Source organism: Galbitalea soli (assembly GCF_010686725.1).
GTDB lineage: Bacteria > Actinomycetota > Actinomycetes > Actinomycetales > Microbacteriaceae > Galbitalea > Galbitalea soli.
In genome coordinates, this window is record NZ_JAAGWZ010000003.1 from 56,741 (window position 1) to 112,637 (window position 55,897).

At 69.1% G+C, this 55,897-nt stretch carries 54 protein-coding genes (2 of these 54 cut by a window edge); 34 read left to right on the plus strand and 20 right to left on the minus strand.

Annotated elements, in window-relative coordinates:
• The 9 genes from G3T37_RS10535 to G3T37_RS10575 all read left to right on the plus strand — a co-directional run.
• Positions 1-654: the 3' portion of a metal ABC transporter solute-binding protein, Zn/Mn family gene (locus tag G3T37_RS10535; protein WP_163473860.1), read on the plus strand. It extends 273 nt beyond the left edge of the window; 654 of the gene's 927 nt are visible here — the last part of the coding sequence; the start codon falls outside the window, past its left edge; the stop codon is at positions 652-654.
• The gene (locus tag G3T37_RS10540; RefSeq protein WP_163473861.1) at positions 654-1,466 is read left to right on the plus strand and encodes a metal ABC transporter ATP-binding protein; all 813 of its coding nucleotides are present in this window, start codon (positions 654-656) and stop codon (positions 1,464-1,466) included. The genes G3T37_RS10535 and G3T37_RS10540 overlap by 1 nt, the downstream gene beginning before the upstream one ends.
• The gene (locus G3T37_RS10545) at positions 1,463-2,362 is read left to right on the plus strand and encodes a metal ABC transporter permease (protein ID WP_163473862.1); all 900 of its coding nucleotides are present in this window, start codon (positions 1,463-1,465) and stop codon (positions 2,360-2,362) included. Before G3T37_RS10540 ends, G3T37_RS10545 begins: the two co-directional genes overlap by 4 nt.
• Entirely contained in the window at positions 2,359-2,757 is a 399-nt protein-coding gene (locus G3T37_RS10550) for a Fur family transcriptional regulator (RefSeq protein ID WP_163473863.1), read from the plus strand. The genes G3T37_RS10545 and G3T37_RS10550 overlap by 4 nt, the downstream gene beginning before the upstream one ends.
• A gap of 132 nt (positions 2,758-2,889) precedes the next feature.
• Positions 2,890-3,126, plus strand: coding sequence for a 50S ribosomal protein L28 (rpmB, locus tag G3T37_RS10555; protein WP_055857759.1), 237 nt, complete (start codon positions 2,890-2,892; stop codon positions 3,124-3,126).
• A complete protein-coding gene (gene rpmG / locus G3T37_RS10560) occupies positions 3,126-3,293 on the plus strand; it encodes a 50S ribosomal protein L33 (RefSeq protein ID WP_163473864.1) in 168 nt (55 codons plus the stop codon). The genes rpmB and rpmG overlap by 1 nt, the downstream gene beginning before the upstream one ends.
• A 4-nt stretch (positions 3,294-3,297) precedes the next feature.
• On the plus strand, positions 3,298-3,603 hold the full coding sequence (gene rpsN / locus G3T37_RS10565; RefSeq protein WP_163473865.1) for a 30S ribosomal protein S14: 306 nt from the start codon (positions 3,298-3,300) through the stop codon (positions 3,601-3,603).
• 82 nt (positions 3,604-3,685) lie between these two features.
• Complete coding sequence (locus tag G3T37_RS10570; RefSeq protein ID WP_163473866.1) at positions 3,686-3,973, plus strand: HU family DNA-binding protein; 288 nt, start codon at positions 3,686-3,688, stop codon at positions 3,971-3,973.
• A gap of 92 nt (positions 3,974-4,065) precedes the next feature.
• Positions 4,066-6,048: a cytochrome c oxidase assembly protein gene (locus G3T37_RS10575; RefSeq protein ID WP_163473867.1), complete on the plus strand. Its 1,983-nt coding sequence runs from the start codon at positions 4,066-4,068 to the stop codon at positions 6,046-6,048.
• On the opposite strand, the gene G3T37_RS10580 is transcribed toward G3T37_RS10575, so the two are convergent.
• Positions 6,045-7,022, minus strand: coding sequence for a hypothetical protein (locus G3T37_RS10580; RefSeq protein ID WP_163473868.1), 978 nt, complete (start codon positions 7,020-7,022; stop codon positions 6,045-6,047). The two genes, G3T37_RS10575 and G3T37_RS10580, sit on opposite strands and share 4 nt — an antisense overlap.
• Positions 7,023-7,150: 128 nt before the next feature.
• Here G3T37_RS10580 and G3T37_RS10585 point away from each other — a divergent pair, with 128 nt between their 5' ends.
• Positions 7,151-8,437, plus strand: a complete 1,287-nt coding sequence (locus G3T37_RS10585) for an AAA family ATPase (protein WP_163473869.1) — start codon at positions 7,151-7,153, stop codon at positions 8,435-8,437.
• 72 nt (positions 8,438-8,509) lie between these two features.
• Here the strand turns inward: G3T37_RS10585 and G3T37_RS10590 are convergent, their stop codons facing one another.
• A complete protein-coding gene (locus tag G3T37_RS10590; RefSeq protein ID WP_163473870.1) occupies positions 8,510-9,043 on the minus strand; it encodes a hypothetical protein in 534 nt (177 codons plus the stop codon).
• Between the two features lie 32 nt (positions 9,044-9,075).
• Positions 9,076-9,480 (minus strand): DUF4383 domain-containing protein, encoded by a 405-nt coding sequence (locus G3T37_RS10595; protein WP_163473871.1) that lies wholly within the window; start codon positions 9,478-9,480, stop codon positions 9,076-9,078.
• Positions 9,481-9,678: 198 nt separating this feature from the next.
• On the opposite strand from G3T37_RS10595, the gene G3T37_RS10600 reads away from it, so the two are divergent.
• Entirely contained in the window at positions 9,679-10,206 is a 528-nt protein-coding gene (locus G3T37_RS10600) for a DinB family protein (protein ID WP_163473872.1), read from the plus strand.
• On the opposite strand, the gene G3T37_RS10605 is transcribed toward G3T37_RS10600, so the two are convergent.
• Positions 10,203-10,853, minus strand: a complete 651-nt coding sequence (locus tag G3T37_RS10605; protein WP_163473873.1) for a dienelactone hydrolase family protein — start codon at positions 10,851-10,853, stop codon at positions 10,203-10,205. The two genes, G3T37_RS10600 and G3T37_RS10605, sit on opposite strands and share 4 nt — an antisense overlap.
• Before the next feature lie 51 nt (positions 10,854-10,904).
• Entirely contained in the window at positions 10,905-11,927 is a 1,023-nt protein-coding gene (locus G3T37_RS10610; protein ID WP_163473874.1) for a LacI family DNA-binding transcriptional regulator, read from the minus strand.
• Positions 11,928-12,123: 196 nt separating this feature from the next.
• Between G3T37_RS10610 and G3T37_RS10615 the strand changes: the two genes are divergently transcribed.
• Genes G3T37_RS10615 through G3T37_RS10630 form a run of 4 tightly spaced genes read left to right on the plus strand, consistent with a single transcriptional unit; the run spans position 12,124 to position 17,328 of the window.
• A complete protein-coding gene (locus G3T37_RS10615) occupies positions 12,124-14,169 on the plus strand; it encodes a beta-galactosidase (protein WP_163473875.1) in 2,046 nt (681 codons plus the stop codon).
• On the plus strand, positions 14,166-15,092 hold the full coding sequence (locus tag G3T37_RS10620; protein ID WP_163473876.1) for a carbohydrate ABC transporter permease: 927 nt from the start codon (positions 14,166-14,168) through the stop codon (positions 15,090-15,092). The genes G3T37_RS10615 and G3T37_RS10620 overlap by 4 nt, the downstream gene beginning before the upstream one ends.
• Positions 15,089-15,973, plus strand: coding sequence for a carbohydrate ABC transporter permease (locus tag G3T37_RS10625; RefSeq protein ID WP_206673816.1), 885 nt, complete (start codon positions 15,089-15,091; stop codon positions 15,971-15,973). Before G3T37_RS10620 ends, G3T37_RS10625 begins: the two co-directional genes overlap by 4 nt.
• A 38-nt stretch (positions 15,974-16,011) precedes the next feature.
• On the plus strand, positions 16,012-17,328 hold the full coding sequence (locus tag G3T37_RS10630) for an ABC transporter substrate-binding protein (protein WP_163474123.1): 1,317 nt from the start codon (positions 16,012-16,014) through the stop codon (positions 17,326-17,328).
• A 64-nt stretch (positions 17,329-17,392) separates the two neighbouring features.
• Here G3T37_RS10630 and G3T37_RS10635 read toward each other — a convergent pair whose 3' ends face one another.
• Complete coding sequence (locus tag G3T37_RS10635) at positions 17,393-18,601, minus strand: polysaccharide pyruvyl transferase family protein (RefSeq protein ID WP_163473877.1); 1,209 nt, start codon at positions 18,599-18,601, stop codon at positions 17,393-17,395.
• 158 nt (positions 18,602-18,759) lie between these two features.
• Here G3T37_RS10635 and G3T37_RS10640 point away from each other — a divergent pair, with 158 nt between their 5' ends.
• Both G3T37_RS10640 and G3T37_RS10645 read left to right on the plus strand, forming a co-directional pair.
• On the plus strand, positions 18,760-20,919 hold the full coding sequence (locus G3T37_RS10640) for a glycosyltransferase (protein ID WP_163473878.1): 2,160 nt from the start codon (positions 18,760-18,762) through the stop codon (positions 20,917-20,919).
• Positions 20,916-22,226 carry a nucleotide disphospho-sugar-binding domain-containing protein gene (locus G3T37_RS10645; RefSeq protein ID WP_163473879.1) on the plus strand — a complete coding sequence of 437 codons (1,311 nt, stop codon included), beginning with the start codon at positions 20,916-20,918 and terminating at the stop codon, positions 22,224-22,226. Before G3T37_RS10640 ends, G3T37_RS10645 begins: the two co-directional genes overlap by 4 nt.
• Positions 22,227-22,270: 44 nt before the next feature.
• On the opposite strand, the gene G3T37_RS10650 is transcribed toward G3T37_RS10645, so the two are convergent.
• The gene (locus G3T37_RS10650; RefSeq protein WP_163473880.1) at positions 22,271-22,939 is read right to left on the minus strand and encodes a glycosyltransferase family 2 protein; all 669 of its coding nucleotides are present in this window, start codon (positions 22,937-22,939) and stop codon (positions 22,271-22,273) included.
• Positions 22,940-23,430: 491 nt separating this feature from the next.
• Between G3T37_RS10650 and G3T37_RS10655 the strand changes: the two genes are divergently transcribed.
• The 8 genes from G3T37_RS10655 (at position 23,431) to G3T37_RS10690 (ending at position 33,691) form a co-directional block, all read left to right on the plus strand.
• Complete coding sequence (locus G3T37_RS10655; RefSeq protein ID WP_163473881.1) at positions 23,431-24,444, plus strand: ABC transporter permease; 1,014 nt, start codon at positions 23,431-23,433, stop codon at positions 24,442-24,444.
• Positions 24,445-24,518: 74 nt separating this feature from the next.
• Positions 24,519-25,622 carry a substrate-binding domain-containing protein gene (locus tag G3T37_RS10660; RefSeq protein WP_163473882.1) on the plus strand — a complete coding sequence of 368 codons (1,104 nt, stop codon included), beginning with the start codon at positions 24,519-24,521 and terminating at the stop codon, positions 25,620-25,622.
• A 92-nt stretch (positions 25,623-25,714) separates the two neighbouring features.
• Entirely contained in the window at positions 25,715-28,243 is a 2,529-nt protein-coding gene (locus G3T37_RS10665) for an ATP-binding cassette domain-containing protein (RefSeq protein ID WP_206673817.1), read from the plus strand.
• Positions 28,244-28,343: 100 nt separating this feature from the next.
• Entirely contained in the window at positions 28,344-29,123 is a 780-nt protein-coding gene (locus G3T37_RS10670) for an SDR family NAD(P)-dependent oxidoreductase (protein WP_163473883.1), read from the plus strand.
• Positions 29,124-29,165: 42 nt separating this feature from the next.
• Complete coding sequence (locus G3T37_RS10675; RefSeq protein WP_163473884.1) at positions 29,166-30,545, plus strand: M24 family metallopeptidase; 1,380 nt, start codon at positions 29,166-29,168, stop codon at positions 30,543-30,545.
• Positions 30,546-30,573: 28 nt separating this feature from the next.
• Entirely contained in the window at positions 30,574-31,641 is a 1,068-nt protein-coding gene (locus tag G3T37_RS10680) for a zinc-dependent alcohol dehydrogenase (protein ID WP_163473885.1), read from the plus strand.
• Positions 31,638-32,696 (plus strand): 2,3-butanediol dehydrogenase, encoded by a 1,059-nt coding sequence (locus G3T37_RS10685; protein WP_163473886.1) that lies wholly within the window; start codon positions 31,638-31,640, stop codon positions 32,694-32,696. Before G3T37_RS10680 ends, G3T37_RS10685 begins: the two co-directional genes overlap by 4 nt.
• A 14-nt stretch (positions 32,697-32,710) precedes the next feature.
• Complete coding sequence (locus tag G3T37_RS10690; protein ID WP_163473887.1) at positions 32,711-33,691, plus strand: zinc-dependent alcohol dehydrogenase; 981 nt, start codon at positions 32,711-32,713, stop codon at positions 33,689-33,691.
• 295 nt (positions 33,692-33,986) lie between these two features.
• Here G3T37_RS10690 and G3T37_RS10695 read toward each other — a convergent pair whose 3' ends face one another.
• The gene (locus G3T37_RS10695) at positions 33,987-34,790 is read right to left on the minus strand and encodes a hypothetical protein (protein ID WP_163473888.1); all 804 of its coding nucleotides are present in this window, start codon (positions 34,788-34,790) and stop codon (positions 33,987-33,989) included.
• Positions 34,791-35,176: 386 nt separating this feature from the next.
• Positions 35,177-35,779, minus strand: coding sequence for an RNA polymerase sigma factor (locus G3T37_RS15400; RefSeq protein WP_422110981.1), 603 nt, complete (start codon positions 35,777-35,779; stop codon positions 35,177-35,179).
• A gap of 234 nt (positions 35,780-36,013) precedes the next feature.
• On the opposite strand from G3T37_RS15400, the gene G3T37_RS10705 reads away from it, so the two are divergent.
• The 3 genes from G3T37_RS10705 (at position 36,014) to G3T37_RS10715 (ending at position 37,575) form a co-directional block, all read left to right on the plus strand.
• Positions 36,014-36,607 (plus strand): hypothetical protein, encoded by a 594-nt coding sequence (locus G3T37_RS10705; RefSeq protein ID WP_163473890.1) that lies wholly within the window; start codon positions 36,014-36,016, stop codon positions 36,605-36,607.
• Positions 36,608-36,728: 121 nt separating this feature from the next.
• The gene (locus G3T37_RS10710) at positions 36,729-36,929 is read left to right on the plus strand and encodes an antitoxin VbhA family protein (RefSeq protein ID WP_163473891.1); all 201 of its coding nucleotides are present in this window, start codon (positions 36,729-36,731) and stop codon (positions 36,927-36,929) included.
• A complete protein-coding gene (locus tag G3T37_RS10715) occupies positions 36,922-37,575 on the plus strand; it encodes a Fic/DOC family protein (RefSeq protein ID WP_206673818.1) in 654 nt (217 codons plus the stop codon). Before G3T37_RS10710 ends, G3T37_RS10715 begins: the two co-directional genes overlap by 8 nt.
• A gap of 45 nt (positions 37,576-37,620) precedes the next feature.
• Here the strand turns inward: G3T37_RS10715 and G3T37_RS10720 are convergent, their stop codons facing one another.
• Together G3T37_RS10720 and G3T37_RS10725 are read right to left on the minus strand one after the other, a co-directional pair.
• Positions 37,621-38,697 carry an SDR family oxidoreductase gene (locus G3T37_RS10720; RefSeq protein WP_338401241.1) on the minus strand — a complete coding sequence of 359 codons (1,077 nt, stop codon included), beginning with the start codon at positions 38,695-38,697 and terminating at the stop codon, positions 37,621-37,623.
• A gap of 31 nt (positions 38,698-38,728) precedes the next feature.
• The gene (locus G3T37_RS10725) at positions 38,729-39,262 is read right to left on the minus strand and encodes a VOC family protein (protein ID WP_163473893.1); all 534 of its coding nucleotides are present in this window, start codon (positions 39,260-39,262) and stop codon (positions 38,729-38,731) included.
• A gap of 213 nt (positions 39,263-39,475) precedes the next feature.
• Here G3T37_RS10725 and G3T37_RS10730 point away from each other — a divergent pair, with 213 nt between their 5' ends.
• The 3 genes from G3T37_RS10730 (at position 39,476) to G3T37_RS10740 (ending at position 42,547) form a co-directional block, all read left to right on the plus strand.
• Positions 39,476-40,114 (plus strand): helix-turn-helix domain-containing protein, encoded by a 639-nt coding sequence (locus G3T37_RS10730; protein WP_163473894.1) that lies wholly within the window; start codon positions 39,476-39,478, stop codon positions 40,112-40,114.
• A 217-nt stretch (positions 40,115-40,331) separates the two neighbouring features.
• Positions 40,332-41,531, plus strand: a complete 1,200-nt coding sequence (gene eboE, locus G3T37_RS10735) for a metabolite traffic protein EboE (protein WP_163473895.1) — start codon at positions 40,332-40,334, stop codon at positions 41,529-41,531.
• Positions 41,531-42,547, plus strand: a complete 1,017-nt coding sequence (locus tag G3T37_RS10740; protein ID WP_163473896.1) for a ketopantoate reductase family protein — start codon at positions 41,531-41,533, stop codon at positions 42,545-42,547. The genes eboE and G3T37_RS10740 overlap by 1 nt, the downstream gene beginning before the upstream one ends.
• A gap of 70 nt (positions 42,548-42,617) precedes the next feature.
• Here the strand turns inward: G3T37_RS10740 and G3T37_RS10745 are convergent, their stop codons facing one another.
• A complete protein-coding gene (locus G3T37_RS10745) occupies positions 42,618-43,283 on the minus strand; it encodes a GntR family transcriptional regulator (RefSeq protein ID WP_163473897.1) in 666 nt (221 codons plus the stop codon).
• Between the two features lie 20 nt (positions 43,284-43,303).
• Entirely contained in the window at positions 43,304-43,837 is a 534-nt protein-coding gene (locus G3T37_RS10750; protein WP_163473898.1) for a VOC family protein, read from the minus strand.
• Between the two features lie 162 nt (positions 43,838-43,999).
• Between G3T37_RS10750 and G3T37_RS10755 the strand changes: the two genes are divergently transcribed.
• Entirely contained in the window at positions 44,000-46,189 is a 2,190-nt protein-coding gene (locus G3T37_RS10755) for an alpha-ketoacid dehydrogenase subunit alpha/beta (protein ID WP_163473899.1), read from the plus strand.
• A gap of 1 nt (position 46,190) precedes the next feature.
• Positions 46,191-47,573, plus strand: coding sequence for a dihydrolipoamide acetyltransferase family protein (locus G3T37_RS10760; RefSeq protein ID WP_163473900.1), 1,383 nt, complete (start codon positions 46,191-46,193; stop codon positions 47,571-47,573).
• Positions 47,574-47,710: 137 nt separating this feature from the next.
• Here the strand turns inward: G3T37_RS10760 and G3T37_RS10765 are convergent, their stop codons facing one another.
• Complete coding sequence (locus G3T37_RS10765) at positions 47,711-48,688, minus strand: acyl-CoA thioesterase (RefSeq protein WP_163473901.1); 978 nt, start codon at positions 48,686-48,688, stop codon at positions 47,711-47,713.
• Between the two features lie 142 nt (positions 48,689-48,830).
• Here G3T37_RS10765 and G3T37_RS10770 point away from each other — a divergent pair, with 142 nt between their 5' ends.
• Positions 48,831-50,669 carry a phosphoenolpyruvate carboxykinase (GTP) gene (locus tag G3T37_RS10770; protein WP_422110982.1) on the plus strand — a complete coding sequence of 613 codons (1,839 nt, stop codon included), beginning with the start codon at positions 48,831-48,833 and terminating at the stop codon, positions 50,667-50,669.
• 76 nt (positions 50,670-50,745) lie between these two features.
• Here G3T37_RS10770 and G3T37_RS10775 read toward each other — a convergent pair whose 3' ends face one another.
• From G3T37_RS10775 to G3T37_RS10800, 6 genes are all read right to left on the minus strand, one after another.
• Positions 50,746-51,489, minus strand: coding sequence for a phosphatase PAP2 family protein (locus G3T37_RS10775; RefSeq protein ID WP_163473902.1), 744 nt, complete (start codon positions 51,487-51,489; stop codon positions 50,746-50,748).
• A gap of 55 nt (positions 51,490-51,544) precedes the next feature.
• Positions 51,545-52,357 carry an ABC transporter permease gene (locus tag G3T37_RS10780; RefSeq protein WP_163473903.1) on the minus strand — a complete coding sequence of 271 codons (813 nt, stop codon included), beginning with the start codon at positions 52,355-52,357 and terminating at the stop codon, positions 51,545-51,547.
• Positions 52,357-53,184 carry an ABC transporter permease gene (locus tag G3T37_RS10785; protein ID WP_163473904.1) on the minus strand — a complete coding sequence of 276 codons (828 nt, stop codon included), beginning with the start codon at positions 53,182-53,184 and terminating at the stop codon, positions 52,357-52,359. The genes G3T37_RS10780 and G3T37_RS10785 overlap by 1 nt, the downstream gene beginning before the upstream one ends.
• Before the next feature lie 2 nt (positions 53,185-53,186).
• On the minus strand, positions 53,187-54,389 hold the full coding sequence (locus tag G3T37_RS10790; RefSeq protein WP_163473905.1) for an ABC transporter substrate-binding protein: 1,203 nt from the start codon (positions 54,387-54,389) through the stop codon (positions 53,187-53,189).
• Between the two features lie 26 nt (positions 54,390-54,415).
• Complete coding sequence (locus G3T37_RS10795; protein WP_163473906.1) at positions 54,416-55,537, minus strand: ABC transporter ATP-binding protein; 1,122 nt, start codon at positions 55,535-55,537, stop codon at positions 54,416-54,418.
• 143 nt (positions 55,538-55,680) lie between these two features.
• Positions 55,681-55,897: the 3' portion of a VOC family protein gene (locus tag G3T37_RS10800; RefSeq protein WP_163473907.1), read on the minus strand. It continues 206 nt past the right edge of the window; 217 of the gene's 423 nt are visible here — the last part of the coding sequence; its start codon lies beyond the right edge, outside the window; the stop codon is at positions 55,681-55,683.

Below are 55,897 nucleotides of genomic sequence, written 5' to 3' on the forward strand. Positions count from 1 at the left end.
ACGCTCGTCATCGAGAACGGTGGCGGCTATGACGACTTCGTCGACACCCTGCTCCGCGGCGCAGCCAACACGCAGGCGACCGTGCTGAACGCCGCCGATATCTCGGGCTACGACCAGCACCCCGCGGGTGGCGATTTCAACGAGCACCTCTGGTACGACTTTCCCACGGTGGCGAAGGTCGCCGCACGGATCAGCGCGGAACTGACCCGGATCGACCCGTCCCGCGCGTCGTCCTTCGCGACCCGTCTTGCCGCGTTCGATGCGAAGCTGGCGACGCTGCGCGCCGCGGAGGCCGCGGTCGCGGCGACCGCCCGGGGCACGGGCGTGGCGATCACCGAACCGGTGCCGCTGTACATGCTGGAGGCCATGGGCCTGGTCGACCGCACCCCGGAGGGCTTCAGCGCGGCGATCGAACAGGGCACCGACGTCTCCCCCGCCCTCCTGCGCCAGACGCTTGCGCTCTTCAGCGGTCACCGGGTGGCACTGCTCGCCTACAACGCGCAGACCTCGAGCGTCGAGACCGACGCGGTGACGCGGGCCGCGAAGGCCGCGGGCATCCCGGTCATCGCGGTGTATGAGACGGTGCCCGCGGGCGTCGACTACCTCGGCTGGATGACCCGCATGGTCGACCAGATCGCGAAGGCGGTGCAGTGATGGCCGCGCCAGTGCTCGAATTGACGGATGCCCGCCTCCGCTACGGCGACCGCGAACTCTGGTCCGGCCTCGACCTCCAGGTGCGCGCGGGCGAATTCCTGGCAGTGATCGGCCCGAACGGCACCGGCAAGACGAGCCTGCTGCGCGCGATCCTCGGGCAGGTGACCCTGACCTCCGGGCGTATCGAGCTGCTCGGACAGCCTGTCGGACGCGGAAACGACCGCATCGGCTACGTGCCCCAGCAGAAGCCGCTCGATCAGGGCACCCCCATCCGCGCCCGGGATCTCGTCGCCTTCGGGGTGAACGGTCGGCGCTGGGGTCTCCCCCACCTCTCCCCCGCCGAGCGACGGCGGGTCGACGAGGCTCTCGACGCGGTGGGCGCGACCGCCTACGCGAAGGCGCCCGTCGCCTCCCTCTCCGGCGGCGAGCAGCAGAGGGTGCGCATTGCGCAGTCCGTTGTCGGCAATCCCGCCCTGCTGCTGTGCGATGAGCCGCTGCTCTCGCTCGACCTCGCCCACCAGCGCGCGGTCAGCGAGCTCATCGACGAGCAGCGCCGCCGCATCGACACCGCGGTCGTCTTCGTGACTCACGACGTGAACCCCATCCTCGGGATGGTCGATCGGGTGCTCTACCTCGCGGGGGGACAGTTCCGTGTGGGCACCCCCGACGAGGTGCTGCGCTCGGAGGTGCTGAGCGAGATGTACGGAACGACCGTCGACGTGTTCCACAGCCGAGGCCGCATCATCGTGGTCGGCGGGCCCGAGGGCAGCGAGGCGCACGCCCACCACATCGACGAGGAGAAGCACGCATGAGCGGGTCGGACGTGTGGTCGCAGATCTTCGACTTCAGCGACTACGGCGCGCTCCTCGTGCTCGTGCACAATTCGATTCTGGCGGGGGCCCTCCTGGGCGTCGTCGGCGGGTTGATCGGCGTCTTCGTGATGACGCGAGACCTCGCCTTCGCCGTTCACGGCATCAGCGAGCTCTCGTTCGCGGGTGCGGCGGCCGCACTCCTGCTGGGCGCGAACGTCGTGGCGGGCTCCGCCGCCGGCTCGCTGCTGGCCGCCCTCATCATCGGCATCCTCGGTGCGCGGGCGCGTGAACGCAACTCGATCATCGCCGTGCTCATGCCCTTCGGTCTCGGCCTCGGCATCCTGTTTCTGGCGCTGTATCGAGGGCGCAGCGCCAACAAGTTCGGCCTGCTCACCGGCCAGATCGTGTCGGTGGATGACCCGCAGCTGCTGACCCTCGTCATCGTGTCCATCGTGGTGGTGGCGGCGCTCCTCGTCATCTGGCGTCCACTGACCTTCGCGAGCGTGGATGCGGAGGTCGCCACGGCCCGTGGGCTGCCGGTGCGCACGCTGTCGATCGTGTTCATGGTCTTGCTCGGCCTCGCGGTGGCCGTGTCGATCCAGGTGGTGGGCGCGCTTCTCGTGCTCTCGCTGCTGGTCACTCCCGCCGCGGCAGCGATGCGGGTGACGGCATCGCCCCTCGTCACGCCCCTGCTCAGCGTGGCGTTCGCGGTGACCTCGGTCGTCGGCGGGATTCTGCTCGCCCTCGGCGGTGGGCTGCCCATCAGTCCGTACGTCACGACGATCTCCTTCGCGATCTACCTCATCTGTCGCGTGGTGGGCGCCCGGAGAGATGTCTCGGGTCGGAGCGACCGCCGGGGACGAGCGGAGGCCGCCTCGCTAGGATTTCGGCCATGAAGCGCAACACGTGGCAACGTGAGGCGGTGCGCGACGCCCTCACCTCATCGGAGGGATTCGTGAGCGCCCAGGCGCTGCATACGGCGCTTCGGGAGGCGGGCTCGCCGATCGGGCTCGCCACGGTCTACCGCGCGCTCGCCGACCTCGCGGTCGAGGGCGATGCGGACTCCCTCCAGCAGGAGGGCGAGAGCCTCTATCGGGCGTGCACTCCGAACAGCCACCATCACCACCTGATCTGCCGCAGCTGCGGGCTGACGGTCGAGATCGAGGCGGATGCCGTGGAGGCCTGGGCCGCATCCGTCGCCGAATCGCATGGATTCACCCAGCCGAGCCACGTCGTGGACGTCTTCGGGCTGTGCGCGGCTTGCACCATCGCGCGTACTCCCGTAACGTAGACCCTTGGTCAGGCGGCCTACCCGCCTGCTTTGTGCGCCAATCCACCTTTCGCGAGTCTGTCGTGGATTCTGTGCGTGCCGACAAGAGATCTTGGGTGGGGCATTTCGCCCCACGGTAACTTGAGGAGAGTCATGGCAGCCGTATGCCAGGTGACAGGAGCCGTTCCCGGTTTCGGTCACAACATTTCGCACTCGCACCGACGCACCAAGCGTCGTTTCGACCCGAACATCCAGAAGAAGACGTACTTCGTGCCGTCGCTTCGTCGTAACGTCACCCTGACGCTCAGCGCCAAGGGAATCAAGGTCATTGACGCTCGTGGCATCGAGTCGGTCGTCAAGGATCTGCTCGCTCGTGGGGAGAAGATCTAATGGCCAAGCAGCAGGACATCCGTCCCATCATCAAGCTCCGCTCCACCGCGGGCACCGGGTACACCTACGTGACCCGCAAGAACCGCCGCAACGACCCTGACCGTCTCGTGCTGAAGAAGTACGACCCCGTCGTGCGCAAGCACGTCGAATTCCGCGAGGAGCGCTAAACACATGGCCAAGAAAAGCAAGATCGCCAAGAACGACCAGCGCGCGGTCATCGTTGCGCGTTACGCCGCCAAGCGTCTCGAGCTCAAGAAGGCGCTCGTCGACCCGAACGGCACCGACGAGTCCCGCGAGGCCGCCCGCGTCGGCCTGCAGAAGCTCCCGCGCGACGCGTCGCCGGTGCGTCTGCGCGGTCGCGACGCCATCGACGGTCGCCCCCGCGGATACCTCAGCCAGTTCGGCGTCTCCCGTGTTCGCTTCCGCGACATGGCTCACCGAGGCGAATTGCCCGGTATTACCAAGTCAAGCTGGTAGGTTCGAGGCGGTCTCACAGCGCCTCGGCCTGTGAGACGGTTACCGTTTGCTCTAATTGCACAAGGTCCGAGGAGGACAACTCATGGCTGACAAGTCACTGAACCGTACCGAGCTGGTGGCAGCTGTCGCTGCCGAGTCCGGCCAGAGCCAGGCCGCCGTCAACGGCGTTCTCGACGCTCTTTTCTCCACCCTGTCCACCTCGGTGGCCCAGGGCACCAAGGTCACCATCCCGGGCTGGCTCGCGGTTGAGCGCACCCACCGTGCGGCTCGTGCCGGTCGCAACCCGCAGACGGGCGAGGCGATCCAGATCGCAGCGAGCAACGGCGTCAAGATCAGCGCCGGTAGCAAGCTGAAGGCTGCCGCCAAGTAGTCTCCACGCTTCACTGATCGAGGGGGTGCGACCGAATGGTCGTCGCCCCCTCGTTCATGTCGTGCCCAGCCGCCCTCGCCTAGGCTGAAGCGGTGCTCCGACTTTCTCGCGTCGCGGGCCCGGCAGCGCTCCTGCTGGCCTCCTTCGCCGCCCTCCTCGCCGCATTGGCGTACGGCGGAGGCGCGAACGCGGGCCTCGCGCTCGATCCCGGCGCCGTGGTGCGGTACGGGTTGCCCATCGCAAAGATGCTCGTCAACCTGGCGGTGGCCGGCACCCTCGGCTCCCTCGTGCTCGCCGCCTTCGCTTTCGACGCCGACCGCCCCGAGTACGGGCGGGCCCTCGACGTCGCCGCGGCCTCCGCCGCGGTGTTCACCGTGGCGGCCACCGTCACCGGATTCTTCACCTTCATGAGCGTCTCGGGGCAGACGTTCAGCGTCGGTGCCCAGTTCGGAGACGTGCTCTCCACCTTCGTGACCGGCTACTCGATCGGGCAGGCGTGGCTCGCCACGACCCTCATCGCGGCCGTGCTCACTGTGCTCTGCTTCGCCGTGCGGAATCAGGGCGTCATCGCCCTCCTGGTGATCGCGACGGCGTTCGGGCTCGTGCCGATGGCGCTGCAGGGTCACGCGGGCGACAGCTCGAGCCACGACGCGGCGACCACCTCGATCTGGCTGCACATCGTGTTCGCGGCGGTGTGGCTCGGGGGACTGCTCACGGTCATCCTGTCTCGGTCGACGCTGGAGTCGGGGCGGATCGGGCCGGTGCTGGAGCGCTACTCGACGCTCGCGCTCATCTCCTTCGTCGTGGTCGCGGTCTCCGGCTACGTGAACGCCGAGATCCGCATCATCACGCTGCCCAATCTGTTGACCCCCTACGGGATCCTCGTGCTCGTGAAGGTCGCGGCGATCGGGGCGCTCGGCCTCTTCGGTCTCGTGCAGCGGCGATTCCTCGTGGGGCGGATCACGGCGAATCCCACGGGGCTCCGTCGCTACTTCTGGTGGCTGATCGCCGCGGAACTCGCGTTCATGGGGCTCGCAGAGGGCACCGCGGCAGCGCTCGCGCGGACCGCCGACCCCAAGATCATCGACCGGGTGTCGCAGATCGCGAACCCGACACCGGCCGAGGTGCTCACCAATCGACCGCTCCCACCGCTGCCGAGCTTCGCGAACTACCTGACGCAGTGGAACATCGACCTGCTGTGGTTTCTGGTGTGCGGCTTCGGCATCTTCTTCTACCTCGCGGGCGTGGTGCGGCTGCGCCGGCGCGGCGACCGCTGGCCGGTGTACCGCACGGTGCTCTGGGTGGCCGGCCTGCTGGGCCTGTTCTGGATCACGAGCGGCGGCGTGAACGTCTACCAGGAGTACCTCTTCAGCGCTCACATGCTCGGCCACATGCTGCTCGCCATGGCCATTCCGCTGCTGCTGGTTCCCGGGGCGCCGATCACCCTCGCGCTGCGCGCCATCCGCAAGCGCGACGACGGCAGCCGCGGCGCACGCGAGTGGATCCTGCTGCTCGTGCACTCGCGGTACTTCGCGGTACTCGCCAACCCGATCGTCGCGGCGGTGCTCTTCGCCGGGTCGCTCATCGTCTTCTACTACACGCCGATCTTCAGCTGGGCGACGACCGACCATGTGGGCCACGAGTGGATGATCATCCACTTCCTGCTCACCGGGTACCTGTTCGTGCAGGCGCTCATCGGTGTGGACCCCTCGCCGTACCGGGCGCCGTACCCCATGCGACTGATCATCCTGCTCGGAACGATGGCGTTCCACGCGTTCTTCGGGCTGACCCTGATGACGGGCTCGGGGCTGCTGCTGGCCGACTGGTACGGCGCGATGGGCTGGGGGGCGGCCATCCCGGCGCTGTCGGACCAGCAGACCGGGGGAGGGATCGCCTGGAGTATCGGTGAGATCCCGACGATCTGCCTCGCCATCGCGGTGGCGATCATGTGGAGCCGGAACGACGCGAAGGAGTCGAAGCGGTACGACCGCAAGGCCGACCGCGACGGCGACGCCGAACTCGAGGCGTACAACGCGATGCTCGCCAAGCGGGCGCGGCAGACGACGGGACGCTAGGGCGCGTTGATCTCGCGGATCGTGAGCTGGTCATCCGCCGAGACCGTGATGGCGTAGGAGACGTCGAACGGCACATCGCGGTCGAAGGTGTTGATCGAGCCGTCGTAGAGGGACTGCACTTTGACCTTCAGGTGAGCGGCGGCCCCGGTGGTGGGCACGAGCCACTTGCCCACCGAGCGCCCGGGCACGATGGTGACGGAGGGGTAGCGTGAGATGGTCCAGCGGGGGAGGCTGTCGACGCGGTTGTCGAAGGTCTTGCCGAACGGGCAGGCGGTGGGGAGGAGCACCTGCTGCGTGGCGCACTGCGCGAGGTAGCCGTGCAGCTCGTGATTCACCTGGGCGACGAACGCCGTGTTCGCCTGCACATTGACCTGCACGGGAGTGACGGAGCCGGGCTGGGTGATCGGGACGGTCACGCGCGACGCGGTGAGATAGGTCGACACGTGGTCGAAGACGTAGGCGCCGGGGGAGAACACGACGTAGGGCGCGGAGGCGGCCGCGCTGGAGGCCGAGCTCGTGATCGGCAGTCCATTCACGCGGAAGCGCGTGTCGTGGAGCACCGTCACCGACACCGTGGCGAGCGGCGAGCTCGCGAAGCGCCACTGCGGGAAGAGGCCGAGGAAGGCGCCCGACTGCTCGACCCGAAAATGGGTGGTGGCGGGTGCGCCGTTCAGCCGCAGCGAGAAGGCGACGTCGTGGATTCGGCCGGCCACCGCATCCGGGCTGTCATGGCGGATGCTCGTGATGGTGCCGAGCGCGCTGGCCGACAGCAGGTCGGTCGGCACCCCCTTGGGCGCGCTCACCCCCGGCATCTCGCTCGCCGTCGTGGCGTCGTGGCGGGCGAGGGCGTCGAGGTAGCTGCGCGCGAACCCCTGCGCGCTGTACACCGTCGCGTTCAGACTCGCGACGGTGATCGCGAAGGCGATGAGCAGGAGAGCGAAGGCGACCGTCCAGAGTACGAGGGCGCGCTTCATGCCCACATCCTACGGTCGGGTGCTGGGCTCCCGCGGGCGGCGGGTCGGTCGGGCGGTGGAGGCGGGCGCGTGGCGAGCCGCGGGCGCGGGTAGCCTTGTGGGGTCCGTTTCGATCCCGGGGAGGCCACGTGTCTGACATCGCGCTCTCGCCGGAGCAGCAGGCGGTGTTCGACGCGATCGAGACGACGCGGGAGAACATCTTCGTCACGGGTCGGGCGGGCACGGGCAAGTCGACTCTGCTGAACCACCTCTCGTGGAACACATCCAAGCAGATCGTCATCTGCGCGCCCACCGGGGTCGCCGCGCTCAACGTGGGCGGCCAGACGATCCACTCGCTGTTCCGCCTGCCGATCGGCGTGATCGCCGATCACGAGATCGAGCAGAGCAACGAGTTGCGCAAGCTTCTCGGCACGATCGAGACGGTCGTCATCGACGAGGTCTCCATGGTGAACGCCGACCTGCTGGACGCCGTGGATCGGAGTCTGCGTCAGGCGCGGGCGCGCCCGCGCGAGCCGTTCGGCGGGGTGCAGATCGTGCTCTTCGGCGACCCGTATCAGCTCGCCCCGGTGCCGGGCGACGGCGACGAGCGCGCGTATTTCGAGGACCAGTACCGCTCGATGTGGTTCTTCGACGCGAAGGTCTGGAGCCAGACCGACCTGCTCATCTACGAGCTCTCGACGATCCACCGTCAGCACGAGGACGAGTTCAAGTGGATGCTCAACGCGGTGCGACACGGTCGCGTGACCGCCGAGATCGCGGCGCGCCTCAACGAGATGGGCGCGCGTCCCGCACCCACGGACGGCACGATCACGCTCGCGACGACGAACGCGACCGTCACGCGTATCAACGCGACCCAGCTGGCGCGCCTCCCCGGTCGGGTGCGCACGGCCCGGGCAGACCTGAGTGGGGAGTTCGGCGGCCGCTCCTATCCCGCCGACGAGGCGCTGGAGTTGAAGGTGGGCGCCCAGGTCATGTTTCTGCGGAACGACTCGGATCAGCGCTGGGTGAACGGCTCGATCGGAACCGTGACCAAGATCGATTCGACGGTCTGGGTGGAGGTCGACGGCGAGCAGCACGAGGTGCAGCCGGCCGTGTGGGAGAAATACAGATATTCGTACTCTCCACTAACCAAATCGCTGAAGAAGGACATCGTCGCCGAGTTCACGCAGTTTCCGCTGCGTCTCGCCTGGGCCGTCACCATCCACAAGTCGCAGGGCAAGACCTACGACAGCGCGATCGTCGACCTCGGCACGCGGTCGTTCGCACCCGGCCAGACCTATGTGGCGCTCAGCCGGATCAGCCGGCTCGACGGGCTCTATCTGTCACGCCCCTTGCGTCCCTCCGACATCATCGTCGACGAGAACGTGCTGCGGTTCATGTCGCGCGCGGCGCCGATTCCCGCGATCGAGGCGTAGCGGGCGGGGTCGGCGCGACGCGCTGACCGGGACGCGCCGCGGGCGCGGGGTGCGGGGGAGCAGCGGGCGGGCTCAGTGACCGGCGTGCGGGTCATCCAGCACGAAGGCGGGCCCGCCGTGATGGTGGGCGTGCTGACCGGCCTGCGTGCTCGCGAGTGCCGGAGTCGTGAGCGTGCCGACGAGCAGGGCGCCGGCGAGGAGTCCGAGAAGATACCGTCCGGCGGGGAGTTCGCGGCCGTGCGCTGCCGGGTCGGCGCCGCGCCGCAGTGCGATGGCGAGCGCGAGTGCCACGGCGAGGTCGAGGACGCTCGCGATGCCCATCGGAATGAAGCCGAGGGGCGAGGCGAGGTCGGGCCGCACGAACACGGTCGACAGCGTGACGAGGATCGCCCAGCCGAGCACGGGCAGGAGAGCCGAGAACAGGACGGCCCGCGGCCGTGCGATCCGCCCCCGCGCCAGGACGAGCGCGCCCCAGGCCGTCTCGAGGGCTCCGACCGCCAGGAGCGCGAGCGCCACGGGGAGGGGAGAGCTGATCACGAGGGCGAGGTGGATGATCCCCGCTCCGATGGCCGCGAAGGCCAGCCAGGTTCTCATGATGGTGGACACGGCTGCTCTCCCCTCCGCTTCGGCGTTCGTCGTCAGACCGCGGCGCGGCTGCGCTTGTCGGCTCCCAGGCCGACGGCGAGGAGCACGATCGCGCTCGCGAAGTGCAGCACGTTGTCGGCCGCGTTGAGCGCGAGGATGTTGAGCGACGACCCGACGAGGAACAGTCCGAGGATGCCCACGAGCAGGTAGACCGCGCCCACCGTCGTGTTGAGCCCCTTCGCCGCGGGCACGCTGGCGAGGCCGGCGATCAGCAGCGCCGCACCGATCAGCAGGTGGACGATGTTGTGCAGGATGTTCACCTCGAAGATTCCGAGGATGAGGCCGCCCTGGGTCGCGAGGAACCCGACGCCGCCGGTGTAGGCGAAGCCGAGCAGGCCGACGAGCAGGTAGACCGCGCCGAAGATGACGGCGAGCAAGCGGTTGGGTGAGCTGGACATGGTGTTGCCTCCTCCTGATGGCGAACCCGTGTTCGCCGTTGTACTGGGTGTTCGTTCTGCGACGGCTGGACGATTGGTGAGCGTTCCGCTCGGCGAGATCGACGATTTTGTGCCATTCGACGTGCGGTTCGCGCCCCAGTGCGGGGGTGCGAGCGAGTCCGGGGGTCAGCGCGGCCCGGAGGCGGGCATCCTTGAGACATGCCGATCGTTCCTGAGACCAAGAGCTGGACCTGGGTGCTGGAGCGCCCCTGCCCCGAGTGCGGCTTCGACGCCGCCTCCTTCGCGGCGACCGACGTGGCCGGGATGCTCCGCGCTACGGCCGCCCGCTGGCCCGCCGTGCTCGCCCGCCCCGAGGTGCGCGTGCGCCCGGACGACGCGACGTGGTCGCCCCTGGAGTACGGCGCACATGTGCGGGACGTGATGCGGATCTGCCGCTACCGCCTGACGCTCATGCGCACGGAGGACGACCCCGCGTTCCCGAACTGGGACCAGGACGAGACGGCGGTGGCCGAACGGTACGACCTTCAGGACCCCGCGACGGTCGCCGCCGAGATCGCCGAAGCGGCTGCCGCCCTCGCCGCCGATCTCGATGAGGTCGCCTCGGCGGGGGAGACCGTGTGGTCGCGGCCCGGGCGCCGGAGCGACGGCGCCGCGTTCACGGTCGAGTCATTCGCGAAGTACTTCATCCACGACGTGGTGCATCACCTGTGGGACGTGCGCGGCTAGTCGAGCAGGTGCTTCACCAGGAAGTTCGCGGTACGCGCGAAGGCCAGTTCGGCTGAGCGCGGCGCGAACTTGCCCTGGATGTCGGCGTTGGCGAAGGAGTGCACCGTGTCGACGTACCGGTACTCGGTGACAGGGGTGCCGTGCTCGCGGAGGCGGTCGATGAACGACTCCGGCGTCTCGTCGGCCTCCCACTCGTCGAACTCCGCGAACTGCAGCAGCACGGGGGAGGGGATCACGCCGTGGTCGCGCGGCGCGAGGGTGGAGTAGTAGGCGACCACCGCATCCTCTGACCCGCCCTGGGCGTGCAGCAGAGCGATCCACCCGCCCATCGAGAACCCGACCACGCCCACGCGACTCGAGCCCTCCGCGCGCGCGGTCGCGATCACGTCGTCGAGCTCGGCGAGGGCGACCCCGACGCTCAACGAGGTCATGAGGCCCTCCGCCTCGGCGTCATCGAGCGTCGCGACGCCCGAGTAGAGGTCGGGGATGACCACCCGGAAGCCCTCGCGCACCAGACCCTCGCCCAGCGCCACGAGCCCCGGCAGGCGGCCGTACCAGTCGTGCACGAGGATCACGAGCGGGTCGCCGGGCCGGCCGAAGCTGAGCGGCTGACCGGGGGAGGGGATCGGGATCAGGTGGTCGGCCATGAGCCACAGAATAGGCGGTGGTCGCGGGGGAGCCGGGTGCCCGCGCCGTGCTCAGGCGGAGTCGCGCCAGACGATCTCGGTGTCGAGCAGCGTTCCCCCGCTCGGCGGCTCGGCACCGGCGAGTTGGTCGAGCACCTGCTGGGCGGCTCGGCGTCCCAGCGCGTCGGCGGGCTGACGCACCGTGGAGAGCGCGGGGGTGCAGCGGAGGGCCCAGGAGCTGTCGTCGAAGCCGACGATGCCGATGTCCCCGGGCACGGAACGACCCCACTCGCGCAGCACGTCCATGGCCCCGGCCGCCACCGCGTCGCTCGCGGCGAAGACGCCGTCGATGTCGGGGGCGCGCTCGAGGAGTTCGCGCATGCCGTCCACCCCCGTCTGGTAGCTGTAGAGCGGGTACCGCACGACGAGGTCGGGGTCGAAGGCGTCGCCGAGCGCGAGGGTGAAGCCGGAGAGGCGGTCGCTGCCCGAGTCGCGGTCGAGGGCTGCGGCGATCATCCCGATGCGGCGCCGGCCCGTCGCCATGAGGCGCTCGGTGATGCCCCGGGCGGCCGCCGTGTTGTCGATGCCGATGAAGGGCACGTCGGGGGTGTCGGTGGGGTGGCCGACGAAGGCGGCCGGGATGCCCAGCTGCGCGATCGCGAGCGCGATGGGGTCGCCCGACCGCGCCGACAGGATGATCGCCCCATCGACGAACCCGCCGCGAAGGTACTCGGCCACCCGGTCGCTGTCGCGCTGCGAGTCGAGGATGAGGGTCACCATCTGGTAGTCGGCCTCGGAGAGCACGGCGTTGGTGCCGAGCAGGATATTGCCGATGTTGGGGTCTTCGAGCACGAGCGAGTGCGGCTCGTGCACGACGAGCGCGACCGCGCGCGAGCGCTGGGTGACGAGGTTGCGGGCGGCGGTGTTGCGCACGTAGCCGACCTCTTTGACGGCGGCCTCGACGGCGACGCGGGCCTGGTCGGAGACGTAGCGCTCGCCGTTGAGCACGCGCGAGACCGTTCCCCGGGAGATGCCGGAGACGCGGGCCACGTCGTGGATGGTCGCCCGCCTGGGTCGTGTGGAATCCCGGGCCATAGGCCCACTTTAGCGGCGCGCCCGAGGCCCGTTCCGACGCTGTCGCAGAAATAGTTTTGACAAGATCGCGCTCGTGTGTTTACTCTGGGAACGTTCACAGAAAATCCCTTCGATCACTCGTGGGGGAGTGTCTGTGAACCTTCACAGACGGCGGGCGGCGACGCTCCCCGTCCGATCGCCGACCGTCCGCACGCCAATGAAGTCGAGGCCCCCAGTGACCCTGCCCCTGATCGCGCCGAACAGCCCTCTGGGCCTCGGCACCGACGGACTGGTCTTCGGCTGCGACTACAACCCCGAGCAGTGGGATCGTGCCGTCTGGTACGAGGATGTCCGGCTCATGCGCGAGGCGGGCGTCAACCTCGTCGCCATCAACGTCTTCGGCTGGTCGCACATCGAGCCGCGCAACGGCGAGTTCCGCTTCGACGACCTCGACGAGATCATCGAGCTGCTGCACGCGAACGGGATCGGCGTCAACCTGGGCACCGGCACCTCGTCGCCCCCGCCGTGGCTCAGCACCGAGCATCCCGAGATCCTGCCCCAGGTGGCCGACGGCACCACGCGCTGGCCCGGTGGCCGACAGGCCTGGTGCCCCAGCTCGCCGGTGTTCCGCGAGTACGCGCTGCGCCTCGTGGCCGCCACGGCCGAGCGCTACGGCAGCCACCCCGGCGTGCGCCTCTGGCACGTCTCCAACGAGCTCGGCTGCCACAACGCGCTGTGCTACTGCGACGTCTCGGCGGCGGCGTTCCGGCGCTGGCTCCGCGACCGCTACGAGACCATCGAGCGCCTCAACCACGCCTGGGGCACGGCCTTCTGGAGCCAGCACTACGCCGGTTGGAACGAGATCCTCCCGCCGCGGGCGACCCTCTCCTTCATCAACCCCTCGCAGACGATCGACTTCGCCCGCTTCAGCTCGGATGAACTCCTCGACTACTACCGCGCCGAAGCCGCCGTACTGCGCGAGCACAGCGAACTGCCCGTCACCACCAACTTCATGGTCGCCGCGCACATCCGCACCCAGGACTACTGGCGCTGGGCCGGCGAGATGGACGTGATCGCGAACGACCACTACCTCGACCACCGCCTGCCCGTGCCGCACCTCGAGCTCTCCTTCGCCGCCGACACGACCCGCGGGCTCGCGGGCGGCGACGCGTGGCTGCTCATGGAGCAGGCCACGAGCGCCGTCAACTGGCAGCCGCACAACATCGCCAAGGCTCCCGGCGAGATGCTGCGCAACTCCCTCACCCACGTGGCGCGCGGTGCCGACGGCGTCTGCTTCTTCCAGTGGCGCGCCTCGCTGCGCGGCACCGAGAAGTTCCACTCGGCCCTCCTGCCGCACGCCGGGGTGAACTCGCGCGTCTGGGGCGAGGTCACCGAGCTCGGCGCGGTCATGCAGCGCATGCGCGAGGTCGCCGGAAGCCGCGTGCAGTCGGATGTCGCGCTCGTCTTCAGCTGGGAGTCCTGGTGGGCGACCGACCTGGAGGCCCACCCCTCCGGAGACGTGAAGTACCTGGAGCAGGTGCACGCGCTCTACGAGTCGCTGTGGGCGAGCGGGGCGACGGTCGACATCGTCGCGCCCGGTGCCTCGCTCGACGGCTATCGGCTCGTGGTCGTGCCGAGCCTCTACCTCGTGAGTGACGAGGACGCGGCCGTCATCGACGCCTACGTCGCCGCGGGCGGACACGCCCTCATCAGTTTCTTCAGTGGCATCGTCGACGAGCACGACGCCGTGCGCCCCGGGGGCTACCCCGGCGCGTTCCGCGCGCTGCTCGGCGTGCGCACCGAAGAGTTCTACCCGATGGTCGACGGGCGGACCATCGCGCTGGACGGCGGCGGGCGGGCATCCCTGTGGAGCGAACTGCTCCACCTGGAGGGTGCCGCCGCCGTCGTTCGGTATGCCGAGGGGCCGCTCGCGGGCATCCCCGCCGTCACCCGCAACGACCACGGCGATGGGGTGGGCTGGTACCTCGCCACCGCACTCGCGCCCGCCGAGCTGGAGTCGATCATGCGCCGCGCGCTCGCCGAGTCGGGAGCCACCACGGTCGCCGCCATCGGCGAGGGCGTCGAGGTCGTGGTCCGGCAGTCGGATGACCACCGGTACGTCTTCGTCATCAACCACAACGACCACGAGATCGAGCACCGCTACGCGGGCGTCGACCTCGTCGGCAGAGCCACGCAGTCCGGCGTCTCGCGTCTCGCCGCCGGGGCCGTGCACGTCATCAGGCAGGACAGGGAGAGATCATGAGCAGTGTCGCCACGGGCGTGCGCAATGTCGCGCCGTCACGCAGCAAGAAGAGGGGAGGGCTGAGGAACAAGAGGGCGGTGTTCCTGCTCATCGCGCCGTTCGGCGTGCTGTTCCTGGCCTTCTACCTCGTGCCGATCATCTACGCGGTCTGGGAGTCGCTGCAGGTGATCCACCGCGACGGCACCTTCGGGGCGCCGACGCTCGTCTTCGGCGGCCTGAGCCAGTACGCGCTGGTGTTCCAGAACAGCGACTTCTGGGCATCCGTCGGACGGGTGCTGCTCTTCGGAGTGGTGCAGGTGCCGGTGATGCTCGGCCTCGCGCTGCTGTTCGCGCTCCTCTTGGACTCGCCGCTGCTGCGCGGCAAGCGCTTCTTCCGCCTCGCGTTCTTCGCGCCCTACGCGGTGCCGGGCGTGATCGCGGCGATCATGTGGGGCTACCTGTACTCGCCGAGCCTCTCGCCGTTCAAGCTCCTCACCTCTCAGGTGGACCTGCTCTCGGGCGGCACCGTGCTCTGGTCGATCGCCAACGTCGTCACCTGGGTCTACGTGGGCTACAACATGCTCATCATCTACTCCTCGCTGCTCGCGATCCCCACGGAGATCTACGAGGCGGCCCGGCTCGACGGCGCGGGACAGTTCCGCATCGCCTGGTCGATCAAGATCCCGCTCATCGCGCCGGCCCTCGTGCTGACCGCGGTGTTCTCGATCATCGGCACCCTGCAGCTGCTCACCGAGCCGGAGGTCTTCAAGCAGTTCAGCTCGACGATCTCCAGCACCTACACGCCGAACCTGCTCGTCTACTCGACGGCGTCGGTGCCGAACGTCAACCTCGCGGCGGCCTTCTCGGTCGTGCTCGCGATCGCCACGTTCATCCTCTCCTTCGTGTTCCTCCGTCTCACCCAGCGAAAGGCGGTGCAGGCATGAGCGCTGCCGCCCTGACCGGCCGCGGTCGCGGACCCCGCGAGGGCATCATCTCGCGCGGCGCCGCCATGCTCATCATGGGCGTGTTCACGCTCTACTTCCTCATCCCCGTGTGGTGGCTGCTCATCTCGTCGACGAAGACGCTCGGCAACTTCAACCGCACCTTCTCGCTCTGGTTCACGCCCACCTCGCTCAGCGACTTCGCCGCCAACATCGGCTCGCTGTTCACCTACGGCGGCGGTCTGTTCCCGCGCTGGATGCTCAACAGCATCGTGTATGCGACGGTGGCCGGTGGTCTCGGCACGATCCTCGCGGCGATGTGCGGCTATGCCCTGAGCAAGTACGGTTTCAGAGGGCGCGAGGCGATCTTCAACACGATCCTCGGCGGCGTGCTCGTGCCGGCGACCGCGCTCGCCCTGCCGCTGTTCCTCATCTTCAGCCAGGTGGGTCTGACGAACACCTTCTGGGCGGTCTTCCTGCCCAGCCTGGTGAGCCCCTTCGGCGTGTACCTGAGCCGCATCTACGCGGCCTCGAGCGTGCCCGACGAGATCATCGAGGCGGCCCGGATCGACGGCTCGGGTGAGATCCGCACCTTCTTCACGGTCGCGATCCGATTGATGTCGCCCGCGCTGGTCACGATCTTCCTGTTCCAGTTCGTCTCCATCTGGAACAACTTCTTCCTGCCGCTCATCATGCTGCGCGACCAGTCGCTCTTCCCGGTCACGCTCGGTCTCTACAACTGGAACTCGCAGGTCAACACCTACCCGGATCTGCGAACCCTCGTCCTGGTCGGCGCCTTCGTGTCGATCATCCCGCTTCTCGTGGCCTTCCTCAGCCTCCAGCGTTTCTGGAGGAACGGGTTGGGCGCGGGGGGCCTCAAGTAACACGCACCATCCCTCACCGATAGGAAAAAAACATGGCAATGAAGCACATACGTTTTGCGGCGGTCGTCGCGCTCGCGTCGGTCGCCCTCGTCGGGTGTTCGACCGCATCCGGGGGAGGGCCGTCGCAGGCCGCCGCCTGTGCGCCCTCCAAGGGCAAGGTGACGCTCAACATGACCACCTGGGTTCCCGGAATGGACAAGGTCGTCGCGCTCTGGAACGCCAAGAACCCGAACATCCAGGTCAAGGTGCAGACGGGCCCCAACGGCAACTCGGGCACGTACCAGAACTTCTTCAACGAGCTGAAGGCCGGCAACGCGCCCGACATCGGACAGATCGAGTACGACACCCTCCCCGCGTTCCGCGTGCAGGGCGGCCTCCAGGACATCGGCGCGTGCGCCGGGGTTCAGGCCGCCAAGTCGGAGTTCTCCACCGGGCTGTGGAACCAGGTCACCTTCGGCGAGAAGAGCGCGGTCTACGCGATTCCGCAGGACTCCGGCCCCATGGCGCTGTACTACCGCAAGGATCTGTTCCAGAAGGCCGGCCTCTCCGTGCCGACCACCTGGGACGAGTACGCGGCGGACGCGGTCAAGATCAAGGCGCTCGGCGGCAGCATCACCAACTTCCCGAAGGGTGACGTGAACTGGTTCGCGGGCCTCGTCTCGCAGGCCGGTGGGCAGTGGTTCTCGACGAGCGGCGGTAAGTGGACGGTCAACCTGACCTCTCCCGAGTCGACCAAGGTGGCCGCCTACTGGCAGGACCTGATCTCGAAGAAGCTCGTCTCCACGATCCCCGGCTTCACCGACCAGTGGAACAACGCCTACGACAAGGGCCAGGACTGGACCTGGGTCTCGGCCGTCTGGGGCGCCAACTCGATCTCGAGCGGTGCACCCACCACCTCCGGCAAGTGGGCCGTGGCCCCCATGCCGCAGTGGACCGCCGGCGCGAACGTCTCCGGCGCGTGGGGCGGCTCGTCGAGCGTCGTCTTCAAGGGCAGCAAGCACCCGGCCGAGGCCGCGAAGTTCATCCTCTGGCTCAACACGAGCTCCGAGGCGCTGACCAAGCTCAACGAGGTCGCTCAGCTCTACCCGGCGAGCACCGCCGGTGACCAGCTGCCCGCCCTGTCGCAGCCCGTTCCGTTCTACGACAACCAGCCCATCTACGTCACCTTCGGCGACGCGGGCAAGGTCATCAGCCCCTTCACCTGGGGCCCGACCATGACGCAGACCTACAGTGACGTCTCCGACGGCTTCGGCGCCGCGCTCTCGGGCAGCGGAACCCTGCAGGATGCCCTCGCCGCCGGCCAGGCGAAGACGATCGCGGCCCTCAAGGCGCAGTCGATCCCGGTCAACGGCTAACTCACACAGCACGGGGACGCTCCCCGCGCGGCGCTCAGGGCGCGGCGCGGGGAGTGTCCTGCCGTCAGTCGCCGAGAGCGGCCGCGACGCGATCCCACCAGGCGCCGGCCGCGCGACGCGCCTCGGGCAGCCGCGCGAGCCCGTCGGCACGGATCGTCTCCGCCTCCGCCACGACGCGGTCGAGCGTGGCGGTGGAGGCCCCGGAGGCCAGCAGCTCGTGAAGGGGCAGCACCCCGTTCTGCCCGAGGTTGCCGAGGGCGCCCGCGAGCTTGACGGAGGTGTACTCGTCAACGGGGAGGGCGAGAGTCGGCACCGCCCCCGACAGCGCGAAGACGGCGGGATGGTACCGACTCGTGACGACGAGCGATGCTGCACGCGCGAGGTCGGCGGCGGGGCGGGCGTGCGTCACGTGACGGATGACCGAGGGGGCGGTCATCCGGGCGCGCACCTCCTCGTGCAGAACAGAGTCTCCCCGCACCGCGTCGGACCGCACCGACGCGAAGTGGGCGAGGAAGCCCACATCGAGCCCCGTGAGCTCGGCCGCCCGGTCGATGAGGGCGGCGATCGCGGTCACGGCGCGCTCGCGATCGGCTCCGCCGAGGTGGGTCGAGAGTGAGACGAGGATGCCCGACGCGGGCTCCCCGAACGAGTCGGCCGCGCGCAGGAAGCTCGCGTCGTCGAGGGTGTGGCTCGAGCGGTCTTCCGCGACGCCCAGCGCGCGGGCCAGGCGCAGGGACGGCTCCTCGCGCAGGCCGACGAGGCGCGCGCGGCGCAGGAGCCCCCCGAGCAGCTCACGGTCGGCGCCCGTCAGTTCCGGGCCGAGGGTCTGGCCGGAGACGACGAACGGTCGGTCGAGGCGATGCGCGAGTTCCGCGAGCGTCGCCCGCTCGAAGATGTGCAGCGGCCAGGTGGACGCCATGTTGCCGCCGCCACTGACCGCCACCGCGTCGCTCGCGCGCACGGCCTCGATCACCCGGTGCGCCGGGTCGCCGGCGTCGAGGAGTCCGAGGGTGCCGTCGGCCGTGCGGAGTACCCGCGACATGCGGTCCGCCTGCGCCGCGCGGTCGTGGGCGAGAGCGCCGCCGAACCCGATCCCCGCGATCGCGTCGATGCCATAGCGGGCGGAGGTCTCGGCCGGGGCCGCCGAGATGCCGGTGATGCGGGCATCCCGTCGCTCTCGCATCGCGTCGACGAAGGCCTCGAACATCGCCTCGTCGCCGAGGTGGACCATGCCGTCGACGACGCCGACATCGCCGATGGTGAGAACTCGCACGCGCATCCTTCGGGGTTGGGGCCTCGCGGCGGCGAAGCGCAACCACGTTATCCGATGGGCGCAAGCCCCAGCGTCGCGTCACCCGCGCTCGCTAGGATGCACCGGGACCATCGGGCGGCAGCCGGGTTCCGAACAAGCTCCGGAGAGGGGGCGCCGTCATGGGCATCCAAACATCGCTCGACGCGGTCGTGCAGGCCGACCGCATCGTCGACTCGATGCGACTGGCCGACGATCTCGCGTTCGAGGCCGGTCGCGACGGCGGCGTCCGCACCCTCCGTGTGCTCGGCGCGGCCGTACAGAGCGACGACCAGGTGGTGGCGATCGCGGCCACCCACGCGCTCGCCGAGGTCTTCGACATGCAGGCCGACCTCGCACTCTCCGAACTGCTCTCCAGCGACCGTCCCTACCTCCGCGAGCACGCGGCGTGGGCGCTCGGTTCGCGACTGCCGCGCTTCGACACGATCGGGCGCCTCATCGGACAGGTCGCGGCCGGCGGGTTCGGCGGCATGCTGGCTCAGCGCACGCTCGAGCAGTGGTCATCCGCGAGCCCCGAACACATCGCGATCGGTCTCGAGGGCGCGCTCCTGGGGCTGGATGACCCGGGCGCGCGGTTCCGCCTCGTCGAGTCGCTCGGCCTCGTGCGAGGCCGCATCGCCTCACGGCCCCTGCTCCGCATCGCCACCGACCCCGCCGAGGACGAGACGGTGCGGGTCTCCGCGGTCTCGGCCCTCGGGCAGCGTCGCGGCGATGCGGCCATCGAGAAGGCACTGCGCTCGCTCGCCGAGGGCGACGGCTTCCTCGCCGACGTCGCCCGCCTCGCCGTCGTCGACCTCTCGCCCGACCTCAGCACCGAGTACGGCTTCGGCGCCGAGCCGCGCGACGGCCTCACCATCGCCCAACTGTTCCTCAACGCCGACATCGACGCCGAACTCAGCCAGGCGGGCAGCGGCGACAACGGCGGCATCGCGACCCTGCTCGTGCGCCTCGGCGACGCCCTCGTCGCAGGCCCCGTCGCGCGCGTGCTCACCCTGTCGCGCGGCACCGCCGCCTCCGCGCTCGAGAGCGTCAGCGAGGTCGGACTCAGCCGTGCCGGTCACGTCTACGGCCGGATTCCGCTGCTGCGCGGGCCGGTCGAATCCGCGAACGCCTGGCCGCTGCGGGTGACGGCACGGCGGGGGATCAGGCGGATGCTCCGCGCGGCGGGAGGCGTGGACATGCTGCACCTGCGGATGGCCGACGTGGGGAGCCTGGCCGCGTTCGACGTGGCGCGGGAGCTGGACATCCCCGTCGTGTTCACGGTCGCCCCCGACCCGCACGCCGTCATCAACTCGCTCGACCTCGCGGGCCGCCTCACGCGGTCCAACTTCGGCGAGGCCGACCTCGTCGACCACTTCTGGTTCCGCAGCCGGCTCGTGCAGCAGCTCGCCGCCAACTCGGCGCACACCGTGCTGTTCCCCAGGCCGCAGCTGCAGCGCGACATGCGCGAGCTCGTGGGGATCGACATCACCGCGCACCCCGAGAGACACACGATCGTGCCGGAGGGCATCGACCTCGATGTCGTCGACCGTGCCGTCGCCGAGGCCGCCGACCACGCCGCGGGTCGGCCCGCCACGCCCGCCCTCGCCGAACTCGCGACGCTGCTCGAGGGCCTTCCGCCCGAGCGGCGCGAGCTTCCGCTGCTCGTCAGCGTCGGTCGCTTCCACCGCGTGAAGGGCATGGCCAGCATCGTCGAGGCCTGGGCGGGCGGCCCGCTTCGGGAGACCGCGAACCTGCTCCTCATCGGCGGCAACCTCGACCGGCCCTCCGCCGATGAGCGCGAACAGCTCGGCCTCATGGACGCGATCATCCCCGCCGACGACCGCCTCGCCCACGGACTCGTGCTCTCCGGCCACCGGCCCAACGACACGGTCGCGCGCTGGGTGGCGGCGGCCCGCTTCGGACTGCCCGGCCGGGCCGCCCCGCGCGGCGCCTACGTCTGCGGCAGCCTCAAGGAGGAGTTCGGCATCGCGCTCCTCGAGGCGATGGCGACCGGCCTGCTCGTCGTCGCACCGGACGGCGGCGGCCCCGCCACCTACGTGCAGCAGGGCGTCACCGGCTTCCTCGCCCCCACCTGGGACGTGCGCCAGCTGCGCTCCGCCATGGAGACGGCGCTCGCCGCGGCGCAGTCCGAGACCACGGATGAGCGTGCCGCCGCCTCCCGCGCCACCGTCGAGGCGAGCTTCACCATCCAGTCCATGGCGCGCTCGCTCAGCGAGGTCTACGACGGGGTGCACCGCGAGGAGCGCGAGCGCGGCGACTGGCTGGTTCCGCTCCCGTGACCCTGCTGATCATCAGCCCCGACTACGCCTCCCATCTGCTCCCGCTCGCCACGCTCGGCACCGCCTGGCGCGACGCGGGGGAGCGCGTGATCGTCGCGACCGGTCCGGCCACGGCCGACATCGTCGCGTCATTCGGCTTCGAACGGATGCACCTGCAACTCGGGAAGGGCTCCAATCCGGGTGTCATCCGCGCCGAGGAGCAGCCCAAGGGCGAAGACGACGCCCTTCGCGGATTCTTCGACGCGACCCGCCGTGGCATGGTCGAGACCCTCGCCTTCCAAGCGGAGGCCAGACTCAGCGACCTCATGTGGGAACCCGTGCGCGCCGCCCGCGAGGTGCAGGCGATCGTCGCCGAGCTGCGCCCCGACGCGATCATCGTCGACCACCTCGCGTTCAGTGCGCGGCTGGCGCTCGTGGCGGGGCGGATCCCGCACGCGGATGTCGTGCTCGGGCATCCCTCGGCCCTGCCGGTCGGCGACGAGGTGTACGGCTACCCGCCCGCCTGGCCGGCCGCCTTCACCCCGGAGCAGAGCGAGCTGGATGCCCTGCGCGCGCTGTGCGACCGGGTGAGCGACTCGTTCACGGCGGAGTGGAACGCGGCGCTGCTCGAACTCGACCCCGCGGCGACGCCCTCGCGCTCGGCGTTCGAGGAGCGCGGAGACCTGCTCCTGCTCAACTACCCGGCCGAGTTGGCGACCCCGCAGCGCTCCGCGCTGCTCGGTGAGCACGTGTACCTCGGCTCCGCCGTGCGCGAGGAACCCGTCGACGACGAGGTGCGGGAGTGGCTGGCGGCGGACGACGCGCCGTACGTGTACGTGAGCTTCGGGAGCTTTCTGTCGGTGCGCGGGGATGTACAGGCGCGGGTCATCCGTGCGCTCGCGGATGCCGGGGTGCGCGCCGCGGTCGCCATCGGCTCGGCCCCCCGCGCGGAGCTCGGAGAGCTGCCCGAGGGCTGGCTGGTTCGCGAGTTCCTGCCCCAGGTGACCCTGCTCGGGCGGGCCGCGGCCGCCGTCACGCACGGGGGCAACAACAGTGTCACCGAGGCGATGACGCAGGGCGTGCCCCTCGTGGTGCTGCCGTTCTCGACCGACCAGTTCGCCGGCGCCGCCGCGCTGGAGGCGGCGGGGTACGCGGTCGCGCTGCCGCCCAACACGGCGACTCACGACGAGCTTCGCGCGGCGATCGAGGCCATGCTCGCGCTCGACGGCGACGCGCGTGAACGGCTCACCGCGCTCGGGCGATCGCTGCGCGAGGAGCCCGGGCGGGAGCGGGCCCACTCGGCGTTGCGCGCGCGGCCCGGTCGGTAGCGCGGTTACTCGGCGCTGCGCGCGCCACTGGGTCGGCAGCCCTGTTACTCGGCGCTGCGTGAGCCGAACACGAACTCGCGCATCTCCTCGACCGACGACTCCGCGTCGCGGTAGCGCTGCATCAGGGCGGCGTTCGCGTCGTACTGCGGGCCCTCGCGCAGCTGGGTCTCGTGGTGGAGCGCGTACACGCGACCGTGGTGGCGGCGCGGGGGCTCGCCCAGCAGGGTGCCGTGGGCGACGTACCAGGCGGCATCCTCGAAACCCCACCCCCGGAAGCGCTCATCCTGGCCACCGTGGCTGAACCAGGTCTGCGGGGTCGCGACGTACACGCCCGAGCAGGCGCCGCGCACGAGCTCGAAGTCGCAGTCCTCGGCGCTCATCCCTGACGCGTACTGGGCGGTGCCGCGAGCGCCGAGCCAGTGGTATTCGGTGTAGGGGAGGTGCACGAGGCCCGAGGTGGCCGCCTCCGACACCGCCTGCAGGAGGGGCCCGCGCTCCGGGATCGTGTCGGCGTCGTTGATCACGACCACGTCGTCGGGATCCGCGTCGGCCATGCCGGCGTTGCGGCAGCGGGCGAGGTTGAAGACCGGGTCGTCGGTGTCGACGAGGCGGATGACCGTACCGGGCAGCGTGCGCTCGTACCAGTCGGTGAGCAGCTCGAGGGCCGGGACGCGCGAGGCCTGGGGGCGCCACGGAATCACGACAGACAGCATCCCACCAGCCTAGGCGGGGGAGCGGGGTGGGGCGCGCGGGCGCCCGCGTGCCCGGGTGCGCGGGGTGCCGGGGTGCCCGGGTGGGTGGATGACCGAGTGACCGGGTGACCGGGTGCCCGGATGGGTGGATGACCGGGTGCCCGGATTGGCGGTCACCGTGCTCGCACGCCCGTGGACCGGTCGCGCGGCCGGACCAGACCCCGCGCGGCCGCGCCCAGCGGCCGCACCCTCGATTTGTGGCGCAAAAAGTGCCAACGGAGCGCGGAAACCCGCGCCGGTTGTCATTTACGCGGCTCACGAACAACTTGTTGCACAAAAAGTGCCAACTCGCGTGGGCGTGGGCGTGGGCGTGGGCGGTGGCGTCGGGCCCCCGAATGTAACAACTCGGGTGGGAGTCGAAGAAAGCGCTTGTGAACACCTGCGCGATTTTGTACAGTAGCGCTCAACACACTTGGCACACAGAGGTACCTGGTGACTGACATGGAGAGATCATGGCTGACGCAACGAAGCGCGAGACCGGGCTGCTGAAGAGCTCCCCGGTGAACGTCTCCAAGGGACTCATCACCATCGGCAGCGCCACGGTGCTCCTCCTCATCATCAGCGGCATCTTCGCGCCGTCCAGCATCTCGCCCACCTCGCTCTCCGCGATGCTGCCCGTCGCCTCGGTGCTCGCCATCGCCGGCCTCGGCCAGATGCTCGTCGTGCAGCAGGGCGGCATCGACCTCTCGGTCGCCGGCGCCATGTCGCTCGCGGTCGTCATCGTCACCCACGTGCCAGACGGCAACAGTGGGATGCTCGGCCCCGCCGTCCTCCTGGCGATCGCCTTCGCAATCGCCGCCGGAATCGTCAACGGCCTCATGATCGGTGGCCTCGGCCTCAACCCGATCATCGCCACCCTGGGCACCAACGCGCTGCTCTACGGCCTCAACCTCGCGATCTCGGGCGGACGCCCCCGCATCACGACCACGCTGCTGGCCTCGATCGGCGGCGGCTCGACGGCCGGCATGCCCAACGCGGTCTTCTTCGCTCTCGCCGCGCTGTTGCTCGTCGCAGTGTTCGTGAAGCGCACCGTCGCGGGGCGGCGCTTCGAGGTCATCGGCGACAACCCGCGGGCGGCCCGCGCGATGGGCCTCCGCGTGAAGCTGCACCAGACCTCGGCGTACATCTGGGCGCAGCTGCTGTACTGCGGGGCGGGCATCCTGATCGCCGGCATCACCTCGCAGCCGATCGCCTACGCGGGCGATACCTACCTGCTGCCCTCCGTGGCCGTCGTCGTGCTCGGCGGCACCTCTCTTCTCGGTGGTCGTGGTTTCGCCATCCCCACCGTGATCGCTGCGATCTTCTTGCAGCAGCTCAACCAGTTCGTCTTCTCGCTGGGGGTCTCGTCGGCCATCCAGATCATCATCCAGGCCGCCGCACTCGCGGTCGGCGTCTCGCTCTACACCGTCAACTGGGCCGCGATCTGGACGGCGCTCACGCGTCGCACCCGCGCGGTCACTCCCTAGTCATTCACCACACAAACCCGACCTCGGTCGGAACCCGCAACAGAGGCGTTGCGACTCAACAGGAGGAAAACCAAATGAAACCTCGCACCAAGTTAGGAACACTCGCGGTCGCAGTGGCCGCAGTGTCGCTCATCCTCTCCGGCTGCAGCAGCACCGGTGGAGGAGGCAGCACCGCCGGCGGCGCTGTCACCCACGTCAAGGGCGCACCGTCGTGGTGTGGAACGAAGAAGATCTCGCTCGCACTCCTCGACGGCTTCGGCGGCAACAGCTGGCGTCTCGTCACCACCGCATCCGGTAAGGATGAGGCGTCCAAGTGCCCGAGCGTCACGAAGTACCTGTACGCCGACGGCCAGGGCAACGTGCAGAAGGCCATCTCCGACATCAAGGGCATGGTCTCCACCGGCGTCAACGCCATGGTGGTCTTCCCGGATGCCGGCCAGGCCATCCTCCCGGCCCTCACGACCGCCTACAAGGCCGGCGTCGTGACGGTTCCCTACCGCGTGTTCCCCGGCGGCAAGGCGGGCGTCAACTACGACAAGTGGATCGGCGACGACTTCGCCAACGACGGCAACAACTGGGCCGCGTGGATCACGAAGAACGTGCCGAACGGCGGCAACATCCTGTTCCTGGGTGGCCCCGCCGGCAACAGCCAGAGCGTGACGGAGTACAACGCCCTTCGCAAGGGACTCTCCGACAAGTACACGTTCATCGGTGAGACCCCGTTCCAGCCCACCAACTGGGACCCGACCCTCACTCAGCAGCTGCTGAGCGCTGACATCGCCAAGTACCCGAAGATCGACGTCATCGTCTCCGACTTCGGACCCACCCTGGTGAGCGCCCTTCCGCTGTTCCCGAAGAGCGGACGCTCCATTCCCGCCCTCGCCACCTCCGACGGCAACTCGCTGAGCTGCTTCTGGGAGGACAACCACGCCGCGAACCCCGACTTCAAGCTCATGACCGTTGCCACCGGTAACGACAACGTGCGCCTCGCAGTCGACTACGCGGTGGCGAAGGCCACCGGTGGCGAGATCCCGACCGCCGACTCCTTCAAGGGACCGATCTTCGAAGATTCCGTCAGCCAGCAGCCCCACGGCGTGCAGTGCGACAAGAACCTTCCCGGTGACGTCTACCTGTCGGCTCAGATGCCCGGTGCAACCCAGGCGACGCTCGGCAAGTAACACCCTCGAGTGACGTGCCGGGTCGGCGGAGCATCCCTTCGCCGGCCCGGTACCCACCCGGCCACCACACTCTCGACCCGCAAAGGCACCCCGTGAACAACCAAGTCCTGACGCCGACGACCGTCGCAACGCTCGCGATGTCCGACATCTCGAAGAACTACTCGGGCGTCGCGGCTCTCACCGACGTCTCGGTCGAGATCCTCCCCGGCGAGGTGCACGCCATCCTCGGCGAGAACGGTGCCGGCAAGTCCACCCTCATGAACGTCGCAACCGGCACCACGAAGCCGGATGCGGGAACGATCACGGTGCAGGGCACGGTCATCCCGGCCCTCACACCCGGCCTCGCGACCTCACTCGGCATCGCCATCGTGCACCAGCACCCCGCCGTGCTGCCCGACATGACCGTGCTGGAGAACCTGCAGGTCGCCCTCCCCTCCTCCGTCTTCGCCGGTGACCAGGGCGCCGCGGCTGCGGCGCGAGCCATGCTCGATGGAGTCGACCTCGACGTGCACCTGAACGAGCGCGTCGAGAACCTGACCGTCGCCCAGCGCCACCTGCTGGAGATCGCGAAGGCGCTCGCCGTGCGGCCCGCGCTGCTGATCCTCGACGAGCCGACCGCGCCGCTCGGCGGCGCCGCCGTCGACCTGCTCTTCCGCCGCGTGCGCGACGTCGTCGCCGCGGGCACCTCCGTCGTCTACATCACCCACCGCATGGCCGAGGTTCGGGAACTCGCCGACCGGGTCACCGTGCTGCGCGACGGCCGCGTGCGCGGCACCGCACAGGTCGCCGAGATCACCGACCACGAGCTGCTCGCGATGATCGTCGGCCGTCAGCTCGACTCCACCTTCCCGCCGAAGCGCGAGTCGACACCGGATGACGCGGTCAACTTCCGCCTCGCGGGCTTCGGCGGCCCCGGCTTCGTCGACTTCTCGGCCGAGGCCGTGCGCGGCGAGATCATCGGAATCGCCGGCGTCGTGGGCAACGGCCAGAGCGAGCTGCTGCGCGCACTCGCCGGCCTCGAGACCTTCAATGGAACGGTCGAGATCGAGGGCAACGCCCTCACCTCCCGCGACCTGCTGCACCGGGCGGCGTACATGCCCGCCGACCGTCACGGCGAGGGGCTCGCGATGAGCCTCTCGGTGCGGGAGAACGCGGCGATCTCGGCGCTGAAATCGTTCAAGCGGTTCCTCTTCGTGAGCCGGCGCACCGAGCTGAAGACCGTCGGCGAGTCGCTCCGGTCGCTCTCGGTGAAGGCTCCGTCGATGGATGCGGCGGTCTCGTCGCTCTCGGGCGGCAACCAGCAGAAGGTGGTCATCTCCCGCGCTCTGCTCTCCGACCCCGTCCTGCTCATCGCCGACGAGCCGACCCAGGGCGTCGACGTGGGTGCCCGCGCCGAGATCTACGCGATCCTGCGCGAGGCGTCGAGCCGCGGCATCCCGGTCGTCATCGCGTCGTCGGACGCGAAGGAGCTCGAGGGTCTCTGCGACCAGGTCATCGTGATGTCGCGCGGTCAGATCGTCGAGACGCTCAGAGGTGACGACATCACCGAGGAGCGCATCGTCTCCGCGGCCGTCGCGGCCACCACCGAGGCCGTCTCGGTCGTCTCGGGGCGGGCCACCGCACCGCGCGCCTCGCGATTCCGTCGCTTCATTCAGGGCGACTACGCGCCGACCGCGCTCGTCGGTGCCGTCATCGTGATCCTGGGCGCGTACATCCTCACGCAGAACCCGGCCTACCTCTCCACCTTCAACGTCACCAACCTGCTGACCGCCGCCACCGCCCTCGGCTTCATCGCCATGGGGCAGAACATCGCGCTCCTGACGGGCGGCATCGACCTGTCGGTAGGCCCGCTCGCCGGCTTCCTCGTGGTGGTCGCGTCGTTCTTCATCAATGACGGAAAGCCGATCGGGATGGTGATCCTCGGGCTTGTGCTCATGATCGTCGTCGCGGCGGTGGTGGGTCTCGTGAACGGCGCGCTGATCCGCTTCGGCAAGTTCACCCCGATCGCCGCGACCCTGACGCTCTACATCGCGCTCGGCGGATTCGCGCTGCTGCTCCGGCCCGAGCAGGGCGGCTACATCAGCCAAGGGTTCCAGGGCTTCGTCAACACGACCTTCGGTCCGATCCCGCTGTTCTTCATCGTGATCGTGCTGCTCACCGCGGGCATGGAGTTCGCGCTGCGCAAGCGCCGCTGGGGCTGGCGGCTGCGGGCCGTGGGCTCGAACGAGGAGTCGGCGCGGCGGATCGGTATCGGGATCAACCGCACGGTCATCCTGGGCTACGTGGCGACCGCGCTGTTCGTGGTGCTCGGAGCGGTGATGCTGACCGGCCAGTACGGGATCGGCGATCCCTCGCAGGGTTCGGCCTACACGCTCACGAGCATCACGGCCGTGGTGCTCGGCGGCACGAGTCTGCTCGGTGGTCGGGGCACCTTCGTGGGCACGCTGCTGGGCTCGCTGCTGCTGCAGCAGGTGCTCAACGCGACGGTGTTCCTGGGCCTCGGGACCGTGTTCCAGTACTTCTTCCAGGGCATCCTCATCCTCGCGGCGGCGATCCTCTACACGGTCGGGCGCTTCCGCCGTCGGAAGCGTGCCCTCGAGATCGAGGGCGAACTGGGTTAGCCCGGCTCCGCTGTTAAGCGACGCTTGAAAATTGACCGCCAAACTGTAGAGTATTACTGCACAGCACTCCAAGGCCGTGCACTGCAAAGGAGCAGATCTGATGGGTGAACGACTCGCCGGCCGGACGATCATCGTCACGGGTGCCGCGTCGGGGATCGGCGCGGGACTCGCGCGCGGATTCGCGGCCGAGGGTGCGAACGTCGTCATCGCCGATCTCAACCTCGACGCGGGCGCGGGTATCGCTGCGGAGATCGAGGCGAACGGTGGACAGGCCATCGCCGTCAGGGTCGACGTCACCGACCGGGTCCAGGTCGCCGCGGGTGTGTACGCCGCGGTCGAGCGCTTCGGACGCCTCGACGCCTACTTCAACAACGCCGGCATGAACGCCCCCATGAAGTACATCGACATCACCGAGTCCAACTTCGAACTCGTCATGAAGGTCAACGCGCTCGGCGTGCTGATCGGCACCCAGGAGGCCGTGAAGCAGTTCCGGGCTCAGGGCGGCGGCGGCAAGGTCATCAACACGGCGTCCATCGCGGGCAGGACCGGCTTCCCCGACTTCGCCCCGTACAGCGCCGCGAAGGCCGCTGTCATCTCGCTCACCCAGTCGGCGGCGCGCTCCTTCGCCGCCGAGGGGATCACCGTCAACGCCTTCGCGCCCGGGGTCGTCGCGACGCCGCTGTGGACGAAGCTCGACGCCGACCTCGCCGCCATGGGCGCGGCCGACGCCGGTTTCGACTCGATGGCGGCCGACATCCTCCTCGGACGCCCCGCGCAGCCCGAGGACATCGTCCCGACCGCGATCTTCCTCGCGGCCGCCGACTCCGACTACATCACCGGCCAGGTCATCCCCATCGAAGGCGGAATGATCCTTGTCTGATCGACCCAGGCTCCGCCTGTCCTCACTGAAGGGTGCACCATCATGACAACAGCCACCTACGGCACCAACGCGGTCGACTGGGAAGACCGGATCCAGTTCGACCGGCTGCGCGAGGAGCGACTCGCCCGCCTGAAGGCTCAGCTCGTGGAGTCGGATCTGGGTGCGGTGCTCGCCTTCGACTTCTCGAACATCCGCTACATGTCGGGCACCCACATCGGCACCTGGGCGATGGACAAGCTCATCAGGTTCGCGCTGCTGACCCGCAACTCCGACCCCATCGTGTGGGACTTCGGTTCGGCCGCGAAGCACCACCAGCTGTACAACCCGTGGCTGAGCACCACGACCGCCGAGATGGACGCCGACCCGCACGCCCCGCACCACGGTGCCGTGCGTCCGCGGCTGGAGTCGGGGGCCCGCGCGGGCATCTCGACACTGCGCGGGGCGTTCAACCCCGACGCGGGCATCGCCGAGGAGGTCGCGCGCAAGATCAAGCGCGAGCTGGAGAAGTTCGGCCTTCTGGGCGAGCCGCTCGGCGTCGACGTGATCGAGCTCCCCGTCCTGTTCGCTCTGCAGCAGGCGGGCGTCACGGTGGTGGACGGCCAGCAGGTGTTCCTGCAGGCGCGCTCCATCAAGACCGGCGACGAGATCGCGCTCCTCACCCAGGCGGCGTCGATGGTCGACTCCGCCTACGACAAGCTGTACGAGTTCCTCCGCCCCGGCGTTCGCGAGAACGAGACGGTCGGCCTCGTCGCCAAGACCCTGTACGACCTGGGATCGGAGTATGTCGAGGGCGTCAACGCGATCTCGGGCGAGCGCTGCTCGCCGCACCCGCACGTCTACTCCGACCGGCTCATCCGCCCCGGCGACCCCGCGTTCTTCGACATCCTGCACTCGTACAACGGCTACCGCACCTGCTACTACCGCACCTTCGCGGTCGGGTCGGCGAGCACCGCGCAGAACGACGCCTACCGGCGCGCGCGCGAGTACATGGACCGTGCGATCGCCCTCGTGCGCCCCGGTGCGACGACCGCCGACATCGTGAGCGTGTGGCCGACCGCGCAGGAGTTCGGATTCCCCGACGAGGAGGCCGCCTTCGCTCTGCAGTACGGCCACGGCGTCGGGCTCTCCATCTGGGAGAAGCCGATCTTCTCGCGGCTCGTCTCGCTCGACCACCCGGAAGAGCTCAAGGAGGGCATGGTCTTCGCCCTCGAGACCTACTGGCCGTCGAAGGACGGCATCGGGGCCGCGCGCATCGAGGAGGAGGTCGTCGTCACGGCGACCGGGTGCGAGGTGATCACGAAGTTCCCCGCGGAGGACCTGCTGATCGCCGGACAGCGGTACTACAACGTCGCCGGTCCGCTGCCGGTGCTGCGGTCATCCCAGTCGCACCTCAACACGGCCGCCGGCCGTGGCGAAGAGTAGCGTCGGCGGAGTCGAAGGAAGTACTGCGATGAGGGCAGCCGTGTACTACGGCGCGCACGACGTGCGGGTCGAAGAGGTCGAGTCGCCGGTTCGGCGCGCGGGCGAGGTGCTGCTGCGCGTGCTGCGCAGCGGGATGTGCGGGACGGATGCCACCGAGTGGCGCGCAGGCCCGCACCTGTTCCCGGTGGGCGAGACCCCGCATCCCGTCACCGGCCACCACGGACCGATGGTGTTCGGGCACGAGTTCGTCGGCGAGGTGGTCGAGGCGGATCCCGCGGGGCACCTGACCGCCGGGGACCTCGTCGCGAGCGGCGCAGGCGTCTCGTGCGGGCACTGCGTGCGCTGCCTCGAGGGGCGCACCAACCTGTGCCTGAGCTACTACACGCTCGGCCTCAACGTGCCCGGCGGCATGGCCGAGCTGGTCTCGGTGCCCGAGTCGGTGCTGGTGCCGATCCCCGCGGGGCTCTCGGTCGACTACGCGGGGCTCTCGCAGCCGCTCGCGGTCGGGCTGCACGCGGCACGCCGCACCGGGGTGAAGGACGGCGACACGGTCGTTCTCATCGGCGCCGGCGCGATCGGATCCTTCGTGCTCACCGGGCTCAAATACCTCGCGGATGTCGACGTCACCGTGGTGGACTTCCCCGGCGACCGGCTCAACCGCGCGCTGCGCCTGGGGGCGAGCAGGATCGTGCCCGCGGGGGATGACGCGCGCGCGAGCATCCTGGCCGCCATCGGCAGCGGCGGGGCCGACATCGTCGTGGAGGCGAGCGGCGCACCCGGGCAGCTGAACAACGCGGTCAGCCTCGCGCGCAACGGGGGAACGGTGCTCCAGGTCGGCCTGCCGGCCCGCCCGCAGGAGGTCGACATCGCGCCGCTCGTGCTGCGCGAGATCACCGTGCAGACCACGCTCGCGCACGTCTGCGGACAGGACCTCGCGCCGGCCCTCGAGATCCTGGCCACCACCAACCTGGGTGCGGAGCTGCTCGACAGCGTGCACCCCCTCGACGATATCGCCGAGCAGCTCGAACGGCTCGCCACCGGGAAGCTCGAAGGAAAAGTCCTGTTCGACCCGCAATTGAGAGGAACCGCATCATGAGAGCAGCCGTCTTCCACGGCGACCACGACATCCGCATCGAGGATGTCGCAGCCCCGGCCGGCCCCGGCGAGGGCGAGGTGCTCCTCCGCCCCTACTGGTGCGGGATCTGCGGGACCGACCTGCACGAGTACGCGATGGGCCCGATCGTGATTCCCGCGCATCCGCACCGTCTGAACGGCTCGCAGCTGCCGCAGATCCTCGGGCACGAGTTCTCGGCCGAGATCGTCGAGGTGGGCAAGGGCGTCACCTCGGTGACCGTGGGTCAGCGCGTCTCCGTCATGCCGCTGCTCTACTGCGGCAGCTGCTACTACTGCCGCCGGGGACTCAACCACCTGTGCCAATCGATGGCGTGCATCGGGCTCAGCTACCAGTGGGGCGGCATCGCCGAGCTCGCGGTCGTGCCGGTCAGCCACATCAGTGTTCTCCCGGACGAGGTCAGCGACCTGCAGGGCGCTCTCGTCGAGCCGGGCGCGGTGGCCGCCTACGGCGTCGACACCGCCCAGGTGCGCGCCGGTGACACCGTCCTCATCACGGGCGCCGGGCCGATCGGTGCCCTCGCCTCGCTCTACGCCTACTCGCTGGGCGCCAACGTCATCGTCTCCGAGGTGAACCCCACGCGGGCCGCCCTCGCGAAGAGCCTCGACGTGGGCGAGGTCGTCGACCCGTCGAAGGTCGACGTGGCCGCGTGGCTGAAGGACCGCACCGGCGGGATCGGGGCGGATGCCGTCATCGAGTGCTCGGGCAACGAGCGCGCGCTGCAGACCGCCGTCGCGGCCGTCCGCTCCGCCGGTCGCATCTCGCAGACCGGCCTGCACACCCGCGCCGCGTCGATCGAGCCGATGGTGCTCTCGGAGCACGACATCACCCTCGCCGGCACCTGGTGCTACCCGGTGACCGACTGGCCGCGCATCATCGACCTCATCTCGCGCGGACGCTACCCCGTCGAGAAGGTCGTGAGCGCACAGATCGAAATGGCCGACGTCGTGGAGAAGGGCTTCGAGACGCTGCTCAGCCCCACCGGCGACCAGGTCAAAGTGCTCGTCAACGCCCGCTGAGAGGGAACCCCATCATGAAGGCACTGCAGTACGCGGAACAGGGCGTCGCGCGCGTCGCCGAGCTCGAGATCCCGGCGATCGGACCGGATGAGGTGCTCGTCGCCGCGCGGGCCGTCGGGGTGTGCCACTCCGATATCGACCTGCTGGAGGGGCGCTACATCATCCCCTTCCACTACCCGCTCATCCCCGGCCATGAGTGGTCGGGCGAGGTCGTCAAGGTCGGCGACCGGGTCACCGAGTGGGCGCCGGGCGACCGGGTCGTCGGCGAGTGCGTCATCGGCGCCGACCACTTCGGCTTCTCCATCAGCGGAGCGGCCGCCGACTTCTTCGTCGCCAAGCCGAGCTGGCTGCACCGCCTGCCCGATGAGCTCAGCTACACCATGGGCGCGCTCGTCGAGCCGTTCAGCGTGGCCTACTACGCGATCGTGCGCGCGGGCGGCGTGGATGCGAGCGACACCGTCGTCGTCTTGGGAGCCGGTCCCGTCGGCCTCGCCGTGACCGCCGCCTCGGCCACCATGGGCGCGGTCACCGTCGTGGTGGAGCCGTCGGAGGACCGCCGCGCGGCGGCGCTCTCGCTGGGTGCTGCCCATGCCGTGCATCCCGACGACATCGCCGCGCTGCTGGAGACGATCACGGGCGGCCGCGGGGCCGACCTCGTGGTGGAGGCGAGCGGACGCCCCGCCGTCATGGCGCAAGCGCTCGAGCTGGTCGCCTTCCAGGGGCGGGTCGCTTACATCGGCATCGACGTGGGACGCGAGGCCTCCGCGAAACTGGGGCTCATCCAGTCGAAGGAGCTGCGGATCACCGGCTCGATCGGCTCTCCGGGAGTGTGGCCGCAGACGCTGCGCTTCCTCGCGAACAGCAAGCTCGATCTGACCCCGCTCGTCACCCAGCACTTCACGGTCGATGAGGCGCTCGACGCCCTCGACGCGGCGCACCACCCGGAGACGACGATCAAGGCGCACATCGAGTTCGACGCGACGCTGCCGGCGTAGGGGCGGTGGGTGCAAGAGCGCGAAAGGGGCGCCGCTCCCTTGCGGAACAGCGCCCCTTTCTGTGGTCGTGTCCGGCAGGTCCCCGCCAGTTGTCACCCGATCACAAGGGCTTCTATGACTCAGGGCGTGAAGTCATCCGCGCTTTGCGTTGACGCCACCACAAGACCGCGAGCAGGATCGGCACCGCAAGTGCCCCGGCCGTCATCGCTGTTCCGGCGATGAGAGAGATGAAGTCCATGAAAGTGGGCACAAGAGGATTCATGACGGTCGTCCTTCGTCTATCAAGGTGATGAGTTTACTGCCAGCCATGCGAATAGACACCCCGTCCATTCACCGACATGTACTGGTAGCCCTGCCGCGTCGAAGTTGTGATTTGGCCCCACGGGGTGGGAATGCCACGTTTCACCGTGACCAAGCACTTGAAGGTAGCTTTGCCTCCGGACAGCGACTGACTCTGCTTCGTGGTCGTAATCTCGGCGCTGGGTTCAAAGTTGAAAATGAGTTGGCAGCCGTAGTCTCGGATGCGCTGAACCACCCCGGACCCGGTCACATAGTCCGCCCAGACGCGGGTTGTTGATAACGTGATGCCCGCGATCGCGAAGGACTCGTTCGTATATGAGTGGACGCCATAAGTGACGGCAGCGGGCGCGAAGGTAGCTCGCGCTTTTGCCGCTTCTGCGCGGTGCAAGTCCTTCGGCACAGCCACCCGTGATTCAGAGACCCAACGGGCGTCGCCATCGGTTGACACCGTGATGCCGCCCACAACACGAGTTGTAGCAGCCGGCGAGGGTCCCGCGGCGGTGATACCCGACTTTCCAGTCAGGTACCGCGCCAGGCCTAGCGACTGAGCGCTTGTCAGGCTATCGAAGGCGATCAGGTTCGTGGCCGCGACTTTAGACCCGGCGGCCCCTGCTTCGGCGAGCGCGGCGCGAAGGCTGCTGAGAGCGGACTGTTCGGAGCTGCTGAGGTGGCTACGGACATCTTCTGCAGCAGCGGTGACCGGTACGGCGGTCGCCGCAAGCGTCATGGCAATGATCGGCGCGACGCCAATCAGCCAGCGATTGGATTTCAAGGTGGATGTCCCTTCGAGTAGATGCACGACCCGGGTGGGCCCGACGAAGGTATATGTCCGACCGCGCGCAGAGGGTTCACGCGGTCGACCTGAGATGATCCGCGTGCTCACGCGGCCATTCTGTGGCGCGGGCAATCTGATGTCGCGGGTGACGAGCTCATCCTCATCGATCTACTCAGCATCAGAGGTATTGGGCGACGCCGCCGCGATTTGGAGGCGAAGCGGTTCCGCCGCGAACCGGCTAGCAGGACGCTTGGCCGATGGAGCCGACCGAAATCAACACTCACGGCCCACGCAACCCTGTCTCGCGGTGCGTCAGATTCTGCTCGGGGCCGCCGCCCACCCGGTCGATCACCGTGCTAAAGGATTGTCCCTGCGAGCATTCAAGACTGTTGGCTGCCGATATGTTGCAGTCATTGCGCGTCTGAAGGATGGCTGCAACCGGGCGAGGCGCCGCCGATGCCTGCCGTTGCCAACTGTGTTCGCAACTGCTTGCGAGCTCGATGTAAGCGCGATTTCACGGTGCCCACCGGGACATCGAGTACACGCGCAGCTTCCGTCATCGCGAGCTCTTCTATCAAGCAAAGTTCCACGACTTCACGGTCACCGCGGGGCAGACAAGCGATTGCTCGCCCAATCGCTTCGCGATACTTTCGACCATCTAGTTGCTCATCGATGTCCAAAGCGATGTCGGTCGTCGCTTCGGCAGGGGGTAGCAGGGTCAGCAGACGCGAGTATCGGCGGTGCGACCGAGACAGATTTGCGGTCACGTGTGTAGTGATCGCTAGAAGCCAGGGTAAGAGTGAACCGTCGACGATCCGCGCCCGTCTCCGCGCACGCCAACACTCTAGAAACACGATAGCCACCGCTTCCTCCGCTCTGCTCGCGTCGGAAAGCCGTCGATAGGCGGAATTGAATACCCGGCCGCGATGGCGGTAGAAGAGCACCGCGAACGCGTGTTGGGTTCCAGCCATTGTTTGCCTCCAGAGAGAAGCGTCTGAATCTAGATCACGCATGCATGCCTCCGTCCGAGGTAGTGTAGTCAAAAGCGAGAGCTGCTCGAACTCGGATGTGGACAGGCAATACCCGGGCTCAACGGCGTCGACGCGGTCATCCGGCAGATTCAGGCGCGCGTCGGTGTGGCCCGGTGATCTCGTGAGGCGGCGGTGTGTGGCCCATCGTGAGCCACGCGGGGCACGAGCGCGCCGGGCCCCGGCGGACGTTCCCGGTGGTGTGAGCGGAAGGATGTGGTGTCGTCGATGAAGGTGACGGGGTGGATCGGTGCCGGCACGCTCTGCGTTGTCGTGGCGCTTTTCACGGTGAATCTGGTCCGATCGGGGCAGTTCAACGCCGGAGGCGCCGTGTTCGGCGTCGTCGGCGTGGTGCTGGTCGTCGGGTCAATTGCGGGCATCGGGATCGCTCGGTTGCGGACCCTGCGCGGCCGGTATCCCCGCGCGTTCGTCTCCAACCTCGCTCTGTATCCGCAGCTGTATGACCAGATTCGCGAGCTCACGCAGGCCCTCGGAACCGACATCTCGCCCCTCGGGTCCCGCCGGATGGTGTCGATGGTGCTGGATGACGAGTCGTTGAGGCTCTTCGCGGGTTTTCCGCTGAAGGAGGTTCTCGCCTTTCCCTCGACGGCGATCACGAGCGTCGATATTGCCAAAGCTCCCCAGGGCAAGTGGGTCCTCTCCTCGCTGGAGGTCGTGTTCTCCGTGCGGGGGCGCAGAATCCCCCTGGACTTCTGCCTCATGAACTCGACCTTCGCCGTTCCGCACGCCGTCGGGCGCGCCGAACTCGAGCGTCGGCTCCCGGTCGCGCGCAAGGCGCTCGCCGCGTCTTAGTTGATGCGCTCCGCGAGCAGCTTGCTGTCGGACGCGACCGAGACGGGTCGCGGTAGACCTCGTATCGTCATCCGCGGTCACCGGTAGACTGTCAGGCAGCCGATTGATGGGGGGAGCGACCATGTCGAATGTGATTCACACCACGTTGGCCTCCGCTGAGCGTGCCCGACGCGCTGCCCTTGAGCAGGCTGAGCACAGCGGCGAGATGGAGGGCCTGCACGTCACGCCGGCGACTCGCAGTGACGGCGATGAATACGCCGCAGGCCGCATCGACATCGACGAGTTCGTGGCGCGCGGCCGGGCACGCTACGGTCTTGGCTGAGGTCGTCGACCCTTATCTCGACCCTGACACAGGGTTATTGCGCAACCTCGTCGGTGCGCGCACGAAACGTGCCCTCGACCGGGCTGAGGGTGACTTGACCTACATCCGTGCGGTGGAGTTGCTGGAGCGCCCTGTCCCAGCGACCGGGGATCTCGATGAGTTCCGCGCGATCCATCGCCAGCTGTTCCAGGACGTCTACCCATGGGCGGGAGAAGTCCGGATTGTCGACCTTCGGAAGAACATCCCCGGCGCTGAGCACTTCCTGTCCGCCGCGGCGATCGACCGGGGTGCAATGTTCGCGGCCGAAGAGCTGCGTGACGACGCCATGCTTCGCGCGATCGACCGTGACCGCTTCATTGCCCGGCTGAGTCACCACTATGACCAATGGAATTTCCTGCACCCGTTCCGCGAGGGAAACGGCCGCACGCAGCGGCTCTTCTGGAATCGCGTGGCCGCGGATGCCGGCTGGCAGCTCGACTGGCGAACCGTCGACGGTGACCTCAACGATGCCGCATGCCGGATCGCGGCAGAGAGCCGCGATCTCGGCCCGCTTCGGGCAATGTTCGATCGGATCGTCGTTCTGCCCGAAGCCGCGGCTGATCCGACGTCAGCGCTGGGTCTTTTCGCGCAGCGCACCGAAGGGTAGGGCGACAGTGCGGATGCGGGGCGGGGCACGGTGCCCCGCCCCGCCCTACGGCAGGATGCGCGCCTTGCGGTACTCCTCCACGTAGTGGAAGAAGCTGTCGCGTGTGTCGCGGAACCCGAGGAAGCCCGCCTTGCGGCTCTTGTTCATGTCGGTGAGCACCTCGATGTTGCGACCCAGGTCTCCGTCGGTGTGCCACCACGAGGCGACCCGGTCGATGTCGGGCTCGACGAGGTTGTGGCGCTCGGCGATCTCGGCCCAGATCTCGCGGGCGCCGGTCATCCCCTCGACAAGGGTTCGGGGCTCGCCCTCGAAGCCCTCCCACTCGAGGCCGAAGTAGGCGGCGATCTGCGGCCACAGCCAGCGCCAGCGGAAGACGTCGCCGTTCGCGATGTTGAAGGCCTCGTCCTGGCCGGCCTCGTGCGTGCCGGCCCAGATGATCTGCTCGGCGAGGAGGTCGGCGTCGGTGACGTCGGTGACGCTGTTCCACTGCGCCTCAGAGCCCGGGAAGACGAAGGGCAGGCCGCGCTCCTTGCAGATCGTCGCGTAGGCGGAGATGGTCAGCACCATGTTCATCGCGTTGCCGGTGGCGAACCCGAAGACGGTGTGCGAGCGGTGCACGCTCCACGTGAAGCCGTTGCGCGCGGCGGAGTCGAACAGCTCGTCCTCCTGCGCGTAGTAGAAGTTCGGCGAGCTGAGCCGCGGCTCCTCCTCGCGGAACGGGGTGTCGGCCATGACGCCGGTCGCGTAGGCCTCGAACGGGCCCAGATAGTGCTTGAGCCCGGTCATAAGCGCGACGTGCTTGAGCGACTTCTCGTCCTCGAGGGCCGCGAGCAGGTTGCGCACCGCGCCGCCGTTGACCGCGATGTTCTCGGCCTCGGTGGCCATGCGGGTCCACGCGGTGATCGCGACCAGCTCGGGGCGGGTTCCCGCGAGTGCCGCCCTGAGCGAGGCGGGGTCGGAGAGGTCGGCGCGCAGCGAGGTCACGCCGGGGGCGTTCGTGCCGCTGCGCGACAGGCCGTACACCTCCCAGCCGAGCTCGACGAGTTGGCGACTCAGGGTCTGACCGATGATTCCGGTCACGCCCACGACAAGAGCGCGTCCAGGGGTGTGCAGTGCAGTCACGGTGTGTTCCTTCGCGTTGTGGGGCGTGAGTTCAGGATGCGGGGGTCGTCAGGGATTCGAGCGAGGGCCGCCCGGCGAGGTAGGCCGCGATGCCGCGCTCGCGGTCATCCTGGTTGACGTAGGCGACCTCGACGAGTTCGAGGGTGATGCCGTCGGGGTCGTGGAAGTAGACCCAGCGCCACCCGGCGAGCACCCCGTCGTCGACGACGTTGACGTCGGAGAGGAACTCGATGCCCTTCGCCTCGAGCTCCGCCTTGGTGGCGACGATGTCGTCGACGCGGAGCGCGACGTGCATGGCACCGAGGTAGTTCTGCTGGATGGGGGTGTCGTTGCCCTCGGGGCGGTTGCCGTATTCGACCAGCTCGACCACCGCGTCGCCCGCCATGAGGCAGACCTGGCGGAGGGAGGCGCCGGGCACGCCGACGCCGCGGGCGAGGTCGTCGCCGGAGAACCACGGGCTCGGTTCGCTCTGGAATCGGAGGCCGAGAACGTCGTGGTAGAAGTAGATGGACCGGTCGAGGTCCGTCACGATGATGCCGGTGTGATGAACACTGGTGATCGACATGGGCACACTCCTTTGTATGTACTGCCATGACTCTACTGTTCTGTGGGAGTTAACGCTACGGGGAGCGTGGACGAACAGTTTTCGCGGTCGAGTGGGGATGCTCGGGCATCCCTTGTGTATATTGAAGCCAATTCTGGTCCGTCGGGGCCCGAACTGTGCAGTGTGGCTTACGTGGTGCCACCGCATGCTCTCTAGTGGTACGCGAAGGTTCTCATGGACAGTCTGGGCGAACGGCTGAAGGCCATTCGAGTGAATGCGGGACTCACGCTGCGCGAACTCGCCCGCCAGGCGGAGGTGTCGCCGTCGTTCATCTCGCAGATCGAGAACGGCAAGTCGCAGCCCTCCGTCTCGACGCTGTACACCTTCTCGCGGCTGCTCGGCGTCTCGGTGGACGAGCTCTTCGACCCCCGGGGACCGGAGGCGGCCGCGGAGGAGGTGCCGCAGGACGAGTGGCACGGCAGCGGCCGGATGAACCCGACCAACGCCTGGCAGCCCTCCGAGTACTCCAACCGCGTCTCGGTCGTGCACCCCTCGCACCGCCCGCACCTCACGATGGCCGAGGGGGTGGTGTGGGAACGCCTCGCCGCGACGCCCGAGCACGCCGTCAACTTCATGAAGATCGCCTACGCGCCGGGGGCGACCTCGACCGGGGGCGACGACCTCGCCACGCACGACGGGTACGAGTACGGCTACGTGATCGAGGGTGAGCTGGAGGTGACGATCGGCGAGGAGGTCTTCCTGCTGCACGCGGGGGAGTCGCTCGGCTTCGACTCCTCGATTCCGCACGTGCTGCGCAACCCGGGTCCGGGCCGCTTCGAGGGCCTCTGGTTCGTGCACGGTCGCACCCACTGAGCGGGGCGGCGGCGCGCCCGCGGTGCGGAGGCACGGCGCGCGGTGCAGAGGCACGGCGCGCGGGAGCATCCCGCGGCAAGAAGGCGCGCCCGCGGTTGACACCCCGCCGCGCGCGTTCTACCGTTGTTGTTCACAGCCACTAAACAACGTTCACTAGAACTGTTCAGGTTGCTCCCACAATGACGTGGCCGACCCCCGGTCGGCAGACAGGACACTCATGGACCTCGGATCGGGCCTCGGCCATCTCTCCTACTCGACGCTCGTGCACGCCGGTGACACCTGGGCGGAGATGCGCGACAGCCTCGAGACCTTCCTGCCGCAGGTGAAGGCGCGGGTCTCGCCCGACTCAGCGTTCGGCGTCTCCCTGCGCATCTCCGCCGACTCCGCCGAGACCCTCGCCGCCGACCCGGCCGAGCGTCGCCGGCTGAGCGACTTCCTCGGCGCCCACGACATGTACGTGTACACCGTCAACGCCTTCCCGTACGGTCCGTTCAAGGGCGGCACGGTGATGGAGCGCGTGTACGAACCCGACTGGACGACGGATGACCGGGTCGAGTACACCAACGCCGTCGCCGACATCCTCGCCGAGATCTCGCCTGCGGAAATCAGCCCCAGCATCCAGACCGCGCCCCTCGCCTTCAAGCCGAACGTGGCCGACGCGGCGTACGTGCAGCGGTTCACCACCAAGCTGCTGCGGGTCGTCGCGCACCTCGTCGAGCTGGAGGCGCGCACCGGCCGGCGGGTGAAGCTCGCCCTCGAACCGGAGCCCGCCTGCTTCCTCGAGACGACCGACGAGACCGTCGACTACTTCCGCGACCACATCTACACGCCGAACGGCATCGCGGAACTGGCTCACCTCGCCGCGGTACCGATCTCGGAGGCCGAGGGCCTGATGCGGCGTCACCTCGGCGTCGTCTTCGACATCGGACACCAGTCGGTCGGCTTCGAGGACATCCCGCGCTCGCTGCAGAAGCTCGTCGATGCGGGCATCCCGATCTTCAAGCTTCAGGAGGCCGCGGCGCTCTGGGTGAAGGAGCTCACGCTCGAGCTCGTCCCCCAGCTGCGCGTCTTCACCGACACGATCTATCTCAGCCAGACCACGCTGCGGCGCGACGGGGTCGCCACGCGCTACCTCAACCTGGGCGAGGCGCTCGACGCCTTCGAGGCCGACCCCGGGCCGGCCGAGATGCGCACGCACTTCCACGTGCCCGTCTTCCTGGAGGAGCTCGGCCCCTTCGTGACGACGCGCTTCGCGGTGCAGGAGGCACTGCAGATGCATCGCCGCACCCCGCTCTCCGATCACCTCGAGATCGAGACCTACACCTGGGACGTTCTCCCGGCGCACCTCAAGACCGGCGACATCGTCGACTACGTGACCCGCGAACTCGAGTTCGTGCGGGACGAGCTGGTCGGCTGATGGGTCCGCGCATCGCCGTCCTCGGCACGGGGGCGAACGGCGCCTCCATCGGCGCCGACCTCACGAGGGCGGGTCTCGACGTGACCTTCATCGAGCAGTGGCCGGCCCACGTCGAGGCGATGCGCGAGCGGGGAATCCGGGTGCAGATGCCCGAGGAGACGATCGTCACGCCGGTCACCGTGCTGCACCTCTGCGAGGTCGCCACCCTGCGGCAGCCATTCGATCTCGTGTTCGTGCTGGTCAAGGCCTACGACACCCGCTGGGCCTGCGAGCTCATCAAGCCCTACCTCGCCGCGGACGGCCTCGTCGTCGGACTGCAGAACGGCATGAGCCTCGACGACATCGCCGACATCGTGGGCACCGACCGCACCATCGGGGCGGTCATCGAGGTGTCCTCCAACATGTTCGACCCCGGCGTCGTGAACCGCCAGAGCCCGCCCTCGCGGTCGTGGTTCGCGGTCGGCGGCCTCAGCGCTGCGGCGCAGGCCCGGGCGGGAGAGGTGGCGGCGGTGCTGGGGCACGCGGGAACCGTTGAGGTGTCTGACGACGTGCGGTCATCCAAGTGGATGAAGCTGGTGGCGAACGCCGCCGAACTAGTGCCCTCCGCGGTGCTGGGCGTGCCGCTCGCCGAGGCGATCGCGATCCCCGGAATGAAGGAGTTCATGACCGAGGCGGGTCGCGAGGCGGTGCGCGCCTGCCTGGCCGCGGGCAGCCGGGTGCGGCCGATCTTCGGGATGACCGACGCCCGCCTCGACGACCCGGAGCAGTACGCCGAGCAGCTGTTCGACGCCGTGCTCGGCCACTTCACCCTGCCCGACACCCGCACGACCGTGCTGCAGGACTGGATGAAGGGGCGGCACAGCGAGGTGGACGAGATCAACGGCCTCGTCGTCGCGGTGCTGGGTGCCGGGAGCGGCGGTGCTCCGCACAACGCCCGCGTCGTAGACCTCGCCCACCGCATCGAGGCGGGCGAGCTGGAGGCGACCCCGGCGAACGCGGCGCTCCTGCTGGCCTGAGCCGCGGGCCGCACCCGGCCCCGACGCGCCGAGCACGCGGGCACCCCCGGCGGCAGGCGCCCGTCGCCGACTACCCCCGCGCGAACAGCTCCGGGTGCTTCAGCAGCTCGAGCCGGGTGCGCCGGATGTGCCCGTAGAGCACGCGCTCCGCCTCCTCGATGTCGTCGCGGCGGAGTGCGGCGACGAGCAGCTGGTGCTCGTAGTGCACCGCCCGGTTGCCCTCGGCCCCGGCGATGAGGGTGAAGGCGCGGCGGTAGTGCTGCGTCGTGTTCCACAGTCGCTGCACGGTGCCGCCGAGCATCGTGGTGTGCGCCCCGCTGTAGGAGAGCAGGTGGAACTCGCGGTCGAGGTGCAGGAAGGTCTCCACGTCGGTGCCGTGCTGCATCTCGTCGGCCAGCGCGCCGAGCCGGTCGATGGTCGCCTCGGAGAGCCCCGGCCGGCTGTACCGCAGCATGAGCGGCTCGATCCGCTCCCTGATCTGGTAGACCTCCTGGCACTCGTCGAGGCTCAGGTGGGCGACCCACGCGCCCGTGTTGGCGACGAGGGTGATGAGCCCGTCCGATTCCAGGATCCGCAGCGCCTCGCGCACGGGCAGCCGACTGGCCCCGAACTCCTCGGCGATGTCCTCCTGGCGCAGTCGAACGCCGGGCGCGTAGTCGCCGCGCAGGATCGCCTCGCGCAGGGAGGTCGCGATGCGGTGACCGGCGACTCCGTCGCGCGTGGTCGTGGTCGACATGGATGCTCCCGGGCTGGTGGTCACTCGGCGGGGTGAGCCGGATGCCACAGCTTAACGGGCGCGTCCTTCTCGTAGGCCTTCCCATTCGGGTAGCTCACCAATTCGAACTGCATCCCCCACGGGCTGCGGAAGTACACCCAGCGCTGCCCGAGGCTGTGCCGCGAGCTCGCGGTCGGCTCGCCCATGATCTCGACGCCCTTCGCGCGCAGATAGTCGAGAGCGGTGTCGAAGTCGTCCACATAGAACGCGAGGTGGTGTCCGCCGATGTCGCTGTTGCGCGGTTGCGGGAGGGCACCGTCGGCCGGGTCGAACTGGAACACCTCGAAGTTGGGACCGTACTGGCAGCGGAAGAAGCGGAGCTCGCGCATGACGGTGCGCGGATGCACGCCCATGTGTTCGAGCATCCAGTCGTCGCCCTCCTCGGGGTGGGCGAAGGGGCCGAGCGAGTAGATGAGCTCGCAGCCGATGACGTCGACGAAGAATCGCTCCGCCTCATCGAGGTCGGGCACGGTGAAGCCGATGTGCTCGGTGCCGCGCAGGCCGGGCATCCCCATTCGTAACTCCCTTGTTCAACGAGTGTTGGATACAAAATACGCCGGATTCGGGAAGAATGGGGGAGAATCTCGCGAATTGGGGTTTGCATTGGATTCAATCGGCGCTAACATCGGTTTCACGCGACGCCGGTGAACACCGGCTGGATCGATGGAGAACGCGATATGCCTAAACGACGTCGTTTGGAACCGGGCTCGCCCTGGGTCGAACTCACGACCACCGCAGCCGACTGGAAAGCCGCCGATCCCGCGCTGCTGGGCACCATGCTCGGCCAGTTGCACCTCATCCGTGCCTTCGAGGAGACCGTCCTCGAGCTGGCCGGCGAGCAGCTCGTGCACGGACCGGCCCACTCGAGCATCGGGCAGGAGGGCGGCGCCGTCGGATCCATCGTCGGCCTCAGCTCCACCGACGCGATCAACGGCTCGCACCGCGGCCACCACCAGTTCCTCGCCAAGGCCCTCGGCCACGCCACCGGCGGCACCATCGACCCCGCGCACCTCGTCGACGAGCAGGTGCAGACCGTCCTCCAGCGCACGCTCGCCGAGATCCTCGGCCTCGCGCAGGGCTACTGCCGCGGCCGCGGCGGATCGATGCACCTCCAGTGGTTCGAGGCCGGTGCGCTCGGCACCAACGCGATCGTCGGCGGTGGCGTACCACTCGGCGCGGGCAACGCCTGGGCGCAGAAGCACGCCGCGACCGACGACATCACCGTGTCGTACTTCGGTGACGGCGCGGTCAACATCGGCTCCGTGCTCGAGACCATGAACCTCGCCTCGGCCTGGAAGCTCCCGCTCGCCTTCTTCATCGAGAACAACCTGTACGCGGTGTCGACCCACGTCGCCGAGGCGACGGGCGAGCCGCGGCTCTCGGCGCGCGGCCTGGGCTTCAACATCCCCGCCTGGCGCGTCGACGGCATGGACCCGCTCGCCGTGCACCTCGCCATGAAGGAGGCGGAGGCGGTCATGCGCTCGGGCGACGGCCCCGCCGTCATCGAGGTCGAGGTCTACCGCTTCTTCCACCAGAACGGTCCCTACCCGGGCAGCGCGTTCGGCTACCGCAGCAAGGAGGAGGAGGCCCAGTGGCGGGCGCGCGATCCGCTCGAGCGCGTCGGCAGCGAGATGACGAAGCTCGGACTCATCGACGCCGAGGGACTCCTCTCGGTGCGGGCGCAGGCGCAGGCGGCCATGGCGGCGGCGGTGGCCGAGCTGATCGAGGCCGACCCCGCGAACCCCGGCAAGCGGCGCATCCGCCCCGAGCTCTGGCCCGACGTCGACTTTGTGAACGTCGGCGTGCGCGGCGACGCCAGTGAGCTCTCCGCGCTGCGCACCCTCGAGCCGAGTACTTTCGCCGGCGAGAAGGCGACCATGAAGTACGTGGATGCCGTGGCCGGCGTCATGGACGCCCGCATGGCCGAAGACTCCCGCATCGTCGTTCTCGGCGAAGACGTGCACCGCCTGAACGGTGGCACGAACGGGGCCACCAAGGGGCTGGCCAAGAAGTACGAGGGACGCGTGCTCGGCACCCCGATCAGCGAGAACGCCTTCGCGGGGCTGGGCGGCGGAATGGCGCTCGACGGCCGCTTCCGCCCCGTGGTCGAGTTCATGTACCCCGACTTCATGTGGGTCGCCGCCGACCAGGTGTTCAACCAGATCGGCAAGGCGCGTCACATGTTCGGCGGCCAGAACCCGGTTCCCCTCGTGCTGCGCACGAAGGTCGCGATGGGCTCGGGCTACGGCTCGCAGCACCTCATGGACCCGGCGGGCATCTTCGCGACGAGCCCCGGCTGGCGGATCGTCGCGCCCTCCTGCGCGGCCGACTACATCGGCCTCATGAACGCGGCGCTCGCGCTGCAGGACCCGGTGCTCGTGATCGAGCACGTCGACCTCTACCCGCAGACGGGCGAGGTGCCCGCGGGCGACCTCGACTACACGATCCCGCTCGGCAAGGCCGCCCTGCGCAGCATCGGCGACGACGTGACCGTCATCAGCTACCTCTCCATGGTCGGCCACTCGCTGGAGGCCATCGAACAGCTGGGCGCCTCGGCCGACCTCATCGACCTGCGCTGGCTCGACCGCGCCTCGCTCGACTGGGACACCATCGAGGCGAGCGTGAAGAAGACGAACGCGGTGCTGATCGTGGAGCAGGGCGCTCGCGGAACCTCCTACGGCGGCTGGCTCGCCGACGAGATCCAGCGCCGCTTCTTCGACTGGCTCGACCAGCCCGTGCAGCGCGTGACCGGCGGCGAGGCGAGCCCCAGCATCTCCAAGGTGCTCGAGCGCGCGGCGATCGCCCGCACCGAGGAAGTCGTCGTCGGCCTCAAGGCCGTGCTCGACGCGCGCGGAAAGGCGAGCTGAGATGGCCACCATTCTGAGAATGCCCGAGGTGCTCGCCAACGCGACCGAGGCCGTCGTCTCGGCCTGGACGGTCGCCGAGGGCGCCGCCTTCTCGGTGGGGGACACGCTCGCCGAGGTGGAGACCGAGAAGGCGCTCGTCGACCTGCCCGCCGAGCAGTCCGGGATCCTGGGCCGCATCATCGCCCAGCCCGGCGACACCACGGCGGTCGGGGCACCCATCGCCGTGCTCATCACCGAGGGCGAGACCGCGGCCGACATCGACGCGGTGCTCGGGGGCTCGGGCGGAGCTGCCGCAGCGACGCCCGCCGCACCGGCACCGGCACCGGCACCCGCCGCGCCTGCGCCCGCCCCCGCTGCCGCCGCGACCGCGCCGGAGCCGGAGACCGCACCGGAGCCCGCCCCACCCGCCGCGCCCGTGCCCGCGGAGGCGGTCATCCAGACGGCCCCGGCCACGCCGGCGGCGAGCGGCGACCGTATCTTCGTGAGCCCGATCGCCCGCGTGCGCGCCCGCGAGAACGGGATCGACCTCGCCACCGTCACGGGCACCGGCCCCGGCGGGCGCATCGTGCGCGGCGACGTCGAGGCCGCCATTGCGAGCCGCGCGTCGAGCCCGCAGCCGGCCGCACCGCAGGCGGCGGCGCCTGCCTCCGCTGCGCCTGCCGCCGCGACCCCCTCCTCCGCTGCGCATCCCGCGGCACACGAGGGCGGCTACACGGCCATCCCGCACACCGGCATGCGGCGCGCGATCGCCCGGCGCCTCACCGAGAGCAAGTCGACGGTGCCGCACTTCTACCTCACGACCGACTGCAGGGTGGATGCCCTGCTCGAGCTTCGCCGACAGGTCAACGCGACCAGCCCGGTGAAGATCTCGGTCAACGACTTCGTGGTGAAGGCGGTCGCCGCGGCGTTCGCCGATGTGCCCGACGCGAACGTGACCTGGACCGACACGCACCTGCGCAAGTGGGACTCGGTCGACATCGCCGTGGCGGTCGCGACGGACGGCGGCCTGCTCACGCCCGTGGTGCGCGGGGTCGACACGCTTCCGCTCAGCGGCGTCAGCACGCGGATCGTGGAGCTGGCCGGGCGTGCGCGCGCCGGCCGCCTGCGCCAGGAGGAGCTCGAGGGCGGCAGCTTCTCGGTGAGCAATCTCGGCATGTACGGCACTCTCGAGTTCTCGGCGATCCTCAACCCGCCGCAGTCGGGAATCCTCGCGGTGGGCGCGGCCAAGCCGCAGCCCGTCGTCGAGGACGGCGAGGTCGTCGTGCGAACGGTCATGCGCTGCACGCTCTCGGTGGATCACCGCGCGGTCGACGGGGCGCTCGCCGCCCAGTGGCTCGCGGCCTTCACCGCCAGGATCGAGAATCCGCTCTCGATCCTGATCTAGATGTGGCGGGGCGGCGTGTTTGTGGTGAAGTCGCCGCCCCGTCCACTTTCTCCGTGCGCTCTGGCTCAGGCCGAACCGTAACGGTGTTCTGCTCACGCGTGAGGGGTCGACGGGGGCTCCCCGGCTGCTGAGTCGCGCTAGAGCTCGCGCGCGAGTCCGAGCGGGATGTCGGCGAGAGCCTGGCGCATCGCCATCAGGGTCACCGCGTGCTCGTCGAGCACCCGGTCCTCGGGCGTGATGATGGGCAGTGGGATGATCGGGGTCGCCGCCCCCGCCCCGTCCGGCACCACGAAGATGCTGATGCACTGTGCCTTGAGCTCCAGCTGGTGCGGCGTGCGCGGGCTGCCGGAGCGCAGCCGCGAGATGATGTGCATGCTGTGCGGGCCGGTGTGCACGAGTCGCGAGTCGATCTCCACGATGTCGCCGATCGCGATGGGGCTGTAGAAGTGGATGCCGCCCGAGTACACGGAGACGGCTTCGTCGCTGCTCCAGCTGGCCGCGCAGGCGAAGGCGGTCTCGTCGATCCAGCGCATGACCGTGCCGCCGTGCGTCTTGCCGCTCCAGTTGACATCTCCGGGCGCGGCGAGAAAGCGGAACACGGTGCGCGGGGTGGAGCTCGCATCGGTGTAGCTCTGGGCGCGCATCTCTTCGTGGATCAGGCGGCGGGGCTCGATCCGCGCGCGCACGCGGTCCTGCAGGGTGCTGTCGCCGGTGGTCCACGGCTTCCACTCGGGCACCGGGCGCGGGCGGCCGTTCTCGTCGACGGCGACGAAGATGATGATGCAGTGCATGGCGGGGGTGAATGACCTGCGCCGAACATCCGATGCCTCGACCGTGACGAGGATGTGCATGCTGCTGCGCCCCGTGAGCAGGATGCGCGCGTGCACCTCGACGAGATCGCCGGGGCGGATCGGGTGCCGGAAGTTGACGTCGCCCACGTACGCGGTGACCGCGTTTCCGCCCGCCCAGCCGACGGCACAGCCGTAGCCGGCCTTGTCGATCCACTCGAGAACGCGACCCGCGGGGACGGCGGTTCCGGCGACCGTGACGTCGGTGGGGGCGGCGAGGAAGCGCAGCGTCAGTCGGTCGTTCGGGGTGTCGTCATTGACCCTCATCGGTTTCCTGTTCCTTCGCCGTGAGCGGGGGTGCGCGTCAACTATGACAGCACCCGAGAGCTTGCCTCTAGTGTTCACTGCTGCTTAATTATAGGTTAGTGGGAGTGATCGGTCGCCCCGATCCGTGGTCAAGGAGGACACCGTGGCACTGACGACCCCCAGCCCGACCCTGCCGTCGCTCGCCGAGCGCACGGCCCCGCCGCACGCCGACGCGAGCGTGGTCGCCTGGGTCGCCTCCGTGGCCGAGCTGACCACCCCCGACGACATCGTATGGTGCGACGGATCCCGCGCCGAGCACGATCGACTCACGGCCCAGATGGTCGCCAGCGGCACGCTGATCCCGCTGAATCCCGAGCGCCGCCCGAACAGCTTCCTGGCCCGCAGCCACCGCGACGACGTGGCGCGGGTCGAGTCCCGCACCTTCGTGTGCTCGGCCCGAGAGGAGGACGCCGGACCCACGAACAACTGGTGCGACCCCGCGGAGATGCGCCACACGCTCGGCCGGCTGTTCCACGGCAGCATGGCGGGCCGCACCCTGTATGTGATCCCGTTCTCGATGGGGCCGATCGGCAGCCCGCTCGCCGGGCTCGGCGTTCAGCTCACCGACTCGCCGTACGTCGTCGTGAGCATGGGAGTCATGACCCGGATGGGGTCCGCGGCGCTCGCCGAGATCGGGCCGCACACCGAGTGGGTCGAGGCGGTTCACACCGTCGGCGCGCCGCTCGCCCCCGGCCAGCAGGACGTGGCCTGGCCGTGCAACCCCACCAAGTACATCTCGCACTTCCCCGAGGAACGCCAGATCTGGTCGTTCGGCTCCGCCTACGGCGGCAACGCGCTGCTGGCGAAGAAGTCGTTCGCGCTGCGGATCGCCTCCGTGCTCGCCCGAGACGAGGGCTGGATGGCCGAGCACATGCTCATCCTGAAGGTGACGAGTCCGGCCGGCCGCGCCTTCCACATTGCGGCGGCGTTCCCGAGCGCGTGCGGCAAGACGAACTTGGCGATGCTGCGGCCGAGCATCCCCGGGTGGCGGGTGGAGACTATCGGCGACGACATCGCGTGGATGCGGCCGGGCGCGGACGGCCGCCTGCGCGCGATCAACCCCGAGGCGGGCTTCTTCGGCGTCGCCCCGGGCACCTCGCCCGAGACCAACGCGGTCGCGATGGACACGATGTGGGGCAACACGATCTTCACCAACGTCGCCCTCGACGACGGCGGCGATGTCTGGTGGGAGGGCCTCACGCCCACGCCGCCTGCACACCTCGTCGATTGGCGCGGCGACGACTGGACGCCCCAGAGCGCGACGCCCGCCGCGCACCCCAACGCGCGATTCACCGTGCCCGCCGCGCAGTGCCCCACCATGGCGCCCGAGTGGGATGACCCCGCGGGCGTCGTCATCGACGCCATCGTGTTCGGCGGCCGCCGCCGCACCAATGTGCCGCTCGTCGTCGAGGCCCGCAACTGGGAGCACGGGGTGTTCATGGGCGCCACGATCGCCTCGGAGCAGACCGCCGCCGCCGAGGGACCGGTCGGCACCCTTCGTCGCGACCCCTTCGCCATGCTGCCGTTCTGCGGCTACAACATGGCCGACTACTGGGAGCACTGGCTCGAGATGGGCCGCACGCTCGCGGGCCACCAGCCGCCGCGCGTCTACCAGGTCAACTGGTTCCGGCGCGACGACGACGGCCGCTTCCTCTGGCCCGGATTCGCCGAGAACGCCCGCGTGCTGGAGTGGATCGCCGATCGCATCGACGGCCGGGTGGGCGGCGCCGACACGGCGCTCGGGTGGATGCCCGCCCCGGGCGACCTCGACGTGGCGGGGCTCGACGTCTCCAGTGCCGACCTCGCGCGGCTGTTCGAGGTCGACGCGGCCGCGTGGCGCGCCGAGCTCGACGACACCGAGCGGTACTTCGCCGGTTACGGCGCGAAGCTTCCCGCGGAGCTGGACGCCCAGCTCCGCGACATCCGGGCACGGCTCGGCTGACGAAGGCCAGCGGCCCGCTGCGTGGTGGCGCGGGCCGCTCCTTCGTGACCGAACGGCGCCGGCGGGAGACCCCGAGTCAGCTGCCCAGTGAGGGATCGACGACCGCGGTGCGCCGCGTGTCGAGGGCGATCACCCCGCCGAGCACGATGAGGGAGAGCGAGACGGAGGCGAGGGCGTCCGTCGGCCAGTGGTAGCCGAGGTAGACCCGGCAGACCACGGCGAGCGCGATGAGCACGATCGCGACGAGGAAGCCGGTCACGGTCGACGCGATGTGCTGCCGCCGCGAGAAGACCAGGTAGGTCGTGATCAGCAGGAAGTCGCACGCCCCCATCACGTGCCCGGAGGGGAACGACGAGGTGTGGTCGACCCCGAACAGCATGTACTGGATCGGTGGGCGGTGGCGCCCGATGATCGGCGCCAGGATCTGCACGATGATGACGCCCGTCAGCGTTCCCGCCGCGAGCAGCACCGGCCGCCAGGCGTGCTTCGCCAGGAATCCCCAGAGCAGCACGGTCACCAGAATGATGATCGGCAGCGCGATGGGTCCGAACACGATGGCGACCGTGATCATGACCGTCGTGAGAGTGGGGGTGCGCAGCGTGCGCATGAACGACTCGATCGGTTGATCGATGACCGAGAGGTCATCCTTGCCGAGCACCGAGGTGAGGATCACGATGAACGCCACCAGCCCGACCGCCACCAGGATGATCGACCACAGGTACAGCCGACGCTTGGCGCTTGCGGGCATCCGCCGCTCCTCCACCATGAACTTCTCGTGGAATCGGCGAAGCCTCCCGGCGTCCTCGGTTGTCGCGGTCATGCGTGTCCTCCTCGTCGCGGGCGTTCTTCGATCGTACGGCGCGGGGGCGTCCGCGTCAGACGCGACTCGTCACCGCGTCGCCGGAGAGGCGCTGGGCGAGGGCGACGGGGATGATCGCCACGACCGTGAGCACCGCCGCCACGACGTTCACGACGGGCGCCTGGTTGGGGCGGAACAGGTTGCCGAAGATCCACAGCGGCAGTGTCTGCACCGCGGGGCCGGCGGTGAAGGTGGTGACGACGATCTCGTCGAAGCTCAGCGCGAAGGCGAGCAGTGCCCCCGCGACGAGGGCACCGCGCACCTGGGGGAAGGTGACGTACCAGAAGGTCTGCCACCCGCTCGCGCCCAGATCGGAGGACGCCTCCTCGAGGCTCGTGCCGAGGCGGCGCAGCCGGGCCTGCACGTTGTTGAACACGATGACGATGCAGAACGTCGCGTGCCCGATGATCACGGTCGCGATTCCGAGGCCGACCCCCAGCGGGCCGAGCAGCGAAGTGAAGGTCGCGTTGAGCGCGATACCGGTCACGATGCCGGGCAGCGTGATGGGGAGCACGACCAGGAAGCTGATCGTGGAGCGCCCGAAGAAGCGGTAGCGCTGCACCGCGAACGCGGCCATGCTGCCCAGCAGCAGGGCGATGGCGGTGGCGCTCAGCCCGGCGACCACCGAGGTGCCGAGCGCGCTCATCGCTCCGCTGCTCTGCGCCGCCCGCTGCCACCACTGCAGGGTGAAGCCGCTCGGCGGAAACCCGAAGGTGCGGGAGGTGTTGAACGAGTTGAGCACGACGAGCAGCAGCGGCACGTAGAGGAACGCCATGCCGAGGGCGAGCCAGACCCCGAGGCCGCGGCGGAGGGCGGTGGGCAGTCTCATCAGACGTTCTCCAATGCGCCGGTGCGCCGCATGGCGAGCAGGTAGAGGATGATCGCCGCGAGCGGGATCAGCGACAGCGCGGCCGCCATCGGCTGGTCGTTGGCGGTCACGAGCTGGCCGTAGATGACATTGGCCATCAGCTGGGTCTTACCGCCGACGATGCCGACCGCGATGTAGTCGCCGAGCGTGAGCGAGAAGGTGAAGATCGACCCCGCCGCGACCGCCGGGAACACGAGCGGCAGCACGACCGAGCGCAGCGTGCGCCAGGCCCCCGCGCCGAGGTCGAAGCTCGCCTCGAACAGCGAGTCGGGCACGCGGTCGAACCCCGCGAAGACGGGGATGATCATGTAGGGCAGCCACAGGAACGACAGCGTGATGATCGTGGCGGCCAGGCCGTATCCGGGGGAGTGGCCGCCGGTCATCCAGGCCACCGGGCCGTTCGGGGCGAGCAGCACGCGCCAGGCGTACGCCTTCACGAGATAGCTCGCCCAGAGCGGCGTCGTGACCGCGACGACGAGCGCCGTGCGAGCCACCGGCTGCGCCACCTTGCTCATGAAGAGCGCGATCGGGATGGCGATGACGGCATCGATCACCGTCACCGCCAGCGCCACCCCGATCGTGCGCAACGCCACCGTGCCGTACAGCGGGTCGACGAACAGCTGCTGCAGATTGCCGAGCGTGTAGACCTGAACGACCCGTCCGGTGAAGCCGTCGAGCGACCAGAAGGCCGAGACGAGCAGCACCGCGATGGAGCCCAGATACAGCACGACCAGCCAGAGCATCGGGATGCTCAGCAGCGCGGTCAGTCGAAGCCACCGTGCGTTCATCCCTACCCCTTGATCTGCTGCCAGGCGTTGACCCACTGGGTGTACGTCGTGCAGTCGCTCTTGCCGCTGCCGTCGACGCAGTCCTTCTGCGGGGTGGTCCAGTAATGGATCTGGGCCGCGTACGACGCGTCGAGGGCGTGGTACGTCGTGCAGAAGTTCTTGTCGCTCGTCTGGTCGCAGGCAAGCGTCTGGGCGGGGGCCTCACCGAACCACTCGGCGACCTGCGCGTTCACCTTCGGCGAGGTGATCCAGTTCATCCACTCATACATGCAGTTGGGGTGCTTCGCCTTCGCGGAGACCATCCAGGTGTCCGACCATCCGGTCGCCCCCTCCGAGGGGAGCACGGTGTCGACCTTCACCTTCGCGTCGCTCTGCACGAGGTTGGCGATCACCTGCCAGGTCGTGCCGATCACCGTGGTGCCGGACTCGAAGGCCTGCACCTCCTTGGTGTAGTCCGACCAGTACTCGCCCACGTTCTTGCTCTGCGCCTTGAGCAGGGTGACCGCGGCCGCGAGCTGCTTGGAGGTGAGCGCGTACGGGTCCTTGATGCCGAGCGACGGCTGCGTCTTCATGAGGTACAGCGCCGCATCGGCGATGTAGATCGGAGAGTCGTAGGCCGTCACCTTGCCGGCGTAGGGGCCCGACTTGTCGAAGACCGCGCTCCACGAGGTGGGGGCGGGCGAGACGACGGACGGGTTGTACATGAGGAGGTTCGCGCCCCAGCCGTGGGGGATCCCGTACATCTGGCCGCCCACCGAGTTCCACGACTTCTTCTTCAGGAAGTCGGAGATGGTCGCGTAGTTGGGCACGAGACTCGTGTTGACCGGTGCGACGTCGCCGCCGTATACGAGCCGCAGGGTTGCGTCGCCGGAGGCGGAGACGCCGTCGTACTGCCCGCTGCGCATGAGCTGCACCATCTCGTCGGAGGTGTTGCCGATCGTGGTGTGCACCTGGCAGCCGGTCTGCTGCTCGAAGGGATGCACCCAGTCCACGGTCTTGTCGTTGGTGCCGTCCTCGGCGTACCCCGCCCAGGCGATGAGGTTGAGCTGCCCCTCACCCGCACCCAGCTTCTTCAGCATCGGTACCTTCGGTACGGCCTGGGTCGTGCCGCCCGTGGTGGTGGCGGTCGAGCATCCGGCGAGCAGGACGGTGGCGGCGACGACCGCCGCAGCGGCCAGTCCCCACCGTGTCGTGATCTTTCTCATGGTGCACCTCTCGATTGTTGTCGGGTTCAGCTGTGATCGGTCGGAGCTGGCGTCGCGGCCGAGGCGGCGATGCTGCGCATCGCGCTCTCGTGCCAGCGAAGGGTGACGTGGTCGGCGCGGCGCACCACGGCGGTGTCGGTGGGCTCGGAGTTGAGCAGGGTGGCGCTGAGGGTGAGACCCGCGGGGCCGGCGACGACCACGCGCGTGATCGAGCCCGCGTAGACGACGTCCTGCACGACCCCCGCGACCGTCACCTCGCCGGGCCCGGCGGCGGCGGACTCGCGGGGCACGACGGCGATCTTCTCCGGCCGTACCGCGAAGGCGCCGTCGCGCCCGAGCACGGCGCGCGCCGCCTCGCCGCTGATCACGTTGGAGGAGCCGACGAAGCCGGCGACGAACTGGGTGGCGGGATGCTCGTAGACCTCCTGAGCGCCACCGAGCTGCTCGATGCGACCGTTGTTGAACACGGCCAGCCGGTCGCAGAGCGTGAGGGCCTCATCCTGGTCGTGGGTCACGAACACGAAGGTGATGCCGACCTCGCGCTGGATCGACTTGAGCTCGAGCTGCATCTGCTCGCGCAGTTTGAGGTCGAGGGCGCCGAGCGGCTCGTCGAGCAGGAGCACGCGGGGCCGGTTGACGAGGGCTCGGGCGAGGGCCACACGCTGGCGTTGTCCGCCCGAGAGCTGGGTGGGCTTGCGGGCGCCGTGCTCGCCCAACCGCACCATGTCGAGGGCCTCACCCGCGCGCCGCCGGCGCTCCTGCGCGGCGACGCCGTGCACCCGGAGGCCGTACTCGACGTTCTGCTGCACCGTCATGTGCGGGAAGAGCGCGTAGTCCTGAAACACCGTGTTGACGTCGCGGCGGAACGGCGGAAGCGCGGTCGCGTCGCGGCCGTCGAGGATGACCTGGCCCGACGTGGGCGTCTCGAAGCCGGCGATCATCCGCAGCACCGTCGTCTTGCCCGAGCCGGAGGGACCGAGCATCGCGAAGAACTCGCCATCGGCCACGTCGAGGTCGACGCTGTCGACCGCGACGACCGATCCGAAGGTCTTGCGCAGGGAGCGCAGCGAGATCTGCGGCGTGTCCGAATCCGTGTTCGTTCCCAGCGCCGCGGCCGGCGTACTGTCGCCGCGTTGTGTGTCCGTCATTGCAGCCTCTCGGGTGAGCGCGCGCGATGCCGTCGCGGGCGTTCGACGGTCGCGAGGACCGTCGATAGCAAAGCTATGGCCTCGAAGGCCCGCTGTCACCTAACCGTGGTCCCCCGCGAGTCCGCGTCGCGCTCGGGGCCGACTCAGCTCGCCGCGCCCGCGATGTTGACCAGCCACTGCACGCCGAAACGGTCGACGAGCATCCCGAACCAGTCGCCCCACGGGGCCATGTCGAGCGGCATCGTGACGGTGCCGCCCTCGCTGAGCTTCTCGTAGTAGCCGCGGAGGGTGTCGGTGTCGTCGCTGCCGCCGCTCAGCGAGACGCTGAAGTTGTCGCCGGGCGTGTAATTCATGTGCTGC

What these genes read in the sequence shown, in the direction of transcription:
- G3T37_RS10545 (WP_163473862.1), top strand. Translation starts at nt 1,463, where the DNA reads ATGAGCGGGTCGGACGTGTGGTCGCAGATCTTCGACTTCAGCGACTAC.
- G3T37_RS10595 (WP_163473871.1), bottom strand. Translation starts at nt 9,480, where the DNA reads ATGTCCAGCTCACCCAACCGCTTGCTCGCCGTCATCTTCGGCGCGGTC.
- G3T37_RS10610 (WP_163473874.1), bottom strand. Translation starts at nt 11,927, where the DNA reads ATGGCCCGGGATTCCACACGACCCAGGCGGGCGACCATCCACGACGTG.
- G3T37_RS15400 (WP_422110981.1), bottom strand. Translation starts at nt 35,779, where the DNA reads ATGCGTGATCTAGATTCAGACGCTTCTCTCTGGAGGCAAACAATGGCT.
- G3T37_RS10570 (WP_163473866.1), top strand. Translation starts at nt 3,686, where the DNA reads ATGGCTGACAAGTCACTGAACCGTACCGAGCTGGTGGCAGCTGTCGCT.
- G3T37_RS10615 (WP_163473875.1), top strand. Translation starts at nt 12,124, where the DNA reads ATGAAGTCGAGGCCCCCAGTGACCCTGCCCCTGATCGCGCCGAACAGC.
- G3T37_RS10795 (WP_163473906.1), bottom strand. Translation starts at nt 55,537, where the DNA reads ATGACGGACACACAACGCGGCGACAGTACGCCGGCCGCGGCGCTGGGA.
- eboE (WP_163473895.1), top strand. Translation starts at nt 40,332, where the DNA reads ATGGACCTCGGATCGGGCCTCGGCCATCTCTCCTACTCGACGCTCGTG.
- G3T37_RS10750 (WP_163473898.1), bottom strand. Translation starts at nt 43,837, where the DNA reads ATGGGGATGCCCGGCCTGCGCGGCACCGAGCACATCGGCTTCACCGTG.
- G3T37_RS10755 (WP_163473899.1), top strand. Translation starts at nt 44,000, where the DNA reads ATGCCTAAACGACGTCGTTTGGAACCGGGCTCGCCCTGGGTCGAACTC.
- G3T37_RS10655 (WP_163473881.1), top strand. Translation starts at nt 23,431, where the DNA reads ATGGCTGACGCAACGAAGCGCGAGACCGGGCTGCTGAAGAGCTCCCCG.
- G3T37_RS10640 (WP_163473878.1), top strand. Translation starts at nt 18,760, where the DNA reads ATGGGCATCCAAACATCGCTCGACGCGGTCGTGCAGGCCGACCGCATC.
- G3T37_RS10780 (WP_163473903.1), bottom strand. Translation starts at nt 52,357, where the DNA reads ATGAGACTGCCCACCGCCCTCCGCCGCGGCCTCGGGGTCTGGCTCGCC.
- G3T37_RS10550 (WP_163473863.1), top strand. Translation starts at nt 2,359, where the DNA reads ATGAAGCGCAACACGTGGCAACGTGAGGCGGTGCGCGACGCCCTCACC.
- G3T37_RS10785 (WP_163473904.1), bottom strand. Translation starts at nt 53,184, where the DNA reads ATGAACGCACGGTGGCTTCGACTGACCGCGCTGCTGAGCATCCCGATG.
- G3T37_RS10660 (WP_163473882.1), top strand. Translation starts at nt 24,519, where the DNA reads ATGAAACCTCGCACCAAGTTAGGAACACTCGCGGTCGCAGTGGCCGCA.
- rpmG (WP_163473864.1), top strand. Translation starts at nt 3,126, where the DNA reads ATGGCCAAGCAGCAGGACATCCGTCCCATCATCAAGCTCCGCTCCACC.
- G3T37_RS10725 (WP_163473893.1), bottom strand. Translation starts at nt 39,262, where the DNA reads ATGTCGATCACCAGTGTTCATCACACCGGCATCATCGTGACGGACCTC.
- G3T37_RS10685 (WP_163473886.1), top strand. Translation starts at nt 31,638, where the DNA reads ATGAGAGCAGCCGTCTTCCACGGCGACCACGACATCCGCATCGAGGAT.
- G3T37_RS10760 (WP_163473900.1), top strand. Translation starts at nt 46,191, where the DNA reads ATGGCCACCATTCTGAGAATGCCCGAGGTGCTCGCCAACGCGACCGAG.
- G3T37_RS10710 (WP_163473891.1), top strand. Translation starts at nt 36,729, where the DNA reads ATGTCGAATGTGATTCACACCACGTTGGCCTCCGCTGAGCGTGCCCGA.
- G3T37_RS10675 (WP_163473884.1), top strand. Translation starts at nt 29,166, where the DNA reads ATGACAACAGCCACCTACGGCACCAACGCGGTCGACTGGGAAGACCGG.
- G3T37_RS10790 (WP_163473905.1), bottom strand. Translation starts at nt 54,389, where the DNA reads ATGAGAAAGATCACGACACGGTGGGGACTGGCCGCTGCGGCGGTCGTC.
- G3T37_RS10605 (WP_163473873.1), bottom strand. Translation starts at nt 10,853, where the DNA reads ATGGCCGACCACCTGATCCCGATCCCCTCCCCCGGTCAGCCGCTCAGC.
- G3T37_RS10600 (WP_163473872.1), top strand. Translation starts at nt 9,679, where the DNA reads ATGCCGATCGTTCCTGAGACCAAGAGCTGGACCTGGGTGCTGGAGCGC.
- G3T37_RS10775 (WP_163473902.1), bottom strand. Translation starts at nt 51,489, where the DNA reads ATGACCGCGACAACCGAGGACGCCGGGAGGCTTCGCCGATTCCACGAG.
- G3T37_RS10650 (WP_163473880.1), bottom strand. Translation starts at nt 22,939, where the DNA reads ATGCTGTCTGTCGTGATTCCGTGGCGCCCCCAGGCCTCGCGCGTCCCG.
- G3T37_RS10540 (WP_163473861.1), top strand. Translation starts at nt 654, where the DNA reads ATGGCCGCGCCAGTGCTCGAATTGACGGATGCCCGCCTCCGCTACGGC.
- G3T37_RS10625 (WP_206673816.1), top strand. Translation starts at nt 15,089, where the DNA reads ATGAGCGCTGCCGCCCTGACCGGCCGCGGTCGCGGACCCCGCGAGGGC.
- G3T37_RS10745 (WP_163473897.1), bottom strand. Translation starts at nt 43,283, where the DNA reads ATGTCGACCACGACCACGCGCGACGGAGTCGCCGGTCACCGCATCGCG.
- G3T37_RS10580 (WP_163473868.1), bottom strand. Translation starts at nt 7,022, where the DNA reads ATGAAGCGCGCCCTCGTACTCTGGACGGTCGCCTTCGCTCTCCTGCTC.
- G3T37_RS10620 (WP_163473876.1), top strand. Translation starts at nt 14,166, where the DNA reads ATGAGCAGTGTCGCCACGGGCGTGCGCAATGTCGCGCCGTCACGCAGC.
- G3T37_RS10630 (WP_163474123.1), top strand. Translation starts at nt 16,012, where the DNA reads ATGAAGCACATACGTTTTGCGGCGGTCGTCGCGCTCGCGTCGGTCGCC.
- G3T37_RS10670 (WP_163473883.1), top strand. Translation starts at nt 28,344, where the DNA reads ATGGGTGAACGACTCGCCGGCCGGACGATCATCGTCACGGGTGCCGCG.
- G3T37_RS10730 (WP_163473894.1), top strand. Translation starts at nt 39,476, where the DNA reads ATGGACAGTCTGGGCGAACGGCTGAAGGCCATTCGAGTGAATGCGGGA.
- rpmB (WP_055857759.1), top strand. Translation starts at nt 2,890, where the DNA reads ATGGCAGCCGTATGCCAGGTGACAGGAGCCGTTCCCGGTTTCGGTCAC.
- rpsN (WP_163473865.1), top strand. Translation starts at nt 3,298, where the DNA reads ATGGCCAAGAAAAGCAAGATCGCCAAGAACGACCAGCGCGCGGTCATC.
- G3T37_RS10680 (WP_163473885.1), top strand. Translation starts at nt 30,574, where the DNA reads ATGAGGGCAGCCGTGTACTACGGCGCGCACGACGTGCGGGTCGAAGAG.
- G3T37_RS10740 (WP_163473896.1), top strand. Translation starts at nt 41,531, where the DNA reads ATGGGTCCGCGCATCGCCGTCCTCGGCACGGGGGCGAACGGCGCCTCC.
- G3T37_RS10690 (WP_163473887.1), top strand. Translation starts at nt 32,711, where the DNA reads ATGAAGGCACTGCAGTACGCGGAACAGGGCGTCGCGCGCGTCGCCGAG.
- G3T37_RS10765 (WP_163473901.1), bottom strand. Translation starts at nt 48,688, where the DNA reads ATGAGGGTCAATGACGACACCCCGAACGACCGACTGACGCTGCGCTTC.